Source organism: Micromonospora sp. DT46 (assembly GCF_049841735.1).
Lineage (GTDB): Bacteria > Actinomycetota > Actinomycetes > Mycobacteriales > Micromonosporaceae > Micromonospora > Micromonospora reichwaldensis.
In genome coordinates this window covers 228,157-284,303 of sequence record NZ_JBNCKW010000001.1, presented here as the reverse complement: position 1 = coordinate 284,303, position 56,147 = coordinate 228,157, and the positions used below count along the sequence as shown (strand labels likewise).

Sequence of the window (56,147 nt, the reverse complement as noted above, 5' to 3'; positions counted from 1 at the left end):
TTCCGCCGCTCGCGGGCGGACAAGGAGCCGGCCGACCCGGGCCACGTCCCGCTGCCCCGCAACCCCGGTGGCACCACCTACCGCTCCGGGCAGGGCCCGGCCGCCGCCCCCGGCCCACCCGGCCAGGTGTACGGGCAGCAGCCGCCCGCCCCCGGCCTGTACGGCGGCGGGCCCGCCCCGCGGCCGGCCGGCGGCGCGCCCGCTCCGCGCCCCGCCGGCGGCGTGTACGGCAGCCGCCCGGGACCGGCCCCGGAGGCCCCGCAGGTGGTGCCCGGCGCGCCCGCCTCCCCGCCCGTGTCGGCCCCGCCGGCGCCCCCGGTGCCGGGGCAGTACGGGGCGCCGCCGCCCGTGCCGCCCGCCCAGGGCAAGCCCGGTGACCCGCCGCCGGAGACCGGCGGTGGCGACCACACGGTGTTCATGCCCCGGCTCCCTGGCTGAGCCGGGCCGGGCCGCGCCGCTCCGATACGCTCAGGCCGTTGAGGACCTGCGGCGCGAGGAGCGAGACCGGTGTCTGATCTGTCCCAGATCGTGAAGGCCTACGACGTCCGTGGGACGGTGCCGGACCAGTGGGACGAGCAGGCCGCCGAGGCCCTCGGCACGGCCTTCGCGCAGGTGCTGGACGGCTTCGGTGAGCGGGACGGGGCGGCGCTCGTCGCGCACGACATGCGTGCCACCGGTCCTGCTCTGGCCGCCGCCTTCGCCGCCGGCGTGCGCGCCGAGGGGCGCGCCGTCATCGAGCTGGGTCTCGCCTCCACCGACATGCTCTACTACGCCTCCGGCGCGCTGGGGCTGCCCGGCGCGATGTTCACCGCCAGCCACAATCCGGCGCAGTACAACGGCATCAAGATGTGCCGCTCCGGGGCGCGCCCGATCGGGCAGGACAGCGGGCTGGCCGAGATCCGCGAGCGGGCGCAGGCGCTGCTGGACAAGGGCGAGCGTCCGACCGGCACGCCGGCCGCGCCGGCCGAGCGCCGCGACCTGCTGGCCGACTACGCGGCGTACCTGCGGCAGCTGGTCGACCTCTCGGGCATCCGTCCGCTGAAGGTGGTCGTGGACGCCGGCAACGGCATGGCCGGCTACACCGTCCCGGCCGTGCTCGGCGACGCCGTCCTGCCGGCCCTGCCGCTGGAGATCGTGCCGCTCTACTTCGAGCTCGACGGCACCTTCCCCAACCACGAGGCCAACCCGCTGGACCCGGCCAACCTGGTCGACCTCCAGCGCGCGGTGATCGAGCACGGCGCCGAGATCGGCCTGGCGTTCGACGGCGACGCCGACCGCTGCTTCGTGGTCGACGAGCGCGGCGAGCCGGTCTCGCCGTCGGCGGTCACGGCCCTGGTGGCGGCCCGCGAGCTGGCCAAGCACCCCGGCTCGACGGTGATCCACGGCCTGATCACCTCCCGGGCGGTGCCGGAGATCATCCGCGAGCACGGCGGCGAGCCGGTCGTCGCCCGGGTCGGGCACTCCTTCATCAAGGCGGAGATGGCCCGGACGAACGCGATCTTCGGCGGCGAGCACTCCGCCCACTACTACTTCCGCGACTTCTGGTTCGCCGACACCGGCATGCTCGCCGCGCTGCACACCCTGGCCGCCCTGGGCGAGCAGTCGCTGCCGCTGTCCGTGCTGGCCAGCGAGTACGAGCGGTACGTGGCCTCGGGTGAGATCAACTCGACGGTGGCCGACCAGGCCGCGAAGGTGGCCGAGGTGCGGGCCGCGTACCCGCAGGCCGACGTCGACGAGATGGACGGGCTGACCCTGCGCTTCCCGGACGGCGCGTGGTTCAATCTGCGCGCCTCCAACACCGAGCCGCTGCTGCGGCTCAACGTCGAGGCCCCGACGCGGGAGCGGATGACCGCCCTCCGTGACGAGGTGCTCGACCGCGTTCGCCGATAAGATCGCCTGCGCCGGTCGGCACCGTCGATCGGTGAGACCGCATACGTGGAAGGAGCCGCGCCGTGGCCCTGGACCCGCAGTTGCTGGAAATCCTCGCCTGTCCGGACACGCATCACGCCCCGCTCGACTACGACGCGCAGGCGCAGACGCTGACCTGCACCGAGTGCGGCCGGATCTTCGAGGTCCGCGACGACGTGCCGGTGCTGCTGCTGGACGAGGCGCGCGGCCCCTCGGAGCAGTCGTGATCGACGGTGTGGCCGGGGTCAGCGGCCGGCGCGAGCCCGACGAGGCACTGCTCGACGACCCGGCCGCGCTGGCCGAGCACGACCCGGGCGGCATGCTGCGGCACACCGCCTCCGCCGGGGCGCAGGTCCGCGAGACGGCCGCGCTGGCCGCCGAGGCCAACCTCCAGGTGCTCGCCGACGAGGGCCGCCCCCGGGCGGTCGTCATCGCCGGCATCGGCACCGCCGGGCGTACCGGTGACGTGCTGGCCACCGTCGCCGGGCCGCGCTGCCCGGTGCCGGTCATCCCGCACCGCAGCGCCGGTGTGCCCGGCTGGGTGGGCGCCGCCGACGTGGTCATCGCCGTCAGCGCGTCCGGTCGCAGCCCCGAGGCGCTGGGCGCCGCCGAGGCCGCGCACCGCCGGGGCGCCCGACTGGTCGCCGTCGGCGCGCCCGACTCGCAGTTGCAGTCCGTGGCCGAGCGGGCCCGGGCGCCGTTCATCCCGGTGCCCCGGCGCGCCCCGGCCCGGGCCAGCCTCTGGGCGCTCACCGTGCCGGTCCTGCTCGCCGCCCGTACGCTCGGGCTCGTGAAGGTCAACGAGGCGGATCTGGCGGAGACCGCGGCCCGGCTGGACGCGGACGCCGACCGCTGCCGCCCGACGGCCGAGTCCTTCGTCAACCCCGCGAAGTCGCTGGCTCTGGGCCTCGCCGGCTCGGTGCCGATCGTCTGGGGCTCGTCGCCGCTGGCCACGGTCGCGGCCCGCCGGTTCGGCGACACCCTGTCCGCCAACGCCCGCTACCCCGTGGTCAGCGGGGCGCTCGGCGAGGCGGGGCGCGGTCGGGTCGGCCTGCTCGACGGCGTGTTCGGCGGTCTGGCCGAGGGGGAGCGCGACATCTTCGCCGACCCCGACGCGGAGGCGCCGTCGGGCACCCGGCTGCGGTTGGTGCTGCTGCGCGACGGCGGGCTGAACCCGGAGGACGACGCCGACGAGCCCCTCGACGTCGAGGAGCGCCGCGCGGACGCCGTGCAGACCCTCGCCGAGCGGCGCGGCGTGCGCTGCGACGTGGTGACCGCCGAGGGCGGCTCCGCGCTGGAGCGGCTCGCCTCGCTGGTCGCCGTGCCGGACTTCGCCTCGATCTACCTCGCCCTGGCACACGGACTGGACCCGATGGCCGTGCCGGCCATCACCGAAATGAAGGAGCTGGCAAACCAGTGAGCGATAGCAGGGAACGGGTCGAGCGGCGCGTCGCGCCGATGCCCGGCGGTGCCGCGCGACACGACGGAGCGACGGCGTGAGCGCCAACGGTGGTACGAAGGCGATCGTCGCCGCCCTGCTGGCCAACGCCGGCATCGCCGTCACCAAGTTCGTCGCGTTCCTGCTGACCGGGTCGTCGTCGATGCTGGCCGAGTCGATCCACTCGGTCGCGGACTCCGGCAACCAGGCCCTGCTGCTGCTCGGCGGGCGTCGGGCCAAGCGCGCGGCCACTCCTCAGCACCCTTTCGGCTACGGCCGGGAGCGCTACATCTACGCGTTCATCGTCTCCATCGTGCTGTTCAGCGTCGGTGGCCTGTTCGCCCTCTACGAGGCGTACCACAAGTGGTCGCACGAGGAGGGCATCACCTCGTGGCACTGGGTGCCGGTCGTGGTGCTGGTGGCGGCGATCATCATGGAGACGTTCTCCTTCCGCACCGCGATCGTCGAGTCCAACCTCGTCCGGGGCAACCAGTCGTGGGTGAAGTTCGTCCGGCGCGCCAAGGCCCCCGAGCTGCCGGTGGTGCTGCTGGAGGACCTGGGCGCGCTGGTCGGTCTGGTCTTCGCGCTCTTCGGCGTGGGCATGACGCTGATCACCGGCAACGGCCGGTGGGACGCGGTGGGCACCGCGATGATCGGTGTGCTGCTGGTGATCATCGCGATCATCCTGGCCATCGAGACCAAGAGCCTGCTGCTCGGTGAGGGCGCCGAGGCGCACGACGTCGCCGCGCTGGAGAAGGCGGTCACCGACGGCCCCGAGTTCGAGCGGATCATCCACATGAAGACGCTCTACCTCGGGCCCGAGGAGCTGATGGTGGCCGCCAAGGTCGCCGTGCCGGCTGGCGTCACCGCCGAGGTGCTGGCGCAGAGCATCAACACCGTCGAGGGTCGGATCCGCGCCGCCGTGCCGACCGCCCGGGTGATCTACCTGGAACCGGACATCTACCACGCCACCGCCGAGCGGGCGGTCGCCGGGACCGCGTCGCCCGCCGAGCCGGGTGAGGTCGCCGGGCGGTCCGGGAGCTGACCGGTGGAACTGCTGCACGGACCGATCCGCGACTACGCCTGGGGGTCCCGCTCGGCGATCGCCGAGTTGCAGGGGCGGCCGGCGCCGAGCGACGGCCCGGAGGCCGAACTGTGGCTGGGCGCCCACCCGGGCGGCCCGGCCCTGGTCGACCGCGACGGCGACCGGGTGAGCCTGACCGACCTGCTGCTCGCCGAGCCGCACCACTGGCTCGGCGAGCGGTTGGTCGGCCGGTTCGGCACCCGGCTGCCGTTCCTGCTCAAGGTGCTCGCCGCCGACGCCCCGCTGAGCCTCCAGGCGCACCCGGACGCCGAGCAGGCCCGCGCCGGGCACGCCGCCGACGCCGCCCGCCCCGACGGACAGCGCAACTACGTCGATCCGTACCACAAGCCGGAGCTGCTGGTCGCGCTCTCGCCGATGGAGGCGCTCTGCGGTTTCCGGGACCCGGCGGCCTCGGCGGCGGCGCTGGCCGGCTTCGGCGTACCCGCGCTGGAGCCGGTGCTGGCGACGCTGCGGACCGGGCCGGCGGGCCTGCGTGACGCCGTACGACTGCTGCTGACCTGGCCCGCCGACGGGCGCGACGCGCTGGTGGCGGCCGTGGCGTCGGCACCGGTCGCGGGGCCGGACGCGGAGCTGGCCCGGGACCTGGCCGCCGCCTACCCGGGCGACCCCGGGGTGCTGGTGGCGATGCTGCTCAACCGGGTGCGGCTGGCCCCCGGCGAGGCGATCTGGATGCCGGCGGGCAACCTGCACGCCTACCTGCGTGGCACCGGCGTGGAGATCATGGCGGCCAGCGACAACGTGCTGCGCGGCGGGCTGACGCCGAAGCGGGTGGACGTCGAGGAGCTGCTGCGGGTGCTGCGCTTCGAGGTGCTGCGCGACCCGGTGGTGCCGCCGCTGGAGGTCGCCCCGGGCGTGGTCACGTGGCCGGTGCCGGTGGAGGACTTCGCGCTGCACCGGGTGACGGTGGGCGCGGGACTGCCGGCGGTGTCGGTCGAGGTGCCCGGGCCCCGGGTGGTGCTCTGCCGCTCCGGCGAGGTCTCGGTCGACGACGGGGCCGGCGCGGTGACGCTGGCGCCCGGGCGGGCGGCCGTCGGCAGCGCCGCCGCCGGGCCGCTGCGCCTGGGCGGCGCCGGGGAGGCGTACGTCGCGAGCTGCGGCCTGCGCTGACCGGCCCAGCGGCGACGCGCAAGTCCGACTTTTCCGGAATAGCTTGACGCGACTCTGGCTGAGTGTGACTCTATGAGTACGCAGCGTTATCGCGACGAAGGTCCGAGAACGCGCGGGGGAACCAAACCGGGGGGATGCACGGGGCGGGCGGCCGATGGACGGGACACCGTTCACGACCGACCGCCCCGTGCGCTGTCCGCTGATGTCTTCGTGCTCACTTCACCCGACCGGTCCTCCCGTCGGCGGCTCGCGCGCGTAAGGTGAATGGTCGCGCAGCACATCGTCCGACAGGAGATTTCATGACCAGCACCCTCCCGGCGTCCGCCAGCGGCACGCCGTCCGAGGCCCGGCCGAGCACTCTCGCCGAGGGCGACTACAAGGTGGCGGATCTGTCGCTCGCCGAGTTCGGGCGTAAGGAGATCCAGCTCGCCGAGCACGAGATGCCCGGCCTGATGGCGATCCGTCGTGAGTTCGCCGACGCCCAGCCGCTCGCCGGTGCCCGGGTCACCGGGTCGCTGCACATGACCATCCAGACCGCCGTCCTCATCGAGACCCTGGTCGCGCTCGGCGCGCAGGTCCGCTGGGCGTCCTGCAACATCTTCTCCACCCAGGACCACGCCGCCGCCGCGATCGTCGTCGGCCCGGAGGGCACCCCCGAGGCCCCGGCCGGTGTCCCGGTCTACGCCTGGAAGGGCGAGAGCCTGGAGGAGTACTGGTGGTGCACCGAGCAGGTGCTCGCCTGGCCCGACGGGCAGGGCCCGAACATGATCCTCGACGACGGCGGCGACGCCACCCTGCTGGTGCACAAGGGCGCCGAGTTCGAGAAGGCCGGCGCGGTGCCGCCGGTCGAGTCCGCCGACTCCGAGGAGTACGCGGTCATCCTCGGCGTGCTGCACCGCTCGCTCGCCGAGGACAACCAGCGGTGGACCCGGATCGCCGCCGGCATCAAGGGCGTGACCGAGGAGACCACCACCGGCGTGCACCGGCTCTACGAGATGCACCGCGCCGGCACCCTGCTCTTCCCCGCCATCAACGTCAACGACTCGGTGACGAAGAGCAAGTTCGACAACAAGTACGGCTGCCGCCACTCGCTCATCGACGGCATCAACCGGGCCACCGACGTGCTGATCGGCGGCAAGATGGCGGTCGTGCTCGGCTACGGCGACGTCGGCAAGGGCTGCGCCGAGTCGCTGCGCGGCCAGGGCGCCCGGGTCGTGGTGACCGAGGTCGACCCGATCTGCGCGCTCCAGGCCGCGATGGACGGCTACCAGGTCGCCACCCTGGACGACGTGGTCGAGCAGGCCGACATCTTCATCACCGCCACCGGCTGCTTCGACGTCATCACCAACGAGCACATGGCCCGGATGAAGCACCAGGCCATCGTCGGCAACATCGGCCACTTCGACAACGAGATCGACATGGCCGGCCTGGCGAAGCGTTCCGACGTCGAGCGGGTCAACATCAAGCCGCAGGTCGACCTCTGGAAGTTCGCCGACGGGCACGCCATCATCGTGCTGTCGGAGGGCCGCCTGCTCAACCTGGGCAACGCCACCGGCCACCCGAGCTTCGTGATGTCGAACTCGTTCGCCAACCAGACGATCGCCCAGATCGAGCTGTTCACCAAGACCGAGGAATACCCGATCGGCGTCTACGTGCTGCCCAAGCACCTCGACGAGAAGGTCGCCCGGCTGCACCTGGAGGCGCTCGGCGCCAAGCTGAGCACCCTCACCAAGGAGCAGGCGTCCTACCTCGGCATCTCCGTGGAGGGCCCGTTCAAGCCGGAGCACTACCGCTACTGACATCCACCGCGCCGACCGGGCCGACCGCTCCCTTCCGAGCGGCCGGCCCGGTCGGCGTTTCCGGGGCGGGCGCGCCGCCACGGGTCGAGCCGGCCGGCGTCAGCGCGGGCGGCCGCCCGCCGCCGGGCGGTCAGTCCCGGCGGGGGCGGCGACGGGCGGGGCGGACCCAGCTCCACACGCACCAGACGAGCCACGCCACCGAGACCACGGCGGCCAGCGCGCGCAGCCGCAGCGCGTCGAGCAGCAGCACCACGGCGAGGACGGCCAGCCACGGCCCGAACGCCCTCACGACCGCCACCGACCGAGCACCAGCCGGCGGACCAGCGGCGGAGCGATCCACGACCAGACGCAGAAGAGCATCCACGCCACGGCGAACAGGCCGGCGAGCACGTCCAGACCGGCGACGTTCAGCAGCACGATCACGCCGACCGTGAGCAGCCAGGTGCGGAAGATCCCCAGCCGGTGCAGCGGGCGCAGCGGCAGCAGCAGCGGGTGCGCGTGCACCTGCGCCTCCCATGCCGCCTCGGCGTAGTCGGCATCGGTCGGGTCGTGCGCCACCGCCTGGCCGAACGCGCGGCGCGCGGTGCCCAACCGGCCACGCCGGGCCGAGGTGGCGCCGTGCAGGGCGAGCGCAGCCGGATTGTCCGGCCACGCCCCGAGGAACTCCCTGGCGATCCGGTCGGCCTCCCGGTCGTCCCCCCGGGCGTACGCGAGCTGGACGCGGCACGCGAAGACGGCCGGCTCCTGCGGGCTGATCGCGGCGGCCCGGGCGACCAGGCGTTCCGCCTTGTCGAGCTGCCCCACGGCCGAGCAGAGCTGCGCGTACTGGCACAGCAGCCACGGGTCCTCCGGCTCGATGGCGAGCGCGTCGAGCAGTGCCCGCTCGGCGGCGGGGTACTCGCGGCGGTGGCGCAGCGCGACGCCGAGCCGGCCGAGCAGCTCGGGGTCCGGGCCGGCCTCGGCGAGCCCTCGACGGCCGACGGCGGCCAGGTCGTCCCAGCGGCTCAGCGAGGTCAGCGCGTACGCCCGCAGCCGGAACGCCGCCGGGCTGAGGGCCAGGGCGGCCGGGAGCCGGTCGACCTCGTCGAGGGCCTGCTCCGCGCGGTTCAGCTCGAGCAGGTGCGCCACCCGGGCGAGCTGGGCCTCCGGGGCGGTCATACGGCGGCCACCAGCAGGAACAGCAGGGCCTCGACGACCCCGAACAGGAGCACCGCCCCGAGGCCGGGCAGCCACAGCGACGCCGGCTCGTCGCCACGCAGCTCGTAGGCCCGGAACGGACGTTTCTGCGTGGCGGAGGCGGCGAACCAGACCCCGGCGCCGGCCAGCGCCGCGATCAGCCGGACGGGACGGTCCCCCCAGTCGTCGAGGAAGGCGAGCGTGAGCGCCAACCGGGCCGTCAGCGCGGCCAGCCCGACGCCGAGCACCATCAGGTTCGTCCGACGGGGCAGGCCCAGCCGGTGCCCGTTGACCAGGGCCAGCACGGTGGCGGCCAGCGGACCGGCGAAGACGGCGGGGAAGATCAGCGACTGCGGTCGCCACGGCCGGCGTCGCGTCCCGTACGCCGCCGGCGCGATGGTGGGGGTGAACAGATCGTCGGCCACGATGTTCCCGTCTCGGTAGGGGCGAGCGAGCCGGATCCTGCCACAGCCGGGTGACCGGCGGCGCTCCTGGACGGAGTGGATCCCAGGTCGCGACGTGTGCGGCCCCCGCCCGCCGGTCAGGTGCCGACGTCGGGCACAGGCACGCCACCCGGTGCCGCCGGGGCGACCGCCGGCCGTACCCCCGGAACGGGCTGCACCGGCACGGCGGCCGGCGCCCCGACGGGCACCGCCGGACGGACCGTGCCGGGCGGCACGGCGCCCGCGGGCCCGACGGCGCCTTCAGACGTGGCCACGCCTGCGGGCCCGGCGGTGAAGTCGGGTCCGGCGGCGCCCTCAGACGTGGCGACGGCTGCGGGCCCGGCGGCGGACGTGGTCGCGCGGGGTGGCGCGGGCGGGTGGAGTGTCAGCTCCGGCCAGAGCGTCGCGGCGGCCGACCGGTCGAGCCCCAGCCGGTATCTCGCCCGGCGGTGCCGCTCGCCGAGGACCGCGGCCAGGTAGACCGACTCGGGCATGCCCGGAGGCGGGGGCGGCGTGACCACCGCCGAGACCTCGGTCCACAACCCGTGCCCCAAGCGCCCCCGCGCCGGCTCCGCCAGCTGGTGCACCCGGGCCAGGTACTGGCGGGCGGCCAACGCCAGGCCGTCGTCGAGCCGGCTCAGGTCCACCACGCCCGCCCAACCGGCCAGCGCGGGTACCGCCGTGGGGACGGGCCGCCAGGTGGTCGCCGTGCGGGTGTGCACGACCAGCGTGCCCGCCACCAGGTCGCCCAGCCGACGCCCGCGCCGGTCGGTCACCATCACCGTCACCCCGGCCACCCAGCTCACCAGCGGCAGCACCAGGCCGGGCCACTCCACGGCCACGCCGACCAGCGCCCGGATCAGCGACTGCCGCGCCGCGACCGGAGCGCCGTCGGCGCTGACCACGCGCAGCCCGACCGCCATCTTGCCCAGCGTGCGGCCGTGGTTGAACCGCTCGCACAGCACCGGGTAGCCGACCAGCACCAGGATCAGGCCCACCGTGGCGATCCCACCGGCCAGGGCGCCGTCGACCAGCCCCTCCGGCAGGTTGAGCATCGCGATGCCGACGCTCATGGACAGCACCAGCATGAGTGCCGCCTGCGCCAGGACGTCGAGCAGCAGCGCGAGCACCCGGGAACCGATCCGGGCGGCCCGGACGTCCAGCTCCACGGCCTCCCCGCTGACCAGCCCGGCGTCACCCCACGGGGCGGGTCGGGCCGGCGGTCGAGGTTGTGCTCTCACCCCGACAGTGAACACTATGATCGCCGGACGGGGGTGACGGTGGATCTCGACGCGTACGTCGCGGAACACGGCGGGCAGTGGCGACGGCTGGAGGAACTCTCCAAGCGCGGCCGGCTCGACGCCGCCGAGGTCGACGAGCTGGTCGCCCTCTACCAGCGGGCGACCACCCAGCTGTCGGTGCTGCGCAGCCGCTCACCCGACCCGGCGCTGGTCAGCCAGCTCTCCCAGGTGGTGCTGCGCGCCCGGGCCCGGCTCACCGGGCGCCCGCGCCCGTCGTGGGCGGCGGTCGGGCGGTTCTTCGTGGCCGGCTTCCCCGCCGCGGTCTACCGCGCCTGGCCCTGGTGGTGCGGGGTGGCGACCGGGTTCAGCCTGCTCAGCCTCTTCCTCATCTGGTTCGTCGCGGGCAACCCGCAGACGGCGGCGGCCTTCATCGGCGAGGCGGCGGCCGCCGACCTGGTCGAGTCCGGCTTCGCCGGCTACTACACCGAGTTCTCCGCGCCGACGTTCGCCTTCCACCTGTGGACGCACAACGCCTGGCTCGCCGCCCAGTGCCTCGCCGCCGGGGTCCTGATCGTCCCGGTGCTCTACCTGCTCTGGCAGAACGCGCTCAACATCGGCGTGGTCGGCGGGGTGATGGTCGCCTACGGCCGCGCGGACGTCTTCTTCGGCCTGATCACCCCGCACGGGCTGCTGGAACTCACCGGCGTCTTCGTGGCCGCCGGGGTGGGCCTGCGCATCGGGTGGGCGTGGATCGCGCCGCCCACGCAGCTCACCCGGGGGCAGTCGGTGGCCCGGGCGGGACGCGAGGGCGTGCTGGTCGCCGTCGGGCTGGTGGGGCTCTTCGCGGTCTCCGCCGTCATCGAGGCGTTCGTGACCCCCGCGCCCGTGCCCATTCCGCTCCGCGTGGCCGTGGGCGCCGCCGTCTGGCTCGCCTTCCTGGCGTACGTGGTGCTCCTCGGTCGCCGCGCCACCCACTCAGATCCCGTTGATCATGAAGTTGTTGCCGTGACACGCCGGGCGGACGGGCAATAACTTCATGATCAACGGAGGCCTGCCGGTGGGTGGGGTGGGTCAGAGTTGGCCCAGGGACTTTAGGCGGAGGTAGGTGTCGGCCAGGGTGGGGGCCAGGCGGCCCGCCGGGGCGTCGACTACCGTCACGCCGTGGCGGGCCAGAGCCACCCGGACCCGGTCTCGTTCGGTTAGGGCGCGCCAGGCCGCTGCTGCGGCGTAGGCGTCCGCCGGGCGCTGCGGGACGGTGGTGGTGAGGGCGGTCAGCACCGGGTCGTGCGTCGCCGCGATCACCACCTTGTGCCGGGCGGCCAGCCGGGGGAGCACCGGCAGCAGCCCCTCGCCGAGGGCGCCGGCCTCCAACGCGGTGAAGAGCACCACCAGGCTGCGCTGGCGCTGCCGGCGCAGCAACTCGCCCGCGATCAGGTCGAAGTCCGTCTCCACCAGCGTCGGCTGGAGCGGGGCGAGGGCGTGCACCACCCGGGAGAGCAGGGCCGGCCCGCCGGTGCCGGTGACCGTGGCCCGTACCGCCGCGTCGGCCGCGAGCAGGTCGACCCGGTCGCCGGCGCGGGCGGCGAGGGCGGTGAGCAGCAGCGCGGCGTCGATCGCGGTGTCCAGCCGGGGTTCGTCGCCGACCCGCACCGCCGACGTCCGTCCGGTGTCCAGCACGCACAGCAGCCGGCGGTCCCGCTCCGGCCGCCACGTGCGCACCAGCACGTCGGCGCGGCGCGCGCTCGCCCGCCAGTCGATCGAGCGCACGTCGTCGCCGACCACGTACTCGCGGAGGGTGTCGAACTCGGTGCCCTGGCCCCGCCCCCGGCTCACCTGGGTGCCGTCGATGACCCGCAGCCGGGACAGCTTCTCCGGCAGGTGCCGGCGGGAGTCGAAGCGGGGCAGCACGCGCAGCGTCCACGGCGGGGTCGCCGGCCGCCCGGAGCGCTGCCGGAACCCGAGCCCCAGCGGCCCGAACGAACGCACGGTCAGCGCCACCGCCGGCCGGTCGCCCCGCCGCAGCGGGGTCAGCCGGCTGGGCAGCGCCACCGTCGCGCCCGGCTCGACGCGCACGAGCTGTCCCGGCGGCACGTCGGGGCGGGCGCCGGCGGAGGGCACCCAGGCGTCGCGGACGCGCGCCCGCAGCGTACGGCCGGAGGGGTTGTGCAGCAGCAGCGCGACGGTGGCGGTGCCGCCGAGCCGGACCGCGCGGTCCCCCTGCCGTGCGGCCGTGAGCGCGCCCGGCGGCGCGGCCAGCGCCCGGTCGAGCAGCACCAGCAGCAGCACCGCCCCGGTCATCACCAGCAGCCCGGCGAACGGCGACGGCCAGGCCGGCAGGGTCAGCGCGCCGACCGCCAGCAGGAGCGCCGCCCGCCAGGTCATCGCGGCGTCGGCACGGTGGCGAGCACCGTGTCCAGCACCTGGTCCACGCCGACGCCCTCCAGCTCCACCTCGGGGCGCAGCCGCAGCCGGTGCCGCAGCGTCGGCCGGGCGACCGCCTTAACGTCGTCCGGTACGACATGGTCGCGGCCGGCCAGCCAGGCCCACGCCTTGGCCGTGTTGAGCAGCGCCGTGGCGCCCCGGGGCGAGGCGCCCAGCTCCAGCGCCGGGGTGTTGCGGGTGGCCCGGCAGAGGTCGACGACGTAGCCGAAGAGCGGCTCGGCCACGTGCACCCGGCCGACCGCCGCCCGGGCCGCCGCCAGGTCGGCCGCGTCGGCCACCGGCCGTACGCCGGCAGCGGTGAGGTCGCGCGGGTCGAAGCCGGCGTGGTGCGCGCGGAGCACGCCCAGCTCCTCGTCCCGGTTGGGCAGCGGCACGGTGAGCTTGAGCAGGAACCGGTCGAGCTGCGCCTCCGGCAGCGGGTAGGTGCCCTCGTACTCGATCGGGTTCTGGGTGGCGGCGACGATGAACGGGTCGGGCAGCGGCCGCCGTTCGCCCTCCACCGAGACCTGCCGCTCCTCCATCACCTCCAGCAGCGCCGACTGGGTCTTCGGCGGCGTCCGGTTGATCTCGTCGGCGAGCAGCAGGTTGGTGAAGACCGGCCCCTCGCGGAAGGTGAAGGCGGCGGAGCGCGGGTCGAAGATCAGCGAGCCGGTGACGTCGCCCGGCATCAGGTCCGGGGTGAACTGCACCCGCTTGGACCCCAGGTCGAGGGCGGTGGCCACGGTGCGGATCAGCAGGGTCTTGGCCACGCCCGGCACGCCCTCCAGCAGCACGTGCCCGCGGCAGAGCAGGGCGATGACCAGGCCGGTGACGACCGCGTCCTGCCCGACGACCGCCTTGGCGACCTCGGCGCGCAGCCGGTGCAGGGCGGCACGGGGGTCGACGGGGTCGATGGTCGGCGGCTCGGCGGTACCGGCGGGTCGGGTCACCGGGGGTCTCCTTCGGCTCGGTGCGGGTGCGGTGCGGCTGGCGGGGGCGGTCCGTCGGGGGCGTGCGGGGCGGCGCCGCGGGTCAGCCGGTCCAGCGCGCGGGCCAGGTCCAGCAGGTCCTGGTCGGTCTCGGGCCCGGTGCCGTGCAGCACCTCGTCGGTCCACCGGGGGTCGTCGCCGGTGCGGGCGGCGACCGCAGCGGCCACGTCGGTCGGCGGCGCGGTCGGCGGCAGGTGCAGCCGGGGCGTCAGGCGGTCCAGGGCGGCGCTCCGCAGCGTCCGCGCGGCCGCGTCCCGGGCACCCGCCTTCTCGTAGAGCCGCGCCCGGCCGAGCACCGTCTCCGCCGAGCGGACCGTGACCGGCAGCGGCTCCACCGCTGGCGGGCCGAGCCGGCGGGCCCGCCAGAGCGCGGCCAGCAGGGCGGCAAGGGCGAGTTGGGCCAGCAACGCCCACAGCCAGCCGGGGAAGGCGGACCAGAGCGGGTTCGGCGGGTCGGGCCTGTCGGCCCGGTTGTCGCCCCGCCCCTCGCTGTCGTCGTCGGTCTCCCCGCCCGGGTCAGCCGGGCCGCCGGGGCGCCCGTCGCCGGTGCCGGTGCCGGTGCCGCTTCCCGGGCCGCCGTACCCGGTGGAGCCGCCCGGCGTCGGCGACCAGGCCGGGCTGCCGCTGCTGCCGTCGCCGAAGACCGGCGGGGGTTCGGGGCCGTCCAGGTCGAGCCACACCACCCGGCCGGGCCCGCCGAGCAGCGCGGTGGCGAACGCCCGGTTGTCCCACTCGTCGATCCGGTCGTTGCGGAACGGATCGCTGGCGCCCACCGCCACGGTGCTCTCGGGGACCCGGGGCAGCAGGGCGAGTCCGTCGGCGAAGCAGAACCGGACGGGCGCCGACGCGCCTGGGGCGAGCGCGTAGCGCTGCAGCCCGACCGCCACCCGCCCGAGCTGCCGCAACTCGGGCAGCGGGCAGGGCAGGCCCCGCGCGTCCGGCCCCACGGCCTGCGCGGCCCACCGGCGACCGGCCGGTTGCACCGGCAGCAGCCTCACCGCCTCCAGGACCCGTCGCGACGGGTCCACCAGCACCAGCCTGGTGGTCGAGGGCAGCGAGTCCAACGCGCCGACCGTGTCCGGGTGCAGCAGCCCCGGCGCGGGCACGAAGAGCGTGGCAGCCCCGCCGCGCGCGGCCAGCAGGGCGCGCAGCGTGTCCGTCTCCCGCTGCACGGTGACACCCTGCCCGCGCAGCGCGTCGGCGAGCCGGCTGCCGCCGTCGTCCCCGGTCGCGACCGGCGAGAGGAATCCCCGGTCGCCGGGGTCGGGCTGGTCGACCGCGCGGGTGACCAGGGTGGTGGCCAGCAGCGCCGCGGCCAGGCCCAGCGGGATCAGCAGCCGGTGCCGGCGGCGCCGTCGCCGGGGGGCGACGTCCGCGCGTGGCGCCGGTGGTACGGCGGTGGCCTGTGCGCTCATGGTCGTGGCCCGTCCTCGGGTCGCCCGGTCAGCAGCCGGTCCAGGTCGGCGGCGTGCTCCCGCATCCGGTGGTCGTGCTCGACGGAGGCGGGGCGCTGGCCGTACCAGAGCTCGGAGAAGATCGCGCCGGCGGCGCTCAGCGGTGGACCCACCTGGGGCCGGGTGTCCGTCGCGGCCCGCACCAGCTCGGCGACGGTCATGCCGGGCTGCGGCTGCACCACGCGCCGGGCGGTCAGCTCCCGGACCATCGCGCGCAGCCGCTCCCGGACGGCTTCGGCGTACCGGCCCTCGGCGGCGAACCGGTCCGCGAGGGAGACGTACGCGGCGGCCGGCAGCTCGGGCTCGCGGGGCGCGGGGACGACCGGCGGCGGGGCGTCCGGCGGCGCGGTCTCCCGGCGGCGTCGACGCAGCCGGGGCAACCGCCGGGGGACCCAGGCCGGGAACGTGTACCAGCCGACCGCGACCAGCACCGCGGCGAGCACCAGCAGCAGCGCGACCAGGGTCAGCGGCACCCGGTCGCCGAGCGCCGCCGTGGTCTCGGTCCACCACCGGCTGAGGCTCATCGCCCGGCCGCCAGCAGCACGGTCTCCGGCGTGCCCGGCCGGGCCCGGGACAACCGGATGTCCAGCCCTTCGGTACGCATCCGGGTCTCCAGGTGCAGCACCGCGTCCAGGCAGGCCAGGGCCGGGTAGGCGACGCTGTTCACGCCCGCCCAGACGGCCAGCGAAAGCCACCCGGCCCAGGCGCGGTCGACGAGGTCGAACGAGTCCAGCCCGACGTAGACGCCGACGCCGAGGCCGACGCGCACGATCCACCACACGAGGTAGCCGAGCAGCCGGATCCAGCCGGCCCGGCCGGCGCCGCGGACGGCCAGGGCGGCCGCGCGCAGCGGGGCGCGCAGCGGATGCACCCGGTCGACGACCAGCGCCGGCGCCACGGCGCCGAGCAGGGCGAACCCGACGATCCACGCCGGCCCGAACAGCGCGACCCCGCACATCACCACGCCGACGAGGACGGCGAGCAGCGCGGTGGCGCCCCAGCGCGCGCCGGCCGGGCGGAGCAGTTCCCGGGGGCCCGGCGCGCGGCCGAACAGGGCGGCCCCGGCGGCCCGGGCGGCAGGATTTCCGAGCAGCAGGACGATCACCGCCTCGGTCGCCGCCCCCACCGCCAGCAGCAGCCAGTACGCGCCGAACCGCCCGAACTCCGGCAGCCAGGCGGGTGGCGCCGTGTCGGCGGCGAGCCGCAGCGGGTGCAGCAGGAGCTGTTCGGCCACGGCCAGTACGAGGGCGACCGGCACCAGCACCCGGGCCTGGCCACGCAGCAGCAGGACCGCGGAGTCCAGCAGTTCGCCGACCGTGAGGGGGCGGCGCGGAAGCACGGCAGTCGGGCCGGCGTCGGGCACGCGTACTCCTGGGGACGGACGGCGGTGGCGCGTGACGGCGCACGCGGGGATCATGGTGACACGCCCGTTCCGATCGGGTGGACCCGCACGTCGGGGCGGCGACGCCGGGCACCTGTTGCTGGGCGGCGACGTCCCACGGCAGTACCGTGCCGGGTGACGGGGATCCCACCAACTGAAGGGGATGGAAACATTAACCCCATGAGAGCCCGGGTACTGGTGGTCGACGACGACCCCGCGCTCGCCGAGATGCTCGGCATCGTCCTGCGCAGCGAGGGATTCCTGCCCTCCTTCGTCGCCGACGGGGAGCGGGCGCTGGCCGCGTTCCGCGAGAACCGCCCCGACATCGTCCTGCTCGACCTCATGCTCCCCGGCATGAGCGGCATCGACGTGGCGCGGTCGATCCGGGCCGAGTCGGGCGTGCCGATCGTCATGCTGACCGCCAAGAGCGACACCGTCGACGTGGTGCTCGGCCTGGAGTCCGGCGCCGACGACTACGTGGTCAAGCCGTTCAAGCCCAAGGAGCTGGTCGCCCGGATGCGGGCGCGGCTGCGCCGGGGCGAGGACGTCGCCCCGGAGATGCTGACCATCGGGCCGCCCGGCAACCAGATCACCATCGACGTGCCGGCGCACACCGTCAGCCGCAACGGCGAGGAGGTGAAGCTGACGCCGCTGGAGTTCGACCTGCTGGTCGCGCTCGCCCGCAAGCCGCGCCAGGTCTTCACCCGCGAGGTGCTGCTGGAGCAGGTCTGGGGCTACCGGCACGCGGCGGACACGCGGCTGGTCAACGTGCACGTGCAGCGGCTGCGGGCCAAGATCGAACCGGATCCGGAGCGGCCGGAAATCATCCTCACCGTGCGGGGCGTGGGCTACAAGGCGGGCACCGGATAGCCTGGTCACACTGTGGCCACCTCCCCGATTCCGGACCCCCCGACGGCAGCTCCGCGCCGGCGTGTCGCCGCGCGGGAGCTGTGGCGTGGCGTGAGCGGCCGGGCCGCGCGTCTGCTCGCCGGGTTGCACCAGAGCTGGCGCCGGTCGCTCCAGCTGCGGGTGGTGACCATCACACTGGTCGCGTCGAGCCTGCTGGTGGGCGGTTTCGCCTACCTGATCGCCGACAAGATCACCGGCATCCTGGTGGAGAACGTCGAGACCGACGTGCGGATCCGGCTGGGCAACGGCGCGGACTACGCGGCGAAGCAGTTCGGCCTCTACAACCAGCCGCAGGAGGGGCAGCTCCAGGAGACCATCGACGGCACGGTCAACTACCTGGCCGGCGGTGACCCGCAGCAGACCACCGGCGTCATCGTGGCGCTCACCGCCGACAACCACACCGGGGCCATCCAGCCCCGGTCCTCGCCCGCGGTCAACGTCCGCCCGCTGATCAGCCGGGAGCTGCGCGAGACCGTCGCCGGGGGCAAGGTCGCCAGCCAGATCCGCACCGGGCGCCTCGGCGAGGAGCGTACGAAGTACCTGGTCTACGGCTCGCCGGTGCCGACCCGGTTCGGCCAGGTGGAGCTCTACTACCTCGTGCCGCTGGCCCGGCAGGACACCACGGCCGCCGACGTACGGGGCACCGTGGCCGCCACCGGAGCGGCCCTGGTGCTCCTGCTCGCCCTGCTCGCCGGCCTGGTCACCCGGCTGGTGGTGACCCCGGTACGGGTGGCCGCCCGCACGGCCCAGCGGCTCTCCGCCGGCCTGCTCGACCAGCGGATGGTGGTCAACGGCGAGGACGACCTGGCCCTGCTCGCCGCGTCGTTCAACCAGATGGCGACCAACCTGCAACGGCAGATCCTGCGGCTGGAGGAGATGTCCCGGCTGCAACGCCGCTTCACCTCCGACGTCTCGCACGAGCTGCGCACGCCGCTGACCACGGTCCGGATGGCCGCCGACCTGATCTTCGCCGAGCGGGACGACTTCGACCCGGCGGTGGCCCGCAGCGCCGAGCTGCTCCAGGCCGAGCTGGACCGCTTCGAGGAGCTGCTCACCGACCTGCTGGAGATCAGCCGCTTCGACGCCGGCTTCGCCATGCTGGACTCCGAGCCGACCGACCTGGTGCCGGTCGTGCACCGGGTGGCCGACCGCCTGGCGGGTCTCGCCGAGCGCGTCGGGGTGGCCATCGAGCTGGACGTCCCCGGCACCCCGGTGATCGCCGAGGTGGACCCCCGACGGGTGGAGCGGGTGCTGCGCAACCTGGTCGGCAACGCCGTCGAGCACGGCGAGGCCAAGCCGGTGCTGATCACGCTCGGGGTGGACGACACGGCGGTGGCGATCACCGTCCGCGACCACGGGGTGGGGCTCAAGCCGGGCGAGGAGAAGCTGGTGTTCAACCGCTTCTGGCGGGCCGACCCGTCCCGGGCCCGGCAGACCGGCGGCACCGGGCTGGGCCTGTCGATCAGCCTGGAGGACGCCCGGCTGCACGGCGGCTGGCTGGAAGCGTGGGGCGCGCCCGGGCAGGGCGCCCAGTTCCGGCTCACCCTGCCGTCGCGGGCCGGCGACCGGCTGACCACCTCGCCGCTGCGGCTGGTCCCGGCCGACGCCACGCTGCCCTTCGGCGGGCCCCGAGCGGGCGGGCTGTTGGCCATCGGTCCCGGCACCGGGGGCACACTCACGATCGGCCCGGGCACCGACGGCGCGCTGCCGGTCGGTCCGCGCCGGCCGGGCAACGGGGGGCACGCGGAGGTGGGGTCGTGAGGCGTCGACTGCTCGCCGGCCTGCTCGGCGGCGCGCTGCTGCTGGGCGGCGTGGCCGGCTGCGGCATCCCGGAGAACACCGAGGTCAGGGTGGACGGGCCGGGGCCGGCGGCGGAGGGCGGCTCGACCAGCGGCAGCCGGGGCGAGCCCCCGAGCCGGAGCGCGGCCGGCACCGACGCCGAGCAGTTCGTCCAGAACTTCCTCTCCGCCGCGGCCGGCGAACCGGACGGGGCGTACCAGCGGGTCCGGCAGTTCATCGTGCCGGCGGACCGCGACCGCCTCCAGACCAAGCAGGGCAGCGAGGTCACGCTGGCCGTCGTCCGGCTCACCGAGGAGCCGGTGCCCGTCTACGCCCCGGACCGGACCGAGGTCACCCTCAAGGTGCAGCAGGTCGGGCAGCTGCGCACGGACGGCACGTTGGCCCCGCCGGAGACGAGCACCACGACCTACACCTTCGAGCTGCGCAGCCAGCCCGGGCAGGAGGGCGTGGCGGACGGAGGCCTCTACGTGGCGAACCCGCCGACCGCGTTGCTGCTCAGCGTCGACGCCCTGGAGACGTACTACCAGAGCCGGACGATCTACTTCTGGAACAACGACCGCACCCGCCTCGTCCCCGACCAGCGTTACCTTCCGCTCGCCGTGCCGGACGAGCGGCGGGTCAGCGAGGTGGTCAAGTGGCTGACCGCCGGGCCCTCGGCCTGGCTCGGCACGGCCGTGCGCCGGCTGCCGGACGGCACCCGCCTGATCAACAACGCCACCCGGACGGACGGTCGCTGGGAGGTCGACCTGGAGATGCCGGAGGACAAGGCCCGGCTGGAGCAGCTCGGCACGCAGCTCGCCTGGTCGCTGTCGGACCTCGACGGGCCGCTCGAAATCAAGATCCGCAACCAGTCCCAGGAGTTCATCCCCGACCTGGAACGGCGCCGCCTGGACCGCCCGGTGTACCAGCTCCCGGAGAGCTTCCAGCGGTTCTGCGTCTACGAGGGCGCCGTCCACCCGCTGGCCTACCCGGGAGAGCCGACCGGCCCGGTGCCCGTGGACCCCAAGGCGAACCGGAACGTCGTCTCCGCCGGGATCAGCCGCGCCGACAACCAGATCCTGGCGGCGCTGGTGGTCTCCGACGCCAACCGCCAGTGGCTCTACGTCGGCACCGGCACCGACCCGGTGGCCGCCTTCACCCGCAGCGCCAAGGGGTACGCCGCCATGGGCCAGCCGGTCTGGCTGCGCTCCACGTACCGGGGGCAGCCGGCCGGGCTCGTGGTCGCCGACGGGAGCCTGTACCGCTTCGACGCCCAGGCGCAGCTCACCGCCGTGCCGCTGGGCGTACCCGGCCCGGTGACCGCCGTGGCGGCCTCGCTGGACGGCCACCGGATCGCCGTCATCGCCGGGGGCGCGCTCTACGTCGCCGCACTCAGCCCCGACGGCGCGGGGGCGACCCCCGGCCCGGCCCGTCGGCTGCACACCCGGCTGACCAGCCTGTCGGCCGTCGACTGGTACGGCGAGAACACCCTGGTCCTCGCGGGCGCGGTCGGTCGCCCAGCGGTCTACGAGGTCAGCGTGGACGGCGCCCGGGAGAGCCGGCTGGAGGACAAGATCGGCGCCCGGGTGACGCACCTCGCCGCGTACCCGGCGAACGCGGTGGGTCGCCTCGGCGCCGCGATGTACGAGGCGAACGGGGTCGCGTACCGCAGCAGCCCGTTCGAGCGGATCCAGCCGCAGCAGGTGCAGGAGGTCACGCCGCCGTCGGCCGGGGCGCGCGCCGGCAACCCGACCGCCCCCTTCTTCCTCTACTGATCTCCGTGCGGGATCTCGGCGGGCTCTGGGCGGACCTCACCGACCTGGTGCTGCCCGTGGAGTGCGCCGGTTGCCGCGAGCGCCGGCCGGGGCTTCGGCACGGCGTCTGCCCGGAGTGCGTGGCGGTGCTCGGCGCGCTGCGCCCCCGGGCCGTACGACCCACTCCCGCCCCGCCCGACCTGCCGCCCTGCGTCGCCCTCGGCCCGTACGCGGGCCCGCTGCGGGAGGCGCTGCTGGCGTACAAGGACCACGGCCGGCACGGGCTGGCCCGGCCGCTGGGGGCGCTGCTCGCCGAGGTCGTGGCGGCGGCGGTGGGCGGGGTCCGCCCGGTGACGCTGGTGCCGGTGCCGGACACCGCGGCGGCGGCCCGCGCCCGGTACGGCGACCACCTCGGCCGGCTGACCCGGCACTGCGCGGACCGGCTGCGCCGGGCGGGCTGGCCGGTGCGGGTGCGGCGGCCGCTGCGGGCCCTGCCCCGCCCCGACTCGGTGACGCTGGACAGCGCCGGCAGGGCGGCGGCGGCCGAGGCGGCCTTCCGGGTCCGCCCGCGGGTCCCGTCTGCGCCCGACGGGGCGGCGGTGGTGGTGCTCGACGACATCCTGACCACCGGGTCCACCCTCGCCGCGGTGGGGCGGGCGCTGACCGCGAGCGGACTGTCACCGACGGTCGCCGCAGTGCTCGCCGCGACCGAGCGACGGCGCACTTTGTGACGGTGCGTGTTTCCGTTTCACCCGTTGGTGTATGAGCTGTGAAAAATTGTTGGCTGTCCCGGCGACCGGGGGTGACTGTCGGGCGAACAGGAGTTAGCGTTTTCGTGTCGGGGGTAGGAGGTGTTTCCATCCACCCCCGGTGGTGAAAGGAGGCGTAGCCGCACTGACCGGTCGACGCCGAGTGGGGCCTCCCCCAGGGGCGCGCGACCGGATGCCGGAACGAACGACCGTCCGAACTAGGGAGGTCACATGGACATCGTGGTCAAGGGCCGTAACGTCGAAGTGCCGGATCATTACCGGGTGCACGTGGCGGAGAAACTCGCGAAGATCGAACGCTACGACCATAAACTTATTCGTGTCGATGTGGAGCTGTTCCACGAGCGCAATCCGCGCCAGGCCGACCACTGCCAGCGCGTCGAAATCACCTGCGTTTCCCGTGGCCCGGTGATCCGGGCGGAGGCCTGCACGAACGACTTCTACAGCGCGCTCGACGCGGCCATCGCCAAGCTGGACACCCGGTTGCGCCGGGCGGCCGACCGTCGCCGCGTCCACCGGGGCCGGCACGCGCCGCTCTCCGTCGCCGCCGCCACCGCCGGCCTGCCGGTGGCCGGCCTCGACGCGCCGCTGGGCGCGTCCCCCGACGGCGCCGGGACGGCCACCGCCGTCGCCGAACGGGTCGAGGAGGAGGAACACGACCAGCCCTGGCACATCGCGCGGGAGAAGGTGCACCCCGCCGAGCCGATGACCGTCGACGAAGCCCTGTTCCAGATGGAACTCGTCGGCCACGACTTCTACCTGTTCCAGGACAAGGAGTCCGGCCGCCCGAGCGTCGTCTACCGGCGGCACGCCTACGACTACGGAATCATCTCCCTCGCCGTCTGACCCTCCGGCGCCGTGGTGGCGGCCCACCCGCCACCACGGCCGCCCGGGGCGGGGAGTCCCGCCGGGCGCCCGAGATCGACGCCGCCCGGGGCGCCCGGCGCCGGATCCGGGCGGGCGGGCGGGTCAGCGGAGTTCGTCGGGGAGCAGCCCGAAGACCAGGTCGTCGGTGCGGCTGCCGGCCAGTCCCGGCAGCCGCCCGAGCAGCAGGCCCTCCCGGCGGAATCCCACCCGCTCCAGCACCCCGTGCGAGTCGGTGTTGTCGGGCACGGTGCCGGCGACCAGCCGGGCGATCCCGGCCGGACCGAACGCCCAGCCGGCCAGGAGCCGCACCGCCCTGGTGGCCAGCCCGCGTCCCCGCTGGTCGGGCAGCAGCGCGTAGCCGACCGAGCCCTCACCGGCCACCGGGTCGGAGAGGCTGAGCCCGCAACTGCCCGCCGGCTCGCCGGTGACCGCGTCGACGATCAGCAGCCGGGCGATGGCGCCGGTGAGCCACGCGCTCTCGGCCAGCAGGCAACGCCGTTCGACGGCCGCCCGGGTCGGCGGCACCGGCGGGGCCTGGTTCGCCACCACCTCCGGCCGCGTGTGCAGGCGGTACATCACGTCGACGTCGTCCGGGCCGAGCCGGCGCAGGGTCACCACGCCGTCGGTGAGCCGGCCGTCGGGCAGGTCCGGCAGGAGCCGGGGGGCGGGACCGGGCGGGTCGTCGGCGAGGCGTACCCACGCGAGCAGGTCCGTCCGGCCGCCGCCGCGCAGCTGGCCGGCCGACCGGCGTACCCCCTCGTGGGTGAAGCCGGCGGCGAGCGCCACCCGCTGGCTGGCCGGATTCTCGGCGTGGGTCATCAGCTCCAGCCGGTCGACGCCGTGGCGCAGCGCGGCGTCGGCCAGGGCCCGCGTCGCGGCGCTGGCGATCCCGCGCCGCCGCGCCCACGGCGCGACCCAGTAACCCACCTCCGCCTGCCGGCGCGGCGGCACGACCTGGCCGATGCCCGCGCCGCCGACCAGCCGGTCGGTGGTCCGGTCGGCGATGGCGTACGCGGCCCCGCCGGTGGCCCAGGCCGCCGGGGCGCCCTCGGTGATCCACCAGCGGGCGTCGGCCTCGGTGTACGGCTGCGGCATGCCGGGGTTGAACCGCAGGTTGACCGGGTCGCCGCAGCCGGCGGCCAGGTCGGCGACGTCGGCGGGGCGGAACTGCCGCAGCCGCACCCCGTCGGCCTCGATCACCTCGGGCGTCACGTCAGGTCCCCGGCGAGCAGCGCGCCGACCCAGACGTCCACCCGCTCGTCGCGGTGGGTGAGCCCGCCCCGGGCGACGCCCTCGACCGTGAAGCCGGCCTTCTCGGCGACCCGACGGGAGGCGGTGTTGCCGACGTTGGCCCGCCACTCGATCCGGGCCAGGCCCAGCGTGGTGAAGCCCCAGGCGCTGAGCGCGGTCAGCGCGGCCGACAGGTAGCCCCGGCCCCGGGCCGCGGGGGCGGCCATGAAGCCGACGTCGGCCAGCAGCGGGTCGGCGGAAGAGAGCCGCAGGTCGATCGTGCCGACGTACCGGTCCTCGGCGTCGGCGACCACGAAGCAGGCGCTGGTGCCGCCCGCCCAGGTGCCACGGCCGAAGTGCAGGTACGACTCGGCGTCCGCCCGCTCGTACGGGTCGGGCACGCTGGTCCAGCGGACGGTCTGCGGGTCGCGGCAGGTGTCGACGATCGCGGGCAGGTCGCGCTCCTCCATCGGGCGCAGCCGCAACTCGGTGGCGCCGGCCGTGGCGAAGAGGACGGGCTGGGGCCCGCCGAAGACGGCGGCGCGACGGGCCTCCAGGGTGCCCGGCCCGGCCGGACCGGTCTCCCCGGGGGCGGGCACCTCGCCGGGGAGCAGGGAGCCGATCCAGCCCTCCGCGCTGCCGCCGGGGGCGGGGTCGGCGAGCCGCAGCCGGCCCTCGACGCGGAAGCCCGCCCGGAGCGCCACCAGGCGGGAGGCGTGGTTGCCCACCTCGGCCTGCCAGATCAGCCGGCGCAGCTCCAGCGCGTCGAACGCCCAGCGGGCGACGGCCCGGCTGGCCCGGACGGCCACGCCCGCGCCCCGGGCCCAGGGCGCGGTCCAGTAGCCGATCTCTCCGGAGCGCAGGCCGGTGTCGATCGAGACGAGCCCGCAGGAGGCGAGCAGTTCGCCGGTGGCGGCGTCGCAGACCGCGAACGGCGCCCCGGCGCCCGTCGCCCAGTCCGCCGGGGTCACCTCGGTCACGAACCGGTGCGCGTGTCCGGGCAGGTACGGGCGCGGTACGGTGGTCCAGCGCTGGATGTCCGGGTCCTGGCACGCCCGGTGTACCGCGTCGGCGTCGGTCGCCCGCCAGGGTCGCAGCAACAGGCCGTCCTCGGTGATCTCGACAGGTTCCACCCGAGCCATCGTGCCGGACCGTTCGCGGACGGCGTAACCGGATTTCGGCGGGGCGGCGTGAGTCGGGCGTGTTATGTCGGTTTCGCCGGCTCGGAGGGCCGCCACCAGTGACCATCGCGCCGATGGAGCGCCTACGATGGTTCGAGACTGTCTAGGGGAGCGTTGATCCGTGTCGATTCTGGAAAAGGTCCTCCGCGCGGGCGAGGGCCGTATGGTGCGCCGGCTCAAGGCCATCGCCGCCGCCGTCAACTCGATCGAGGACGACTACGTCAACCTCACCGACGAAGAGTTGCGCGGCATGACCGACCAGTTCAAGGAGCGGCTCGCTGACGGCGAGACCCTCGACGACCTGCTGCCGGAGGCGTTCGCGGTCTGCCGCGAGGCGGCCGCCCGGGTGCTCGGCCAGCGGCCCTACGACGTCCAGGTCATGGGCGGCGCGGCGCTGCACTTCGGCAACATCGCCGAGATGAAGACCGGTGAGGGCAAGACCCTGACCTCGGTCATGCCGGTCTACCTCAACGCGCTCTCCGGCAACGGCGTGCACGTCATCACGGTCAACGACTACCTGGCCCAGCGGGACGCCGCCTGGATGGGCCAGGTGCACGAGTTCCTCGGCCTCACCGTCGGCGTGGTGCTGCCCAACCGGCCGGCCACCGAGCACCGGGCCGCCTACGAGTGCGACATCACCTACGGCACCAACAACGAGTTCGGCTTCGACTACCTGCGCGACAACATGGCGTGGTCGAAGGAGGAGCTGGTCCAGCGCGGCCACAACTTCGCGGTGGTCGACGAGGTCGACTCGATCCTGATCGACGAGGCCCGCACCCCGCTGATCATCTCCGGCCCGGCCGAGCACTCCGCCCGCTGGTACGGCGAGTTCGCGGGCGTCGTGGCCCGGCTCCAGGCCGGCAAGGACGGCGAGGGCGACTACGAGGTCGACCACTCCAAGCGCACCATCGCCGTCACCGAGCGCGGCGTGGCCAAGGTCGAGGACCGGCTGGGCATCGACAACCTCTACGAGTCGGTCAACACCCCGCTGGTGGGCTACCTCAACAACGCCATCAAGGCCAAGGAGCTCTACAAGCGCGACAAGGACTACATCGTCAGCGACGGCGAGGTCCTGATCGTCGACGAGTTCACCGGGCGCATCCTGCACGGCCGCCGCTACAACGAGGGCATGCACCAGGCGATCGAGGCCAAGGAGGGGGTGGAGATCAAGCAGGAGAACCAGACCCTGGCCACCATCACCCTCCAGAACTACTTCCGCCTCTACGAGAAGCTCTCCGGCATGACCGGCACCGCCCAGACCGAGGCGGGCGAGTTCAACAAGGTCTACAAGGTCGGTGTGGTGACGATCCCGACCCACCGGCCGATGGTCCGCCAGGACCGGCCGGACGTGATCTACAAGACCGAGAAGGCCAAGTTCAACGCCGTGGTGGAGGACATCGCCGAGCGGCACGCGATGGGTCAGCCGGTGCTTGTCGGCACCGTCTCGGTGGAGAATTCCGAGATCATCTCCCAGCTGCTGCGCCGGCGCGGCATCCCGCACTCCGTGCTGAACGCCAAGTTCCACGCCCGTGAGGCCGAGATCGTCGCCCAGGCCGGCCGCAAGGGCGCCGTCACCGTCGCCACCAACATGGCGGGTCGTGGCACCGACATCCTGCTCGGCGGCAACGCCGAGTTCCTCGCCGCCAACGAGCTGCGCCAGCGCGGCCTCGACCCGGTCGAGCAGGAGGAGGAGTACGCCAAGGCGATGGAGGAGGTCCTGCCCCAGTGGAAGCAGGCCTGCGACACCGAGGCGGATGAGGTCGCCGCCGCCGGTGGCCTCTACGTGCTGGGCACCGAGCGGCACGAGTCCCGGCGCATCGACAACCAGCTGCGCGGTCGGTCGGGCCGGCAGGGTGACCCGGGCGAGTCCCGGTTCTACCTCTCCCTCCAGGACGAGCTGATGAAGCGCTTCCGCTCCGGCGCCGTCGAGGCGGTCATGGAGCGCTTCAACATCCCGGAGGACGTGCCCATCGAGTCGAAGATGGTCACCAAGCAGATCAAGAGCGCGCAGGCCCAGATCGAGGGCCAGAACGCCGAGATCCGCAAGAACGTCCTCAAGTACGACGAGGTCATGAACAAGCAGCGCCAGGTGATCTACGCCGAGCGGCTGCGGGTGCTCAACGGCGAGGACCTCTCCGACCAGGTCCGCAACATGATCGACGACGTCGTCGACGCGTACGTGCGGGGGGCCACCGCCGACGGCTACGGCGAGGACTGGGACCTGGAGCAGCTCTGGACCAACCTCAAGCAGCTCTACCCGGTGGGCATCACGATCGAGGAGCTGGAGGAGGAGGCCGGCGGCTCGCGGGCCGGCATCGACGCGGACTTCCTGCTCTCCCGCCTCAAGGAGGACGCGCACGCCGCGTACGACCGGCGTGAGGAGCAGCTCGGCGAGGAGGGCACCCGCCAGCTGGAGCGGATGGTCCTGCTCCAGGTCATCGACCGCAAGTGGCGCGAGCACCTCTACGAGATGGACTACCTCCAGGAGGGCATCAGCCTGCGGGCGTACGCCCAGCGCGACCCGGTGGTGGAATACCAGCGCGAGGGCTTCGACATGTTCGCCACCATGATGGACGGCATCAAGGAGGAGACGGTCGGCTTCCTCTACAACCTCGAGGTCCAGGTTAACGAGCCGGAGCCCGAGGCCGAGGAGGTCCAGCTGCTCGACAAGCCGGTCGAGATCCGGGCCAAGGGCCTGGGCCGGGCCCCGCAGCAGCAGGGCCTGCAATACTCCGCGCCGACCATCGACGGCGAGGCCGGCGCCGGTGCGGTGGCCGTCGAGCACGCCGAGCAGCAGGCGCCCGCGCTGGGCGTCGGTCGTCCGGCACCGGCCGCCCCGGCCGCGCCCGGCACGACCGCCCCGGCGGCGCCGCAGCGGCCGGCGTCGGGTCTGCGCGGTCCGGGCGTCCCGGCCGGCAACAACCGGCGGGCGGCGTCGGGGCAGGCGGAGGCCGGCAACGGCCCGTCCCGCAACGCGCCGTGCCCGTGCGGGTCCGGCCGGAAGTACAAGCGCTGCCACGGCTCCCCCAACGGCGGCGCGTGACCGGCAGCTGAGCGGGCGCGCGCCCGCCGGAGCAGTCGAGCCGTGGTCCTCGTGGACCACGGCTCGCTTCCGTCTCGGCCGCCGTCCGGGCGGCTGGCCACCCGGGCCGGGCGTGCGCACCTCGGCGACCGCCGGGTCGGCGCGCACCAGGTCCGCCCCGGGCTCGTGGGTGGACACCATGCGCGGCCCGCACCCCGGCACGTCGTGGCCGGAGCCCGGTGGCTCAGAGCACCTGGAGGGCGGTGCAGAGCCAGCTGCCCCGGCGGTGCTCCAGGCGCAGCGCCATCGCCCAGGTGCGCCCGCCCGTGCCGGCGAGCACCGCGGCCACCTCGACGGCGGCGGTGCGCGGTTCGCAGACCCGCAGCCGGAGCAGGCGTACGGCCGGGCGGGTCGACCGGCGGCGGAGCGGGCCGGAGCGGGCGGTGGCGCGGGCCAGCTCGGGCAGCAGCCCGGCCGCGCGCGCCGGGTCGAGCAGCGGCCTGAGCTGCCCGGGCGAGCGGTAGCCGTTGAGCACCTCCAGGCAGGTGCGGACGAACCGGTGCGCGGCCCGGGTCGCCTCGGGGGTGGCGGTCACCAGCGCGTCCAGTGGCAGCGGGGCGGCGGGCCGACGGCCGGGGCCGGTCGGTACCGGCCGCTGTCGTCGGCCGGGCGGCCGGTCGGCGTCGCGTCGGGACGACTCGAAGAGGTCGAGGACGAGCTGGGCGTGGCCCGGGGCCGGCCAGTGGGCGGCGTCGTCGTCGGTGAACGGCGGCTCGAACGAGGGGGCGGGGCGTAGCCGCACGGGAGGGCGCGCCGGCCCGGGTCGGCGGTGATCGGTCATCCGGGAACCTCCCACGATCTTGCGTTTACCTTCGTTTGCCTTCGACAGGCTCCATTCTCGGACACGGCAGAGCTCACGGTCAATGCCCCTGCGGATCGGACCGGTTACTCCGGGTCGCGGTCGGCGAGCGGGTTGCTCCGCACCCAGTCGGCCGTCTCGGCGTACTTGCGCTCGATGTACTCCTCCAGCCGGGCGCGTTCCACCCGCCACTGGCCGCGCCCGCCGATCTTGATCGCGGGCAGCTCGCCGCTGCGCACCATGTGGTAGACCTGCGAGTCCGACACGTTCAGCTCGGTGGCCACGTCGGAGAGCAGCAGGAACCTCGGCTCCACGGAAACCCCCGGGGTTGGCGTCGTTTGCTTCAGTTTGCCACCGACGGCCGACATGGCCCAGCCGCCCGGGCGCGACCTGCGCCGACCCGCCCCGGGACACACCGGTGGGACGCTTCCACCGCAGAAGGTGCGCGGTGTATGACGGTCACGGCGATAGGGCATGATCGGCCGGGGCCGGCGGAAGCCGGCGCAGGGACCTGAGCGGGGGAGACGACCGGTGACCGAGGAGCTTGTCCGGGTGTACGTGCCGGCGACCGTCCCGATGCTGACCCTCCTACGCGGCGCCGGGCTGCCGGTGGCCGCCGCGCACGCAGTGACCCCCACCCTGCGGGAGTGGTACGCCGAGGGCGACGAGGAGGAGCTGGAGTACGTGGCCTTCACCCGGGCCGCCCAGGACGCGTTGCAGCTGCTCCGGGCCGACCCCGACGCGCCCCGCCGCCGGATCGTCGTCTCGGTCGACCTGCCCGCCTCGGCCGTGGGCCGGGGCGACGGGGAGCTGGGCTCCAGCGCGGTCGAGCTGAGCGCTCCCGTGCCGGTGGGCGCCGTCGCGGCCGTCCATGTGGACGGCGCCGACGCGGTCGAGGACGTGTCCGCTGCGGCGGAGGCGGTCACCGAGGCCCTGGCCGGCGACCCGGACGCGCAGTTCACGGTCGACGGCGCCGAGGACCACGAGCTGGAGTGGTACGACGTCACCGAGCTGGACCTGCTGCTCCGCGCCACCTCCTGACCTCCCGCGCGCCGCCTGCGCAGCCTGACGGCCGGTGCCGGCGCGGCGGGGGCGGGGCGGGTGCCGCGAGGTCAGCGGGTGGGGGCGGCCTCGACCGGCTCGTCGTCGTCGGCGTGGGCCGGCCCCAGGGTGCGGCCGAAGGCGATCATCGCGGTCAGGGCGCCCACGAAGAGCACCCAGATGGCGTTGTCGATCCGGGAGGTGCCCAGCGAGGTCTGGGCCACCGCGTCCGCCTCGCTCAGCGCCCCGGCCAGGTCGAGCAGGGACCGCCCGCCGACCCGGATGATCACCTCGGCGACGATCAGGAGCAGGCCCGGGCCGGCGCCGGCCAGCAGGTAGGCGGGCCAGCGGGGCGCGGGCGCCGCCGCGTCGAGCCGGGCGGCCCGGCGGCGGGCCAGGGTCAGGTACCCGAAGGCCAGCAGCCCGGCCACCAGGCCGGCGAGCAGGGACTCGGTGCGGGACACCCACTTGGCCGCGCTCAGCAGCGACTCTTGACCGTCGCCGCCGCCGAACAGGTCGAAGAGCGGGTCGCGGGCCCGACTGAAGGCCACCACGAAGATCAGCGTGCCGAGGGCGGCGGCCACCACGGCCCCGACCACGGATCCGCTACGCGCGCCGGCGACGGCCCCGCCGACGGTCGCGGCGGCGGCGGTGGTGGCGGCGATCACGTTGGTGGTCGCGTTGTCGGCGTACGTCAGGTTGATCGCGAACGCGGCGGCGAGCCCGACGAGCAGGCCGGTGCCGATCGCCGCCACGAAGCGCAGGGTGACCCGCTCGCTGCCCCGGCGGGCGAGCAGGTCGACACCGAAGAGGGCGAAGCCGGCGCCGGCGACCAGCGCCGCGGAGATCACCCCCGGGAGGGCGAACGCGGAGAGGCTGATGGCGGTGAGCCCGGCCGCCGCGGAGCTGATCACCTCGCGGGTCGACCAGAGCATCGCGGCCAGCCACCCGAGCGCCAGGAGCGCCAGCACGGGCGCACCGGGTGCGAGCGGCAGCGCCGTCCCGCCCCGCGGGTCGACGGAGGGTCCGGTCCCGGTCGCGTCGGTCTCGTCCACCGGTGCGGTGCCGGTGGCGTCCCGCGCTTCGGCGGCGGTGTTCCCGGCGGCGTCCGTCGTGCCGGTGGCGGTTTCCCCGACGGCGTCCGTCGTCTCGGGAACCTCGTCGGCGGCCGGCGCCGACCGGTCCGACTCCGCGGCTGCGGAGCTGCCGGGCTGCTTGGTCATCGTCTTCCCTCCGACGGACGCCCGGCCCCGGTGGGCCGGCAGTTCACCGGCCACCCAGCGTACGCGTCCACCACGCCCGCCCCCGTCGCCCGCCCCGCGCAGGGTGGGAGGGCCGGGGGTGGGGCGTGGAAGAATCGGGAGAGGTCCCGCTGCCGCGACCGGTCAACCCGGCATGGCGTTCGGCGCCGGTCACCCGGCCGGTGCCCGCGGGTCCGGTTTCGCCACCGCTGTCGAGATCGCCAGGAGCCTTGATGGACGCTGTGTTCTCCGTACCCGAGCCGCGCAACGAGCCGGTCCGCAACTACGAGCCGGGCAGTGCCGACCGGGAACGGCTCCAGCGGCGGCTGACCGAGCTGGCCGCCGAGCGGATCGACCTGCCGATGACCATCGCCGGTGAGCAGCGGATGGCCGGCGGCGAGTCGATCGACGTCGTGCAGCCGCACAGGCACGCGCACGTGCTCGGCGTCACCGCACACGCCACCCACGACGACGCCCGCGCCGCCGTGAAGGCCGCCAAGGACGCCGCCGGAATGTGGCGGGCCCTGCCGTTCGAGGAGCGGGCCGCGATCTTCCTGCGCGCCGCCGAGCTGCTCGCCGGCCCGTGGCGCGACACGCTGAACGCGGCCACCATGCTCGGCCAGTCGAAGACCGTCATCCAGGCCGAGATCGACGCGGCCTGCGAGTTCATCGACTTCCTCCGGTTCAACGTGCACTTCGCCCGGGAGCTGCTCGAGGCGCAGCCGATGTCGTCGCCGGGGGTGTGGAACCGCTTCGACCACCGCCCGCTGGAGGGCTTCGTCTACGCGGTCACCCCGTTCAACTTCACCGCCATCGCCGGCAACCTGCCCTCGGCGCCGGCCCTGCTGGGCAACACCGTGGTCTGGAAGCCGGGCCCGACGCAGCAGTTCGCCGCGCACTTCACCATGCGGCTGTTCGAGGCGGCCGGCCTGCCCCCCGGCGTGATCAACATGGTCACCGGGCGCGGCGAGGAGGTCTCCGACGTGGTGCTCGCCGACCCGGACCTGGCCGGCATCCACTTCACCGGCTCCACGAAGGTCTTCCAGCACCTGTGGCGGACCGTCGGCGAGAACATCTCCCGCTACCGGGGCTACCCCCGGCTGGTCGGCGAGACCGGCGGCAAGGACTTCGTCGTCGCGCACACCAGCGCCGACGTCGACGCCCTGCACACCGCCCTGATCCGCGGCGCCTTCGAGTACCAGGGCCAGAAGTGCTCGGCGGCGTCCCGGGCGTACGTCCCGCGGTCGCTGTGGGAGGGCGGGCTGCGCGACCGGCTGGCCGCCACCGCGGAGTCCCTCACCTACGGTGACGTCACCGACTTCGGCAACTTCGGCGGCGCCGTGATCGACGCCAAGGCGTTCGACCGGCACCGCGCCGCGCTGGAGCTGATCTCCGGCGACGACGCCTGCCGGGTCCTCGCCGGCGGCACCGCCGACGACTCCGTCGGCTGGTTCGTCCGGCCCACGCTGTTCGAGTGCACCGACGCGGCGCACGAGACGTTCACCACCGAGTACTTCGGGCCGATCCTCGGCGTGCACGTCTTCGACGACGGCCGCTTCGACGACGTGGTCAACCAGGCCGAGTCGATCGCGCCGTACGCCCTGACCGGGTCGATCTTCGCGACGGACCGCCGGGTGGTCGACGCGGTCGCCGAGAAGATGCGGTACGCCGCCGGCAACTTCTACATCAACGACAAGCCGACCGGCGCGGTGGTCGGGCAGCAGCCCTTCGGCGGCGCCCGGGCCAGCGGCACCAACGACAAGGCCGGCTCCTGGCACAACCTCGTCCGGTGGATGTCGCCCCGGACGATCAAGGAGACCTTCGTCGCGCCGACCGACCACACCTACCCTCACATGGGCTGAGGTGCAGGGAAGGGCCCCTTCCGCGCGCCTCGCGTACCGGAAGGGGCCCTTCCTTGCCGGCGGGCGGGGGTGGGTCGGCGGCGGTACCGTGGCCGCTGTGACCCACCCCACCCCCGCGCAGGATCCCCACTTCGGCGAGCAGGGTGGCCTGCTCACCTACACCGACTATCTGCGGCTGGCCGACCTGCTGGCCGCCCAGGTGCCGGAGTCCGACCCGGCCTCCCACGACGAGCTGCTCTTCATCACCATCCACCAGGTCTACGAGCTGTGGTTCAAGCTGCTGCTCTCCGAGCTGACCGACGCCCGGGACCGGATGCTGGACGGCGAGACCTACCTGCCCCGGGTGCGGCTGGAGCGCTGCCACGTGGTGGAACGGGTCCTGATCGGTCAGGTCGACGTGATCGACACGATGACCCCGCAGGACTTCCTGGCCTTCCGCACCAAGCTCGCCCCGGCCTCGGGCTTCCAGTCCGCCCAGTTCCGGGAGATCGAGTTCCTCTCCGGCCTGAAGGACCCCGACTACCTGCGCCGCTTCCGAGGCCTGCCCGACGTCGAGCGGGAGCGCCTGGAGCGGCGGCTGGCCGAGCCGAGCCTCTGGGACGGCTTCCTGGCCGTGCTCGGCCGGGCCGGTTTCGACGTCACCGAGGATGAGTCCCGCTTCGCGGCGTACGCCACCATCGCCGGGGACCGGGAGCGGTTCGGGCCGCTGTGGGACCTCGCTGAGGCGCTGGTCGCCCACGACCAGGCGTTCTCGCTGTGGCGGGCCCGGCACGTGCTCATGGCCGAGCGGCAGATCGGCACGAAGCCCGGCACCGGGGGCTCGGCCGGTGGGGCATACCTGCGCTCCCGGGTGGAGACCCGGTTCTACCCGGAGCTGTGGGAGCTGCGTAGCCGACTGTGACCGTTCCGCGCCTCCCTGGCGGACTGTCTCGCGCCGACAGTGCACATAGGAACCCGACCGGGTGGCGAAAATGCCAAATCCTGGACGCCGCGTCGGCAAAGTGGCAGCGTGAGGGGCATGGCGGATTCCGGAGTCAACCCCACGGCGGCGGCCCTGCTCGGGCTGCTCCACGAGGGCCCCATGACAGGTGGCCAGTTGATGGCCGCCGCCGAGCGCCGACTGGCGCCGTACTGGTCGATGACGCGTAGTCAGGTCTACCGGGAGCTGCCGGTGCTGGCCGAGCGGGGCCTGGTCCGGATGGGCAAGCCCGGCCCGCGCTCCAGCCAGCCGTACGCGATCACCGCAGCGGGAAAACGGACATTCTCCCGCTGGCTTGCCGAGGAGCCGGGGCGGGACACCATCCGCAACCCGATCGCCCTGCGGATCGCCTTCGGCGAGCTGCACTCGGCCAGCCAGCTCAAGAACCTCCAGGCCGCGGCCAACGACTACCACACCGAGGCCCTGGCCAAGGTCCGGGAGCAGGTCAAGAACGCCAAGAAGGAGGGCGACGCGTACGACGCCAGCGCGCTGGAGTTCGCCGTCGCCTACCACAAGGCCGCCCTGTCCTGGCTGAAGAGCGCCCCGGTCGCCTGACCACAGGGCCTCCCACCGGGATCTTTTGGCTCGTGACTGCGGGGCTCGCAGGCCCGCTCCTCGCACGAGCTGGGTCTTTTTGGCTCGTGACTGCGGGGCTCGCAGGCCCGCTCCTCGCACGAGCTGGGTCTTTTTTGGCTCGTGACTGCGGGGCTCGCAAGCTCACTCCTCGCACGAGCAGTACCCTTGTCTGTCGTGACCGCTGCCGATTACGCCGAACAGCTCAAGGACCTCGACGCCACCCTGCGCAACATCGAGGCGGTGCTCGACATCGACCGGCTGCGCGCGGACAAGGACCGCCTGGAGCAGGAGGCCTCCGCGCCCGACCTGTGGGACGACCAGGCGAAGGCCCAGGAAGTGACCTCGCAGTTGTCGTACGTCAACAGCGAGATCAGCAAGCTCGGCAGCCTCCGTTCCGGGCTCGACGACGCCAAGGTGCTGCTGGAGCTGGCCGAGGCGGAGTCCGACCCGGGGGTGCTCACCGAGGTCGAGGCGGAGATCGCCACGCTGGGCAAGGCCATCGAGGAGATGGAGGTCCGCACCCTGCTCTCCGGCGAGTACGACTCCCGGGAGGCGCTGGTCGCCATCCGGGCCGGCGCTGGCGGCGTGGACGCGGCGGACTTCGCCGAGATGCTGCTGCGGATGTACCTGCGCTGGGCGGAGCGGCACGGCTACCCGACGGAGGTCTACGAGACCTCCTACGCCGAGGAGGCGGGCCTGAAGTCGGCCACCTTCACGGTCAAGGTGCCCTACGCGTACGGCACGCTCAGCGTCGAGTCGGGCACCCACCGGCTGGTGCGGATCAGCCCCTTCGACAACCAGGGGCGCCGGCAGACCAGCTTCGCCGGTGTCGAGGTGCTGCCGGTGGTCGAGCAGACCGACAGCATCGAGATCCCCGAGAACGAGATGCGGGTCGACGTCTACCGCTCCTCCGGCCCGGGTGGGCAGAGCGTCAACACCACCGACTCCGCCGTGCGGCTCACACACATCCCGACCGGCATCGTGGTCACCTGCCAGAACGAGAAGTCCCAGTTGCAGAACAAGGCGTCCGCGCTGCGGGTGCTCCAGGCCCGGCTGCTGGAGGTCAAGCGCCAGGAGGAGCAGGCGAAGCTCCAGGGCCTGAAGAAGGACACCACCGGCGCGTGGGGCGACCAGATGCGCTCGTACGTCCTGCACCCGTACCAGATGGTGAAGGATCTCCGGACGGAGCAGGAGACCGGCAACCCGACCGCGGTCTTCGACGGCGACCTGGACAAGTTCCTCGAGGCGGGCATCCGGTGGCGCAAGCAGCAGCAGCTCGCCGGCGACGCTGCGTGATCAACCGTGGGCGGAGCGCGTCGTCGATCTTCCCGGTACGCCCGAATTGGATGACGCGACTCGCAACGGCGGGGCGTGGGGCTTGGCTCCCCGGTTACACCGCGTAGACTCACGACCCGTGATTCAGCTTGAGCAAGTGACGAAGACGTACCCGAAGGCGTCCCGGCCTTCGCTCGACAACGTGTCCGTCTCGATCGAGAAGGGCGAGTTCGTCTTCTTCATCGGTCCATCCGGCTCCGGCAAGTCCACCATCATCAAGCTGCTGCTGCACGAGGTCGCGCCCAACAAGGGCCGGGTCGTCGTCAACAGCAAGGACGTCACGTCGATGCGTTCCTGGAAGCGACCCCACTTCCGGCGTTCCATCGGCTGCGTGTTCCAGGACTTCCGGCTGCTGCCGAACCGCACCGCGTACGAGAACGTGGCGTTCGCCCTCGAGGTGATCGGCAAGACCAAGGCGGTCGCCCGCCGGGTCGTGCCCGAGGTTCTGGAGCTGGTCGGACTCGGTGGCAAGGAGCACCGCTACCCGCACGAGCTCTCCGGCGGTGAGCAGCAGCGGGTCGCCGTCGCCCGGGCGTTCGTGAACCGTCCGCTGATCCTGCTCGCGGACGAGCCGACCGGAAACCTGGACCCGGACACCTCGATCGAGATCATGCGCCTGCTGGACCGGATCAATCGCACCGGCACGACCGTCGTGATGGTCACGCACGACTCCAACATCGTGAACCAGATGCGCCGCCGGGTCATCGAGATCGAGAGCGGCCGCATCGTGCGCGACCAGGCCCGCGGCGTCTACGGCTGAGTCGACGCCACCCCTGCGCAGCCTGACGACGAACACCTCATGCCGGAGACCCGGAGGAAATCCCGATGCGCGTGAAATACGTCCTGTCCGAGGTACTGGTCGGACTGTGGCGCAACGTGACCATGACCATCGCGATGATCATCACGATGGCGGTCTCGCTGACCATGCTCGGCGCCAGCGGTCTCATGTACCGCCAGGTCGACGACATGAAGGACCTCTACTACAAGAACATCCAGGTCTCGATCTTCCTGACACAGGAGGTGACCCCCGAGCAGCGTGAGTCCCTGGACGCGAAGCTGAAGGCCGACTCGCTGGTCAAGGAGGTCATCTTCGTCAACAAGGAGGAGGCGTACAAGCGCTTCCAGGAGATGTTCCAGGACGCTCCCGACCTGCTCAGCGCGGTCAAGGCGGACAGCCTGCCCGAGTCGTACCGGCTCACGCTGAACAATCCCGAGCAGTACAAGAACATCTACGACCAGTACAAGGACACCGAGGGCGTCGACGAGATCGTCGACCAGAGTCGCCTGCTGGACAAGATCTTCGACATCCTCACCGCGATCCAGAACATCGCCCTGGCCGCCGCGATCGTGATGGCCGTCGCCGCGCTGCTCCTGGTCGCCAACACGATCCAGGTGGCCGCGTACAGCAAGCGGCGTGAGGTCGCGGTCATGAAACTGGTCGGCGCGTCGAACTGGTTCATCCAGGCGCCGTTCGTGCTGGAGGCCGTGGTCGCCGGCCTGATCGGCTCGTTGCTGGGCCTGGTGGCCCTCATCGCGGCCAAGTACCTACTCTTCGACGGGTCGCTCCAGGCGCTGCAGGGCCTGCTCTCCCCGATCGGCTGGGGCGACATCCTGTTCATGTTCCCGCTGATGGCCGGCGTCGGCGGCCTGGTCAGCGCGGTCACCGCCTGGGTCACCCTCCGCTTCTACCTGCGGGTCTGACGCCCGTACGGCTCGACGACGGCCCTCCTGCGCCAGGAACAAACGGCGCGGGAGGGCCGTTGCCGTTCGGGTAGCATGATCTCCGCCCCGCGGCCGGTCACGTCCGGCGCGGATCACCGGAAGGGGGTGGCGCCGATGCCACGGGAAAAGGGACGCAAGGTCGTCGCCTCCAACAAGAAGGCCCGGCACGACTACGCGATCCTCGACACCTACGAGGCGGGCATGGCGTTGACCGGCACGGAGGTCAAGTCGCTGCGGGCCGGGCGCGCGTCGCTGGTCGACGCGTTCGCGCAGGAGCGCAACGGCGAGCTCTACCTGCACGGGATGCACATTCCCGAGTACACGCAGGGCACCTGGACCAACCACGAGCCCCGGCGGACCCGCAAGCTGCTGCTCAACCGGCTGGAGATCGACCGGCTGATCGGCAAGACCCGCGAGGGCGGCCTGACCATGGTGCCGTTGCAGGTCTACTTCTCCGACGGCTGGGCCAAGGTGGAGATCGCCCTGGCGAAGGGCAAGAAGTCGTACGACAAGCGGCAGGACCTCGCCAAGCGGGACGCGGACCGGGAGATCGCCCGGGTCGCCGGCCGGCGTGGCAAGGGCATGGATGACTGAGGTGTCCGTCCTGTCCGGTTCGGCGCGCCCGCCGGGGGCTCGGGATGAAACCCGTTGCGGCAGGCGTTACGCTTGTCAGTGCCGCCACATCGGCGGCCTGTCGAGGGGGTGACTGGTTTCGACTTCGTACGCAGCGACAGGGGAAGCGAGCCGAGGAAGCCGACGTCGTCTCGAGAATCGGTCGTCGGAAACCAATAAGCGCCAAGAACAATCGCGCTGACTTCGCTCTCGCCGCCTGAGGCGAGTAGTGAGTCTGTCGGCCTGGGAGCGCCTTCGACCCAGTTAGCCGGCATCAGCTAGAAGGCTGGCCAATCGGACCCGGTCGCGGGGTCCGTGCGGCGAGATCAATCAGCGACTGGGCCCGTCACACCAACTTGCTCGCGTGAGCGGTGGGGCCGAGTAGAGGCACAGCGAGCTGCGCTCGGAGAAGCCCTGACAAACCGGCGAAGGACCCGGGTTCGATTCCCGGCACCTCCACCACCAGACGATGCGCCCCGGTCCACCGGACCGGGGCGCATCGTCGTGTCGGGACCGGTCGGCCTGGGGCGCCCGGGTCGCACGGGACAGGAGGGGCGGATGGGACCGATGAGGTCGTCCCGCCTCTGGACAGGGCGGACGCGCGGGTCCACCATCGCTGTACGCGGTCAGACGCGACGCGGGAGGTGCCCATGGTCACCGGTCCGATCCAGCAGCCGCCCACCCCGCCCGGAGGGCTCCGGCCGCCCGCCGCGCGCCGGCCTCCCGGCACCCCGCCCGGAGGCCTGCACCCGCTCGCCCGGGCGCTGGCCGTCGCGCCGGCCGGACCGCGCTGGCGGGAGCGTTTCCTCGTGGGGCTCGGCCCCGTGCGACGGGGCTTCACGGAGCACGTCCGGGTCACCGAGGGGCCCGCCGGCCTCTACGCCGAGGTGCTCGGCCAGGCGCCCCGGCTGGAACGCGGGGTGCGGCTGCTGGCCCGGGAGCACGTCGCCATCACCGCCGCGCTGAGCGCCCTCCAGCAGGCGGCGGAGCTGCCGGACGCCTCGCTCGACGACCTCCTGGGTCGGGCCGCGCACCTGCTACGGGCCCTCGCCCGGCATCGGCAGCGCGGCGCGGACCTGCTCTGGGAGGCGTACGAGACGGATCTCGGCGGAGAGACCTGACCAGGGGGAACCGGCGTGGACGTACCGGCGTCCAACCCACATGCGCCGTACCGCCGCCCTGCTGGGCCTTCCGCTGTTGATGATCGTCGCCGGGTGCGCGCCGGCCGGCTCCGACCCGGCCGTCGACCCGGTCGCCTCCGACCCGCGTCAGGACGCCTTCGCCCAGCGGGCCACCGAGGTGGCCGACTCGTGGCGACCGCTTCCGGCGTGGAAGTCCGGTTACGTGCCCATGCAGGACCCGACGGTGCTCGTCGGCGACCCGGGCTTCACCGGGGAGACCAAGATGGCCTTCCTCAACGGCTGGTACCGCGACCAGGTCACAATGCCCGTCGCGCAGCCCGCCGACGGCACCATCAAGTTCCCGGACGGCACGCTGACCGTCCCGCTGGTCAGCGCCGCCGCCGCGTACGGGCAGCTGGACCAGGGGGATCCGCCGCCGTGCGACGGCCGCCCCAAGGACCCCGGGACCAAGCTCCCCGGTGGTGGCCCCACCATCGAGCCGGGGCCCGACGGCCCGGTGAGCAGCAACTCGCAGACCGCCTGCGTCCCGCTGACGGTCACGGCCGTGAAGCTGGGCACCGCGCCGGTGCGCACCAGCCGGGGCGAGGCGCAGGTGCCGGCGTGGCTGTTCACCGTCGAGGAGATCACCGCGCCGGTGGCCCGGCTCGCCGTGGCGCCGCAGGCCGTCACCGCCCCGCCCGAGCCCGCCCCGCCCGCCCGCCCGGCCCCGGAGGGCCTGGTCGGCGCACAGGACGTCCAGTCCGTGAACGGCACCGAGCTGACCTGGCGGCTCGGCGTGGGCACCTGCGACACCGGGATCACCCCGATGGTGCAGGAGCGCGACGACGTCGTGGTGGTGGGCGGCAGTGTGATCCGCGCCACCGGCGTGTGCAACGCGATGCTGAAGATGGAGCCGGTCACCGCCACGCTGAAGGCGCCGCTGGGCGACCGGCCGATCCTCGACGTGCTCACCGGCGCGCCGCTGCGCCTCGCGACGCGCTGACGGGAGCGACCGGGCGGCGGCTCACAGGAGCCGGGGCACCTCGGTGCTGACCGGCACCGGCAGCACCGTCGGGCCGTCGGCGCGCAGGCCGGCGGCCAGGGCGTCGCCGAGCTGCTCCGGGGTCTCCACGACGGTGGCCGTGCAGCCGTAGCCCCGGGCGATCGCGGTGATGTCCAGCCCCGGCAGGTCCAGCCCGGGCACCCCCGGGGTGTCCTTGAATTCGGCGAAGGCCTTCAGGATCGCGTACTGCTGGTTGACCGGCACCACCACGACCAGCGGCAGGCGCAGCCGCGCGGCGGTCCAGAGCGCCTGCACCGAGTAGTGGAACGAGCCGTCCCCGATCACCGCGACCACCGGCCGTCCCCGGCCGGTGTCGCGCTGCGCGAGCGCGATGCCGACCGCCGCCGGCAGGCCGTACCCGAGGCCGCCGCTGGCCATCGTGAAGTACGACCCGGGGCGGGTGGCGCGCAGCCGGCGGCGCAGCGCCGGCAGGCTGGACGGCGACTCCTGGACCAGGATCCCGTCGGCCGGCCAGTGCCGGGCCAGGGCCGCGAAGAGGGCGTCGGGGGCCAACGGCAGCCCGTCCGCCGGCGGGGGCGGATCGGGGCGCGCGGGCGGCGCCGGCCGGTCCGCCGCCGGGAGCAGGTCGACCAGGGCGGTCAGGGCCAGCCCGGCGTCGGCGAGCAGGCTGTCGCCCACCGGAGCGCGGGCCGCCTCGTCCGGGTCGTCGGTGACGTGCAGCAGGCGGGCCCCGGCGGGCAGGTGGTCGCCCGGCACGTGCGGGTAGTAGCGGAAGACCGGCGCCCCGACCACCAGCACGGTGTCGTGCCCGTCCAGCGCCTCCGAGAGCGGCCCCATCGCGAACGGGAGCACCCCCCGGAAATGCGGGTGGTCCTCGGGGAAGGCGGCCCGCTCCGGCGCGGGCGCCGACCAGACCGGCGCGGCGAGCCGCTCCGCCAGCGCCACGGCGGCGGGCCAGCCGTCGGCCCGGTCCACGGCCGCGCCGAGCACCAGCGCGGGCGCGCGGCTGGCGGCCAGCACGGCGGCGAACTCGCGCAGCCGGCGCGGGTCGGGCGCGAACCGGTTCGCCACCGTACGCACCGGCGGTGGCGGGTCGGCCGGCTGCGCCCAGTCGTCGAGGGGCAGCGAGAGGAAGACCGGCCCGGCGGGTGGCTGCACCGCCGTCGCGTACGCCCGCATCAACGCCGCCGGGACGTCCTGCGCGCGGACCGGCTCGTGGCTCCACTTCACGTACGGCTGGGGCAGTTCGGTGGCCCGCCGGCTGGCCAGCCGGGGCTCGATCAGCAGCATCTCCCGGGTCTGCTGGCCGGCGGTGACGATCAGCGGGGTGCGGTTGTGCCACGCGGTGACCAGGTTGCCCATGCCGTTGCCCGTGCCGGGCGCGGTGTGCAGGTTGACGTGCGCCGCCCCGCCGGTGGCCTGCGCGTAGCCGTCCGCCATGCCGACGGCCGACGCCTCGTGCAGGGCGAGCACGTAGTGGAAGTCGTCCGGGAAGTCGCGCAGGAACGGCTCCTCCGTGGAGCCGGGGTTGCCGAAGACCGTGGTCAGGCCGAGGGCACGGAGCAGGTCGTACGTGGTGTCGCGGACCGTAGCCATCGCCCTCAGGCTATCGGGGCGACTCGGGCTATCCGGGCCTTTCGCCGCTCCTCACCTCAGGGGAGCGCGAAGGGCAGGGTGATGCCGTCCAGCGCGTGCCCGCAGGCGCAGTCCCGCTCGGCCGGCAGCGCGGCGACGGCCGCCAGCAGCAGGCCCCGCAGCCGGTCGGTGTTCTCCCCGAAGACCCGGAACACCTCCTCCTGCGTCACCGCGCCGCCGCCCTCCACGCCCGCGTCGAGGTCGGTGACCAGGGCGATCGAGGAGTAGCAGAGGGCCAGCTCGCGGGCCAGCACCGCCTCCGGGTGGCCGGTCATGTTGACCACCGTGCCGCCGATCGAGGCGTACCACCGCGACTCGGCACGGGTGGAGAAGCGCGGGCCCTCGACCACCACCACCGTCCCGCCGTCCACCGCGGGCACGTCCCGGCCGGCCGCGGCGGCCAGCAGCGTACGCCGGCCCGAGGGGCAGTACGGGTCGGCGAAGGAGACGTGCACCGCGCCCCGGTCGTAGTAGGTCTGCGTCCGTCCGCTGGTGCGGTCGATCAGCTGGTCGGGCACCACGAACGTGCCCGGCCCGAGGTCCGGCCGCAGGCCACCCACGGCGCAGGGGGCGAGCACCTGGCGTACGCCGAGGGAGCGCAGCGCCCAGAGGTTGGCCCGGTAGGGGATCAGGTGCGGCGGGTGGCGGTGGTCCCGGCCGTGGCGGGGCAGGAACGCCACCCGCCGGCCGCTGACCTCGGCGATCGTGACGGCGTCGGACGGCGGCCCGAAGGGCGTCTCCACCACGTGCTCGGTCGCGTTGTCGAGCAACGCGTACAGCCCCGAACCGCCGATCACCGCGAGTTCCGCCGTGGGACCCATCGGCCCTCCCTCGTGTCCGCCGATCTACCGCACGTCAGACCTTAGCCACCGCCCCGGGGGCAAGCTATGGTGCCAGGCATGGCGTTCACAGCGCGGATGACACCGGTGCCCCCGGGCGTCCCGGTCCGGTCGGTCTGACGGGTGTCCGGCATGCAGGGAGAGGGGCAGGCGATCGGCGGGCGGGCGACGGGGTCGATGACCGGGCGGCTGCTGGTCGCGACGCCGGCGCTGAAGGACCCGAACTTCGACCGTACGGTGGTGCTGCTGGTGGCGCACGAGCCCGGCGGCGCCCTCGGCGTGGTGCTCAACCGGGCCACCGAGGTGCCGGTCGCCGAGGTGCTCGGCGACTGGAGCGACCTGGCCCGCGACCCGGCGGTGCTCTTCGAGGGCGGCCCCGTGCAGCCCGACTCGGCGATCTGCCTGGCCCGGATGCGTCACCCGGTGCAGCGGCTCAGGGGATTCCACCAGGTCTCCGGGGCGGTCGGCACCCTCGACCTCTCCGTCGACCCGGGGCCGCTGCGGGAGGGCATCACCGGCATCCGGGTCTTCGCCGGCTACTCCGGCTGGGGCACGGGGCAGTTGGAGCAGGAGATCGAGGACGGCTCCTGGTTCGTGCTGGACGCGCTGCCCGGCGACGCCTTCGTGGACCGGCCGGACGACCTGTGGCCGATGGTGCTGCGCCGCCAGGGCGGCATGATGGCGGCGGTCGCGCACTTCCCGCCGGACGTGGCGCTCAACTGAGCCGCGGGGTGGGCCCCCGCGAGATGACCATGCGGCGGGCGCTGTGTATAGTTCTGTCGTGCCCGGGTGACCGGGACGAGGCAAGGGGCCGTGGCGCAGCTGGTAGCGCACCACACTGGCAGTGTGGGGGTCAGGGGTTCGAGTCCCCTCGGCTCCACCCTTGTTTTACAGGTCAGCGGCCTGGTCGAGAGCGATTCGACCAGGCCGCTGATTCGTTCTCCGGCCGGTCAGGCGGCGCGGCGGGCGCGGCGGCGGGCCTGCATGAAGGCGGTGTCTCCGCGTACGCCGTTCCACCAGGCCCACGGAACGCCGGTCACGTACCGGCCGATCGAGGCGAAGACCGGCGCGGCGTCGGCGTCGCGGCCGGTGCGCGCCAGCCCGTACGCCAGGATGTTCGCGTCGATCAGCCAGTCGGCGTGCCGGGTGGCCGGCTGGTGGAACCACCGGGACAGCGCGTTGTCGAGATCCGACTGCATGACCGGGTCCTGCCGCCACCGCTCGCTGACCTCACCGGCGGCGCTGTCCTGGGATGCGCGCTCCTGCTCCCACAGCGCCCACTCGGCGGCGGCCTGTACCGGCAGCACGTGCAGCGGCGAGCCCGCAGGCGCCGCGGCGGCGACCGACCGGGCGAAGCCGAACATCGCCTCGTGCGAGCCGCTCCACTTCCGGCAGTGGTAGGTCAGCTTGAGCATGTGCCCCTCCCGATGCCAGGGGTCGCGCCGGGTCAGCTCACGCCACGTCTCCTCGACGTCCTCCCGTGGCGTGCTCTGGCCGATCATCAGGTCCAACAGGTTCACGTACGGCGTGGGGTCCTCGGGTGCGAGCCGCATCGCCAGATCGTTCACCTGCCGGGCCAGTTGCAGCAGGCGGTTGAACTCGGTCCACTGCTCCGGACGGACGCTGGCGGCCCAGTCCCCGCCGCGCACCTCCCAGGCTCGTGCCATCAGGGACCGGGCACGTACGAGTTGCGCATCCGGACTGGTGGGCGTGCGCGCCGCCCAGCGGTCGGTCCAGGCGGCCGCGGTGTCGACCCGGCCGGTCGCGGGGTCGACCCGGGATCCCAGCCCACCGGCGGTCGATTCGGCCATGACGCGGACGTACCGCGCCCGACGGTCGTGGTCACCTCGGGTGGCAGCCAGAGCCTTCCGGGCGGCTTCGGCGTCGGAGCCGTACCGCGCCTGCGTGCACGCCTCGCGCAGCACGGCGTCGTCCTGCGCCAGGTTCGTATCGATCTGGCGGGTGAGCAGCCGCCACACGGTTGAGATCACAACCAAGGATGGTAGGCGTCGGCTGGCGTCCTCCTCGGGCCCGGACCTGGTCCCCCTCGGGAATAGGGGTCCTGTCGCACAAGTGAGGCGTTGTCGCCCACCGTGCCTTCTGTCACGATCGCCCCACTGGAGGCCTTTCCCCCGCCCGGTGGTTGGGCCCGATCCCGTGCGGCCAGCGAAGGAGCCGATGGTGGACCACCCCCACGCGTTGACAGCCGAGCAACTGGACCAGTTCCGGCGCGACGGGCACCTGATCCTGCGGGGCGTGCTCCCGACCGGGACGCTGGACGCGCTGCACGGCTCGTTCAGCCGCGTCGTCGACCACCTCGCCCGGCAGTGGCAGCAGCGCGGGATGATCACCGAGACCTTCGCCGACCTGCCGTACGACCAGCGCTACCTGCGCCTGATCGAGTCCAGCCAGGTCCGCGTACCGGCCGCCTGGCGGCGGATCCTGGTGGGCCGGCCGGTGTACGACCTGTGGCGCACCCCCGAACTGCTCGGCCCGGTGCGCAGCCTGATCGGTGACGAGGTCTACGCGCACGGCGTCTGGAACGCCCGGCCGCGCGACCCCCACGGCCGCACCCAGCAGGTCGCCTGGCACCAGGACGCCTACTACTACAAGGGTTGGGACGCCTCGGTCGGGCCGCTGCTGTCGGTGTGGATCCCGCTGGTGCCCGTCGACGAGGACACCGCCTGCCTCCAGTTCGTCACCGGCTCGCACACCCGGGGCTGGATCTCCCGCGACCGCCTGCCCAACGGCGAGTACGGCACGTCGGACGAGGCCGTCGGGGACGGCCCCGTCAGCACCGCCCGGATGGAGCCCGGCGACGTGGTGATCTTCACGGACACCACGCTGCACCGCTCGACGCCCAACGTGTCGGACCGCATCCGGTGGAACATCGACATCCGGTTCGCCCCGGCGGTCGACGAGGTGGTCCGGAACTCGCCGCGCGGCTACCGCTGCTTCAGCGCCGCCGACCCGGCACAGGTCGAGTCGTTCGAGACCTGGGCCGGCCGGTACCGGTACGAGCCGGAGGACCTGCTGACGGAGCTGACGAACTTCGAGGAGGGCTACGACCTCGACGTGCTCAGGGCGTTCTCCCGGGCGTCGCCGTACGCCGACATCTACTGAGGCCGCCGCGCCTCAGCCGAGGTGGCGCTCGATCTCGGCCAGCTCCTCGGCGCCGAGGTCCAGGTCGTCCAGGGCGGCGACGTTCGCCTCCAGCTGCGGCACGCTGCTCGCCCCGATGATCACGCTGGTCATCCGCGGGTCGCGCAGCGCCCAGGCGAGCGCGAGCTGGGCCAGCGACTGGCCGCGCCGCTCGGCGATCGCGCCGAGCGCCCGGATGGTGGCCATCTTCTCCTCGCCGAGGTCGCTCTCGCTGAGGAAGACGCTGGTGCGCACCCGGGAGTCCGCCGGGATGCCGCCCAGGTAGCGGTCGGTGAGCAGGCCCTGGGCGAGCGGGCTGTACGCGATGCAGCCCGCGCCGACGCGCTCCAGCGTGTCCAGCAGGCCGTCGTCCTCCGTCCAGCGGTTGAGCATCGAGTACGACGGCTGGTTGATCAGCAGCGGCGTGCCCAGGTCGCGCAGGATCGCGGCGGCCCGCTCGGTCTGCGCGGAGTCGTAGTTGGAGACGCCGACGTAGAGCGCCTTGCCGGCCCGGACGACGGCGTCGAGGGCGCCCATCGTCTCCTCCAGCGGGGTGTCCGGGTCGAAGCGGTGCGAGTAGAAGATGTCGACGTGGTCCAGCCCGAGGCGGCGCAGCGACTGGTCCAGCGAGGAGACCAGGTACTTGCGGGAGCCCCACTCGCCGTACGGGCCGGGCCACATCAGATAGCCGGCCTTCGTGGAGACGACGAGTTCGTCCCGGTACGGCCGCAGGTCGGTGGCGAGCATCCGGCCGAAGTTCTCCTCGGCGCTGCCCGGTGGCGGTCCGTAGTTGTTGGCCAGGTCGAAGTGGGTCACGCCCAGGTCGAAGGCGCGGCGGACGACGTCGCGCTGCCGCTCGTACGGCCGGTCCGGGCCGAAGTTGTGCCACAGCCCGAGCGAGATGGCGGGCAGCCGCAGTCCGCTGCGCCCGCTGCGCCGGTAGGTCATCTGGTCGTAGCGCTCATCCGCGGCGAGGTAGGTCACGGTCACCGACCCTATCCCCGCCGGTGGCGGGCGTGCGCGGCGAACGGGCCTGCGACAACGGACTCCGGGGTAGTTTCGGGACCATGCGTTTCGTCCCGCTCGACACCCCCAAGCCCCTGTCCAAGATCGGCCTCGGCACCTGGCAGTTCGGGTCCCGGGAGTGGGGCTACGGCCCCGAGTACGAGCGCCGGGCCGCCGACATCGTCCGGCGCGCCGTCGACCTCGGCATCACCGTCTTCGACACCGCCGAGCTGTACGGCTTCGGCCGCAGCGAGCGGATCCTCGGCGAGGCGCTCGGCGACGACCGGCCGAAGGTCGTGATCGCCACCAAGATCCTGCCGATCCTGCCGGTCGCCCCGGTGGTGCAGCAGCGGGCGGTCGCCTCGGCCGCGCGGCTCGGCGTCACCCACCTCGACCTCTACCAGGTGCACCAGGCCAACCCGCTGGTCGCCGACCACACCACCATGCGCGGCATGCGCGCTTTGCAGGACGTCGGGCTGGTCGGCGAGGTCGGCGTCAGCAACTACGGCCTGCGCCGCTGGCAGGTCGCCGAGGCGGCGCTCGGCCGGCGCGTGCTCAGCAACCAGGTCCGCTACAGCATGGTCGACCGCGGGCCCGAGCACGACCTGCTGCCGTACGCGAAGCAGGCCGGCCGCGTCGTCATCGCGTACAGCCCGCTGGCCCAGGGCTTCCTCTCCGGCCGGTACGACGCGAAGAACCCGCCGAGCGGGGCGGTGCGCCGGGCCAACCCGTACTTCCTGCCGGAGAACCTGGAGCGCGGCGCGACGCTGATCGAGACCCTGCGGCAGGTGGCCGACGCGCACGACGCCACGCCCAGCCAGATCGCCCTCGCCTACCTGCTGCGCCACCCGAACGTGCTGGCCATCCCCGGCGCCTCCGGCGTGGAACAGGTCGAACGCAACGCGGCTGCCGCCGACATCGACCTGGCCGACGACGAACACGCCGCGTTGGCCCGCGCGGCGAAGGAGTTCCGCCCGATCACCGGCCTGGCGGCGGCGCCCCGCCTGCTGCGGGCCCGAGCCGGAAGGTGAGCCGATGGACGACATCACCGCGCTGATCCTCGACGACCACGCGGCCTTCCGCCGGGGCTTCGCCCGCCTCGACGACGCCCGCGACGAGCACGAGCTGCTGGCGATCTGGGACGCGCTCGCCCTGCACCTGGACGTGCACGCCGAGGCGGAGGAGGCGATCCTCTACCCGCACCTGGTGCGCCACGGCGACGACGGCGAGGCCGAGACCGTCGACGCGATCGGCGACCACAACAAGATCCGCGACGCCGTCGCCGAGTCCAAGCTGCACCCGGTGGGCTCCGACGAGTGGTGGGCGGCGGTGGGTACCGCCCGCCGGGAGAACAGCGAGCACCTCGCCGAGGAGGAGGACGAGGCGCTGCCCGACTTCCGCCGGCACGCGAGCGTCGAGCTGCGGGCCGAGCTGGGCCGCCGCTGGCTGACCTTCCACGGCGAGCACAAGAACGGCCGCGACCTGGCCTTCGCCGACAAGGACCCGCAGCGCTACGTCGACGAACACCGCCGCTGACCGGAACGTCGATCTCCCCGACGCGGGGGAGTCGCCCCGGGGCACGACCGGGACAGAATGGGCCGGTGAAGCCCCGCACGGTCCTCGCCCCGCTGACGGCCGGCAGCACCTGGCGGCGCGGCGTGTTCCTGCTGCTCGGCGGGGTGCTCGCGCTGCCGTACGCGCTGCTGGCGGTGGCCTTCGCCCAGCTGCTGACCCGGTCGGACATCCCCCGGCCGCTCGTGCTGGCGCTGCTCGGCGTCGCGGCGGTCATCGCGGCGGTCCCGGTCTTCCTCGACGGCCCCCGGGCACTGGAGATCGCCGCAGCGCGGACCCTGCTCGGCGTCGACCTGCCGGACCCGGCCCCCGGGCACGTCGCCGACCGCGAGACCCGGCTGCGCTCGGCGCTCTGGATCGGGCTGCACCTGTTCAGCGGCGGGCTGGTGGTGGCCGCCCTGTTCAGCGCCGTGCCGATGGCGCTCGCCTTCATCGGGCAGCAGTTCGGGCTCGACACCGGGATGACCGGCGGCGACCGGTTCGGGCCGCTCGACGGGCGGGACACCGGCTGGCTGACCCTCGCCGGCGTCGTCGTGCTGGTGGCGCTCGGCTACGCCGTGGCCGGGCTGGGCGCGCTGGCGGTGTCGATGGCCCCGGTGCTGCTCGGCCCGGCCCAGGCGGAACGGATCGCGGCCCTGGAGGCGCGCACGGCCCGGCTCGCCGAACGCAACCGGCTGGCCCGGGAACTGCACGACTCGGTGGGCCACGCCCTCACCGTCGCCACCCTCCAGGCAGGGGCCGCCCGCGAGCTGCTCGACCGGGACCCGGAGTTCGTCCGGCGCGCGCTGGGCGCGATCGAGGAGGCCGGGCGGACCGCCATGGACGACCTGGACCACGTGCTGGGGCTGCTCCGCGAGCCCGACGGCCGGCGGGCCGCGCCGGCGCCGCAGCGTACGCTCGCCGACCTGGACCGGCTGGTGGCCGACACCCGCGCGGCCGGCCTGCCGGTCGAGGCCCGGCGTACCGGCGACCCGGCCGACCTGCCGGCGGCGGTCTCCCGGGAGGGCTACCGGATCGTCCAGGAGGGGCTGACCAACGCGGCCCGGCACGGTCGGGGACCGGTCACGCTGCGCCTCGACGTGCACGCCGACGCGCTGGAGCTGGAACTGGACAACGCGGTGGGCCGGCGCCGCCGCGGCGACCCGGGGCGGGGCGGCCGGGGCCTGGACGGGATGCGGGAGCGGGTGCTGCTGCTCGGCGGCCGGCTGACCGTCGGGCCGGACGGCGACCGCTGGCGCATCCGGGTGCGACTGCCGTTCGAGGGGACCCCGTGACGACCGGAACCGCGACGACCACCGGCGTGCTGATCGTCGACGACGACGAGCTGATCCGGGTCGGGCTGCGGGCCATCCTCGACGCCCAGCCCGACCTGCGGGTGCTCGGCGAGGCCGCCGACGGCGCGGAGGTGCCGCCGCTGGTCGCCCGGCTGCGCCCCCGGGTGGTGCTGATGGACGTGCGGATGCCCGGCATCGACGGCATCCAGGCCACCCGGCGGCTGCTCGCCACCTCCGCCGACCCGCCCCGGGTGCTGGTGGTCACCACCTTCGCCAACGACGAGTACGTCTACGACGCGCTCCGCGCCGGAGCGAGCGGGTTCCTGCTCAAGCGGGCCCGGCCCGCCGAGGTGGTGGAGGCGGTCCGGGTGGTCGCGCGGGGCGAGTCGCTGCTCTTCCCCGCCGCCATCCGCCGCCTCGCCGGGGCGTACGGGGGGCGGGGCGCCGACCGGCTGACGGCCGCCCGGCTCACCGACCGGGAGGCCGAGGTGCTGCGGCTGATGACCACCGGGCTGTCCAACCCGGAGATCGCCGCGCACCTGGTGGTCGGGGTGGAGACCGTGAAGACCCACGTCGGCAACGTGCTGGCCAAGCTCGGCGTCCGCGACCGCACCCAGGCGGTGATCGCGGCGTACGAGTCGGGGTTCGTCACCCCGTCGGGCTGAGCGTTCCCTCCCGAGGGGGAGCCGGTTCACCGCCGCACGGGAGGGCGGGAGAGGCCCGCCGGCCGAGGCTGGGAAGCATGACGACGACCGACGTTCCCACCCATCGCCCGGCCCCGGGCCGGCTGGACCGGCTCGCCCCGCTGGCCGCCGGCTGGCTCGGCCTCTGGGGGCTGCTCGCCCTGGTCTCCGCCGTCACCGGTGCCGGCTACCCGTTCGGGGCGAACGATCCGGTCGACGGCGAGGCCAACCTGCTCCGGCTGGTCCCCACCGACGTCGGCGCACCGCTGTTCGCCGTGCTGCTGCTCGGCGCCGCGGTGGCCGCGCTCGCCATGACCGGCCCGGCCCGCCGCCGGGCCCGACCGCTGAACACCCTGCTGTCGGCGTACGCCTGGACTGTCGCGTTCCTGCTCGCCGTCGTCGTGCCGGACGTGAAGGTGCTGGTCATCCTCGGCTACCTCCCGATCCTGATCGTCGGCGCGCCGTTCGGCTGGCCGCCGGTGGACTACGCCGACGTGTTCACCTGGGCGCTGTTCGCGCGGTGCGCGGCCATGGTCGGCGGGGTGCTGCTGGCCGGGGCGGTGCTGCGCTGGCAGCGGCGTACCGCGGGCGCCTGCCCGACGTGCAGGCGCGACGGCGCCGACCACGGGTGGACCACGCCCGCCTCGGCGGCCCGCTGGGGGCGCGTGGCGGCCTGGACCGCGGCCACCGTTCCCGCCCTGTACGCCCTCACCCGGCTGGCCTGGGCGGTCGGCGTCCCGCTCGGCATCGAACGGTCGTTCCTCGACGAGATGCGCGAGTCCGGGCTGGTCTGGGCGGGCGCCGGGCTGGGCGGCTTCGCCCTGGTGGGCGCGGTCCTCACCCTCGGGCTGGTGCAGCGGTGGGGGGAACGGTTCCCGCGCTGGATGATCGGCCTGGCCGGGCGCCCGGTGCCGGTCCGGCTGGCCGTCGTCCCGGCGACGCTGGTGGCGGTGGCGGTCACCGCGGCGAGCCTCGGCCTGCTCGCCACCCCCGCCTTCTGGGACTTCTCCGCCGGGCTCAGCCTGGCCACCGCGCCGATGCTGCTCTGGCCGGTCTGGGGCGTCGCGCTCGGCGCCGCCACGTACGCGTACCACCTGCGCCGCCGGGGCACCTGCCGGAGCTGCGGACAGGGCTGAGGCGTACCCCCGGCGGGGGTGCCCGGTCGACGGACCGGGCGCCCCCGCTCCCGTGAGCTAGCGTTGGTCGGGTGACTGCGCCTTCCCCGGTTACCCCGGCACCTCCGGCCGACCTGCCCGGCACGCTCGGCGAGCTGCGGGCGGCCGGCCACGCGTACCGCACGGTCAAGCAGGAACTCCGCGACAACCTCCTGGCCCGGATGCGTTCCGGCGCCGACCGCTTCCCCGGCATCGTCGGCTACGACGACACGGTGCTGCCCGAGGTCGAGCGCGCCCTGCTCGCCGGGCACGACATGGTGCTGCTGGGCGAGCGGGGCCAGGGCAAGACCCGGCTCATCCGCTCGCTCGTCGGCCTGCTCGACGAGTGGACCCCGGTGATCGCCGGCTCGGTGCTCAACGAGCACCCGCTGCACCCGCTCACCCCCGGCTCGCGGGCGCTGGTCGCCGAGGCCGGCGACGACCTGCCGGTGGCGTGGCTGCACCGCTCGATGCGCTACGGCGAGAAGCTGGCCACCCCGGACACCAGCGTCGGCGACCTGATCGGCGACGTCGACCCGATCCGGATCGCCCAGGGGCGCACGCTCGGCGACCCGGAGACCATCCACTTCGGCCTCGTACCGCGTACCAACCGGGGTATCTTCGCCGTCAACGAGCTGCCCGACCTGGCCGAGCGGATCCAGGTCGCGTTGCTCAACGTGCTGGAGGAGCGGGACATCCAGGTCCGCGGCTACCAGCTGCGGCTGCCGCTGGACCTGTTCCTGGTGGCCAGCGCCAACCCGGAGGACTACACCAACCGGGGCCGGATCATCACCCCGCTGAAGGACCGCTTCGGCGCCGAGGTGCGTACCCACTACCCGGTCGACCTCGACCTGGAGCTGGCCCTGATCCGGCAGGAGGCCGACCTGGTCGCCGAGGTGCCGGAGCACGTGCTGGAGGTCCTGGCGCGGTTCGCCCGCGCGGTGCGCGAGTCGCCGTCGGTGGACCCGCGCTCCGGGGTCTCCGCCCGGTTCGCCATCGCCGCCGCCGAGACGGTCGCCGCCACCGCGCTGCGCCGCGCCGGCCTGCTGGCGGCCACGGAGCCGGCTGACGGGGTACGCCCGGAGGCGGCGGTCGCGCGGGTGGGGGACGCGGTGTCGGTGACCAGCACCCTGCGCGGCAAGGTCGAGTTCGAGAGCGGCGAGGAGGGGCGGGAGGTCGAGATCCTCGGCCACCTGCTGCGCACCGCGACCGCCGAGACGTTCCGGGCCCGGCTGGCGGGGCTGGACCTCTCCGGGTTCACCGCCCTCGTCGACGAGGGCGCCGTCATCGAGACCGGCGAGCTGGTCGGCTCCGCCGAGCTGCTGCGCCAGGTGGGCACCGTGCCCGGCCTGGCCAAGGCGCTGGACCGGCTCGGGTTGGGCGACGCGCCCACCCCGGAGCAGGTCGCGGCCGGCGTGGAGTTCGTCCTGGAAGGGCTGCACCTGACCCGCCGGCTCGGCAAGGACGTCACCGACTCCGGCCGGACCCGCTACGGCGGCCGGGCCTGAGCATGGCCGGCGACCGGTTCCGGTACGGGCAGTGGCGGGGCGGCCCCGACCCGCTCGCGCCCCCGTACGACGTGCGGGGGGCGGTGGACGCCGTCGGCGCCGAGGTGCTGGCCGGCGGCAGCCTCCGGGAGGCGCTGCGGGACCTGCTGCGGCAGGGGCCCCAGGGGCGCGGCGGCCTCGACGACCTCGCCGCCCGGGCCAGGCGGCTGCGCCGGGAGGCGTTGCGCCGGGGCGACCTGGACGGGGCGGTCACCCGGGCCCGCGCCCTGCTCGACCAGGCGCTCGCCGCCGAGCGGGACGAGCTGCGCGGGCGCGACGGCGACGACGCGCGGTTCGCCGAGGCGGTGCTGGACAACCTGCCCCGCTCGACGGCCCGCGCCGTGGAGGAGCTGACCGGGTACCGGTGGAGCAGCGACGAGGCCCGCCGGACGTACCAGCGGATCCTCGACGGGCTGCGCGACGACGTGCTCGGTCAGCGCTTCGCCGGGCTGCGCGACGCGGTGCGCGCCTCGGCGGACCCGGCCGCGCAGCAGCGGCTGGCCGAGATGATGCGCGACCTCAACGACCTGCTGGCCCGGCACGCCCGGTCGGAGGACACCACCGACGCCTTCGCCGAGTTCATGCGCCGGCACGGCGCGTTCTTCCCCGAGCAGCCGGCCGACGTCGACGAACTGGTCGACGTGCTGGCCCGGCGCTCGGCCGCCGGTGAGCGGCTGATGCGCTCGCTCTCCGACCGCCAGCGCGAGGAGCTGGCCGGCCTGATGCGGCAGTCGCTCGGCGACCGGCTCGCCGGGGAGCTGTCCGCGCTGGACGCCAACCTCCGGGCGCTCCGCCCCGACCTGCACCGGGGCCCGGGCGAGCGGGTGCGGGGCGAGCGGCCCCTCGGCTACGGCGAGGCCGCCGGCGCGCTCGGCGAGATCGCCGAGTTGGACGAGCTGCTGGACCAGCTCGACCAGGAGCATGCGGGCGCCACCCTGGACGACGTCGACGTCGACGCGGTGGCCCGGACGCTGGGCCGCGACGCCGCCGACGACGTACGCCGGCTGCGGGAGCTGGAGCGGGAGCTGCGCCGGCAGGGTTGGGTGAGCCGGGACGCCGACGGGCTGACCCTGAGCCCGAAGGCGCTGCGCCGGCTCGGCGGCACGGCGCTGCGGCGGGTCTTCGCGGACCTGACGGCCGGGCCGCGCGGCCAGCACGACCTGCGCTCGGCGGGCGCCGCCGGCGAGGTCAGCGGCGGATCGAGGCCGTGGGAGTACGGCGACGAGCAGCCCCTGGACGTGGTGCGGACGCTGACCCGGGCGGTCCGCCGCGCCGGCTCCGGTGTGCCGGTCCAGCTGGCCGTCGAGGACTTCGAGGTGGTGGAGACCGAGCGGCGGGCCTCGGCGGCGGTGGTGCTCTGCGTCGACCTCTCCTACTCGATGATCTCCCAGGGCCGGTGGGGCCCGATGAAGCAGACGGCGCTGGCGCTGGCGCACCTGATGGCCACCCGGTTCCCCCAGGACGCGTTGCAGATCGTCGGCTTCGGTCTGGAGGCGCTGCCGCTGACCCAGCAGGAACTGGCCGCCGTCGAACCGGACCTGCGGCAGGGCACGAACCTCCAGCACGCGCTGCGGCTGGCCGCCCGGCACCTGCGGCGGCACCCGGACGCCGAGCCGGTGGTGCTGGTGGTCACCGACGGGGAGCCGACCGCCCACCTGGACCCGGACGACGGCGAGGCGCTGTTCCACTGGCCGCCGCTGCCGGAGACGATCGCGGCGACCGTGGGCGAGGTGGACCGGCTCACCCGCTACGGCGCCACGCTCAACCTGTTCATGCTCGGCGATGATCCCGGCCTGCGCCGCTTCGTCGACGCCGTGGCCCGCCGCTCGAAGGGCCGCATGTTCACTCCCGACCTGGAGGATCTCGGCGAGTACGTGGTCTCCGACTACCTCCGCACCCGGCAACCCCGCCGTCGCTGACCTGGCGGATTCGACGGGCCCCTTCCGGGTGAACCGTCCGCGGGAACTCCGGGCCGGACAGCGTGGGCCGGGATTGACTGGGGACATGGACAGCGGGGCGTTGCGGGGGGCGTACGCGGAGGTGCTCGCGGAGGTCGAGGCGGGTGGGTTCGCGGCGCCGCCGGCCGGGCAGTTGAGCGCCGAGCAGATCGTCGCGCACCTCGCCGCCAACGACGAGCTGATGACCGAGGCGACCGAGGCGGTCATCGCGGGCTCGCCGTTCGCGTACTACGACCTGGAGACCATCCACCGCCCGCAGGTGGACGCGCTGGTCGTCGAGTGCGGCGGGCTGGCCGGGCTGGCCACCCTGCTGCGGGCCACCAGCCAGAAGCTCTGCGCGCTGACCGAGCGGCTCGGCGCGGCGGCGCAGACCCCGGTCGAGACCCACCTGCGGGAGGGCTTCGACCTCGTCGTAGACGAGTCGCTGCCCTGGGGCCGCACCCTCGACCTGCACGCCCGCGTCCACCTGCCGAAGCACCTGGCCCAACTGCGCATGCTGCGCGCCGGCTGAGCCGCCGCTGGAAGCAGGTCGGGAACTGCGCCGACCCGGGCGAGCGGAGTGGGCCGGCGGCCCCCGTCAGTCGACGACCCGGACGTCCTTCCAGAAGGCGACCCGGTCGCGGACCATCTCCGCCTCCGGCTTCGGCTCGGGGTAGTACCAGACCGCGTCGGCGCTGGTCCGGTCGTCGTGTTCCAGCGTGTAGTAGGACGCGGTGCCCTTCCACGGGCAGACGGTGTGCGTGTCGGACTCGCGGAGCAGGTCGTCGCGCAGGGCGGCGCGCGGGAAGTAGTGGTTTCCCTCGACCAGCACGGTGTCGTCGCTCTCGGCCACGACCAGGTCGTTCCAGACGGCTCTCGGCATGGTTCCCACGCTATGTCGCCGGCCCGGCGGCGGCCAGTGCTCCGACCACGTCGCGGACGCACCAGTGGACGTCCCCCGTCACGAGGGCCACAGCGCGTACAGTGATCGCATGTGTGCGGTCCGTGTGGATCATC

The 56,147-nt window shown here is 74.1% G+C and carries 54 protein-coding genes, 1 tRNA gene and 1 other RNA gene (2 of these 56 only partly in view); 37 read left to right on the top strand and 19 right to left on the bottom strand.

Translation table 11 applies throughout. From position 1 onward, the window contains the following. The 7 genes from ACLQ20_RS01285 to ahcY all read left to right on the top strand — a co-directional run. Positions 1 to 438: the 3' end of a hypothetical protein gene (locus ACLQ20_RS01285; RefSeq protein ID WP_425853930.1), read on the top strand. It extends 720 nt beyond the left edge of the window; the window shows 438 of its 1,158 coding nt (coding positions 721-1,158); its start codon lies beyond the left edge, outside the window; its stop codon occupies positions 436 to 438. 69 nt (positions 439 to 507) lie between these two features. Next, on the top strand, positions 508 to 1,890 hold the full coding sequence (locus ACLQ20_RS01280; protein ID WP_151456587.1) for a phosphomannomutase/phosphoglucomutase: 1,383 nt from the start codon (positions 508 to 510) through the stop codon (positions 1,888 to 1,890). Between the two features lie 62 nt (positions 1,891 to 1,952). Then, positions 1,953 to 2,135, top strand: a complete 183-nt coding sequence (locus ACLQ20_RS01275; RefSeq protein WP_121396478.1) for a Trm112 family protein — start codon at positions 1,953 to 1,955, stop codon at positions 2,133 to 2,135. Continuing rightward, entirely contained in the window at positions 2,132 to 3,328 is a 1,197-nt protein-coding gene (locus tag ACLQ20_RS01270; RefSeq protein ID WP_151456586.1) for an SIS domain-containing protein, read from the top strand. Before ACLQ20_RS01275 ends, ACLQ20_RS01270 begins: the two co-directional genes overlap by 4 nt. 76 nt (positions 3,329 to 3,404) lie before the next feature. Beyond that, positions 3,405 to 4,391, top strand: a complete 987-nt coding sequence (locus tag ACLQ20_RS01265; protein WP_151456585.1) for a cation diffusion facilitator family transporter — start codon at positions 3,405 to 3,407, stop codon at positions 4,389 to 4,391. 3 nt (positions 4,392 to 4,394) lie between these two features. Continuing rightward, on the top strand, positions 4,395 to 5,558 hold the full coding sequence (gene manA, locus ACLQ20_RS01260) for a mannose-6-phosphate isomerase, class I (RefSeq protein WP_425853929.1): 1,164 nt from the start codon (positions 4,395 to 4,397) through the stop codon (positions 5,556 to 5,558). A 299-nt stretch (positions 5,559 to 5,857) separates the two neighbouring features. Beyond that, positions 5,858 to 7,357, top strand: a complete 1,500-nt coding sequence (gene ahcY / locus ACLQ20_RS01255; protein ID WP_151456583.1) for an adenosylhomocysteinase — start codon at positions 5,858 to 5,860, stop codon at positions 7,355 to 7,357. Between the two features lie 130 nt (positions 7,358 to 7,487). Here ahcY and ACLQ20_RS01250 read toward each other — a convergent pair whose 3' ends face one another. The 4 genes from ACLQ20_RS01250 to ACLQ20_RS01235 all read right to left on the bottom strand — a co-directional run bounded on the left by ACLQ20_RS01250 (position 7,488) and on the right by ACLQ20_RS01235 (position 10,217). Beyond that, positions 7,488 to 7,646 (bottom strand): hypothetical protein, encoded by a 159-nt coding sequence (locus ACLQ20_RS01250; RefSeq protein ID WP_192581536.1) that lies wholly within the window; start codon positions 7,644 to 7,646, stop codon positions 7,488 to 7,490. Then, on the bottom strand, positions 7,643 to 8,515 hold the full coding sequence (locus ACLQ20_RS01245; protein ID WP_425853928.1) for a tetratricopeptide repeat protein: 873 nt from the start codon (positions 8,513 to 8,515) through the stop codon (positions 7,643 to 7,645). Before ACLQ20_RS01245 ends, ACLQ20_RS01250 begins: the two co-directional genes overlap by 4 nt. Then, the gene (locus tag ACLQ20_RS01240; protein ID WP_151456581.1) at positions 8,512 to 8,958 is read right to left on the bottom strand and encodes a hypothetical protein; all 447 of its coding nucleotides are present in this window, start codon (positions 8,956 to 8,958) and stop codon (positions 8,512 to 8,514) included. Before ACLQ20_RS01240 ends, ACLQ20_RS01245 begins: the two co-directional genes overlap by 4 nt. A gap of 116 nt (positions 8,959 to 9,074) precedes the next feature. Further along, complete coding sequence (locus ACLQ20_RS01235; protein ID WP_425853927.1) at positions 9,075 to 10,217, bottom strand: RDD family protein; 1,143 nt, start codon at positions 10,215 to 10,217, stop codon at positions 9,075 to 9,077. 33 nt (positions 10,218 to 10,250) lie between these two features. Between ACLQ20_RS01235 and ACLQ20_RS01230 the strand changes: the two genes are divergently transcribed. After that, on the top strand, positions 10,251 to 11,249 hold the full coding sequence (locus ACLQ20_RS01230) for a stage II sporulation protein M (protein WP_327030543.1): 999 nt from the start codon (positions 10,251 to 10,253) through the stop codon (positions 11,247 to 11,249). Between the two features lie 39 nt (positions 11,250 to 11,288). Here ACLQ20_RS01230 and ACLQ20_RS01225 read toward each other — a convergent pair whose 3' ends face one another. The 5 genes from ACLQ20_RS01225 to ACLQ20_RS01205 are packed head-to-tail and all read right to left on the bottom strand — an operon-like array spanning position 11,289 to position 16,444. Further along, a complete protein-coding gene (locus ACLQ20_RS01225) occupies positions 11,289 to 12,599 on the bottom strand; it encodes a DUF58 domain-containing protein (RefSeq protein ID WP_425853926.1) in 1,311 nt (436 codons plus the stop codon). Continuing rightward, complete coding sequence (locus ACLQ20_RS01220; protein WP_192581560.1) at positions 12,596 to 13,588, bottom strand: AAA family ATPase; 993 nt, start codon at positions 13,586 to 13,588, stop codon at positions 12,596 to 12,598. The genes ACLQ20_RS01225 and ACLQ20_RS01220 overlap by 4 nt, the downstream gene beginning before the upstream one ends. After that, the gene (locus ACLQ20_RS01215) at positions 13,585 to 15,042 is read right to left on the bottom strand and encodes a DUF4350 domain-containing protein (protein WP_425853925.1); all 1,458 of its coding nucleotides are present in this window, start codon (positions 15,040 to 15,042) and stop codon (positions 13,585 to 13,587) included. The genes ACLQ20_RS01220 and ACLQ20_RS01215 overlap by 4 nt, the downstream gene beginning before the upstream one ends. Beyond that, entirely contained in the window at positions 15,039 to 15,605 is a 567-nt protein-coding gene (locus ACLQ20_RS01210) for a DUF4129 domain-containing protein (RefSeq protein ID WP_151457047.1), read from the bottom strand. Before ACLQ20_RS01210 ends, ACLQ20_RS01215 begins: the two co-directional genes overlap by 4 nt. Next, entirely contained in the window at positions 15,602 to 16,444 is an 843-nt protein-coding gene (locus tag ACLQ20_RS01205) for a hypothetical protein (RefSeq protein WP_151457048.1), read from the bottom strand. The genes ACLQ20_RS01210 and ACLQ20_RS01205 overlap by 4 nt, the downstream gene beginning before the upstream one ends. A gap of 198 nt (positions 16,445 to 16,642) precedes the next feature. Here ACLQ20_RS01205 and mtrA point away from each other — a divergent pair, with 198 nt between their 5' ends. The 5 genes from mtrA to hpf all read left to right on the top strand — a co-directional run bounded on the left by mtrA (position 16,643) and on the right by hpf (position 22,517). Beyond that, complete coding sequence (mtrA, locus tag ACLQ20_RS01200; RefSeq protein WP_089001893.1) at positions 16,643 to 17,332, top strand: MtrAB system response regulator MtrA; 690 nt, start codon at positions 16,643 to 16,645, stop codon at positions 17,330 to 17,332. Positions 17,333 to 17,344: 12 nt separating this feature from the next. Further along, positions 17,345 to 19,132: an MtrAB system histidine kinase MtrB gene (gene mtrB / locus ACLQ20_RS01195; protein ID WP_327030547.1), complete on the top strand. Its 1,788-nt coding sequence runs from the start codon at positions 17,345 to 17,347 to the stop codon at positions 19,130 to 19,132. Beyond that, positions 19,129 to 20,925: an LpqB family beta-propeller domain-containing protein gene (locus ACLQ20_RS01190; RefSeq protein ID WP_425853924.1), complete on the top strand. Its 1,797-nt coding sequence runs from the start codon at positions 19,129 to 19,131 to the stop codon at positions 20,923 to 20,925. The genes mtrB and ACLQ20_RS01190 overlap by 4 nt, the downstream gene beginning before the upstream one ends. 5 nt (positions 20,926 to 20,930) lie before the next feature. Next, positions 20,931 to 21,635: a ComF family protein gene (locus ACLQ20_RS01185; protein WP_151457607.1), complete on the top strand. Its 705-nt coding sequence runs from the start codon at positions 20,931 to 20,933 to the stop codon at positions 21,633 to 21,635. Positions 21,636 to 21,884: 249 nt separating this feature from the next. Beyond that, on the top strand, positions 21,885 to 22,517 hold the full coding sequence (gene hpf / locus ACLQ20_RS01180; protein WP_151457608.1) for a ribosome hibernation-promoting factor, HPF/YfiA family: 633 nt from the start codon (positions 21,885 to 21,887) through the stop codon (positions 22,515 to 22,517). Between the two features lie 123 nt (positions 22,518 to 22,640). Here the strand turns inward: hpf and ACLQ20_RS01175 are convergent, their stop codons facing one another. Together ACLQ20_RS01175 and ACLQ20_RS01170 are read right to left on the bottom strand one after the other, a co-directional pair. Then, the gene (locus ACLQ20_RS01175) at positions 22,641 to 23,750 is read right to left on the bottom strand and encodes a GNAT family N-acetyltransferase (RefSeq protein WP_327030550.1); all 1,110 of its coding nucleotides are present in this window, start codon (positions 23,748 to 23,750) and stop codon (positions 22,641 to 22,643) included. Then, a complete protein-coding gene (locus tag ACLQ20_RS01170; RefSeq protein ID WP_327030551.1) occupies positions 23,747 to 24,910 on the bottom strand; it encodes a GNAT family N-acetyltransferase in 1,164 nt (387 codons plus the stop codon). Before ACLQ20_RS01170 ends, ACLQ20_RS01175 begins: the two co-directional genes overlap by 4 nt. Positions 24,911 to 25,070: 160 nt before the next feature. On the opposite strand from ACLQ20_RS01170, the gene secA reads away from it, so the two are divergent. Further along, entirely contained in the window at positions 25,071 to 27,992 is a 2,922-nt protein-coding gene (gene secA / locus ACLQ20_RS01165; RefSeq protein ID WP_151457259.1) for a preprotein translocase subunit SecA, read from the top strand. Between the two features lie 223 nt (positions 27,993 to 28,215). Here the strand turns inward: secA and ACLQ20_RS01160 are convergent, their stop codons facing one another. Further along, on the bottom strand, positions 28,216 to 28,812 hold the full coding sequence (locus tag ACLQ20_RS01160; RefSeq protein WP_151457260.1) for an Rv3235 family protein: 597 nt from the start codon (positions 28,810 to 28,812) through the stop codon (positions 28,216 to 28,218). A 104-nt stretch (positions 28,813 to 28,916) separates the two neighbouring features. Next, a complete protein-coding gene (locus ACLQ20_RS01155; protein ID WP_192581584.1) occupies positions 28,917 to 29,198 on the bottom strand; it encodes a helix-turn-helix domain-containing protein in 282 nt (93 codons plus the stop codon). A 163-nt stretch (positions 29,199 to 29,361) separates the two neighbouring features. On the opposite strand from ACLQ20_RS01155, the gene ACLQ20_RS01150 reads away from it, so the two are divergent. Beyond that, positions 29,362 to 29,871 carry a DUF6912 family protein gene (locus ACLQ20_RS01150; protein ID WP_132233598.1) on the top strand — a complete coding sequence of 170 codons (510 nt, stop codon included), beginning with the start codon at positions 29,362 to 29,364 and terminating at the stop codon, positions 29,869 to 29,871. 71 nt (positions 29,872 to 29,942) lie between these two features. Here the strand turns inward: ACLQ20_RS01150 and ACLQ20_RS01145 are convergent, their stop codons facing one another. After that, positions 29,943 to 31,094, bottom strand: coding sequence for a hypothetical protein (locus ACLQ20_RS01145; protein WP_425853923.1), 1,152 nt, complete (start codon positions 31,092 to 31,094; stop codon positions 29,943 to 29,945). Positions 31,095 to 31,345: 251 nt separating this feature from the next. Between ACLQ20_RS01145 and pruA the strand changes: the two genes are divergently transcribed. From pruA to ACLQ20_RS01095, 10 genes are all read left to right on the top strand, one after another. Continuing rightward, positions 31,346 to 32,974, top strand: a complete 1,629-nt coding sequence (pruA, locus tag ACLQ20_RS01140; protein WP_151456886.1) for an L-glutamate gamma-semialdehyde dehydrogenase — start codon at positions 31,346 to 31,348, stop codon at positions 32,972 to 32,974. A gap of 97 nt (positions 32,975 to 33,071) precedes the next feature. Next, the gene (locus ACLQ20_RS01135; RefSeq protein WP_327030554.1) at positions 33,072 to 33,875 is read left to right on the top strand and encodes a tryptophan 2,3-dioxygenase; all 804 of its coding nucleotides are present in this window, start codon (positions 33,072 to 33,074) and stop codon (positions 33,873 to 33,875) included. 117 nt (positions 33,876 to 33,992) lie between these two features. Then, on the top strand, positions 33,993 to 34,508 hold the full coding sequence (locus ACLQ20_RS01130; RefSeq protein ID WP_132233606.1) for a PadR family transcriptional regulator: 516 nt from the start codon (positions 33,993 to 33,995) through the stop codon (positions 34,506 to 34,508). Between the two features lie 195 nt (positions 34,509 to 34,703). Then, positions 34,704 to 35,825: a peptide chain release factor 2 gene (prfB, locus tag ACLQ20_RS01125; protein ID WP_151456888.1), complete on the top strand. Its 1,122-nt coding sequence runs from the start codon at positions 34,704 to 34,706 to the stop codon at positions 35,823 to 35,825. Between the two features lie 118 nt (positions 35,826 to 35,943). Continuing rightward, positions 35,944 to 36,624, top strand: coding sequence for a cell division ATP-binding protein FtsE (gene ftsE / locus ACLQ20_RS01120; protein ID WP_091622236.1), 681 nt, complete (start codon positions 35,944 to 35,946; stop codon positions 36,622 to 36,624). 65 nt (positions 36,625 to 36,689) lie between these two features. Further along, positions 36,690 to 37,565, top strand: coding sequence for a permease-like cell division protein FtsX (ftsX, locus tag ACLQ20_RS01115; RefSeq protein ID WP_151456889.1), 876 nt, complete (start codon positions 36,690 to 36,692; stop codon positions 37,563 to 37,565). 135 nt (positions 37,566 to 37,700) lie between these two features. Then, positions 37,701 to 38,180, top strand: a complete 480-nt coding sequence (smpB, locus tag ACLQ20_RS01110; RefSeq protein WP_088964850.1) for an SsrA-binding protein SmpB — start codon at positions 37,701 to 37,703, stop codon at positions 38,178 to 38,180. A 104-nt stretch (positions 38,181 to 38,284) separates the two neighbouring features. After that, positions 38,285 to 38,660: a transfer-messenger RNA gene (ssrA, locus tag ACLQ20_RS01105) on the top strand. A gap of 188 nt (positions 38,661 to 38,848) precedes the next feature. Continuing rightward, the gene (locus ACLQ20_RS01100; RefSeq protein ID WP_327030555.1) at positions 38,849 to 39,319 is read left to right on the top strand and encodes a hypothetical protein; all 471 of its coding nucleotides are present in this window, start codon (positions 38,849 to 38,851) and stop codon (positions 39,317 to 39,319) included. A 40-nt stretch (positions 39,320 to 39,359) separates the two neighbouring features. Then, a complete protein-coding gene (locus ACLQ20_RS01095) occupies positions 39,360 to 40,322 on the top strand; it encodes a hypothetical protein (RefSeq protein WP_425853922.1) in 963 nt (320 codons plus the stop codon). Positions 40,323 to 40,343: 21 nt separating this feature from the next. Here ACLQ20_RS01095 and mdlC read toward each other — a convergent pair whose 3' ends face one another. After that, positions 40,344 to 41,939 (bottom strand): benzoylformate decarboxylase, encoded by a 1,596-nt coding sequence (gene mdlC, locus ACLQ20_RS01090; RefSeq protein ID WP_425853921.1) that lies wholly within the window; start codon positions 41,937 to 41,939, stop codon positions 40,344 to 40,346. A gap of 56 nt (positions 41,940 to 41,995) precedes the next feature. Beyond that, positions 41,996 to 42,799 (bottom strand): S-methyl-5'-thioadenosine phosphorylase, encoded by an 804-nt coding sequence (locus ACLQ20_RS01085; RefSeq protein WP_151455172.1) that lies wholly within the window; start codon positions 42,797 to 42,799, stop codon positions 41,996 to 41,998. Between the two features lie 150 nt (positions 42,800 to 42,949). Between ACLQ20_RS01085 and ACLQ20_RS01080 the strand changes: the two genes are divergently transcribed. Together ACLQ20_RS01080 and ACLQ20_RS01075 are read left to right on the top strand one after the other, a co-directional pair. Continuing rightward, the gene (locus tag ACLQ20_RS01080) at positions 42,950 to 43,540 is read left to right on the top strand and encodes a YqgE/AlgH family protein (RefSeq protein WP_151455171.1); all 591 of its coding nucleotides are present in this window, start codon (positions 42,950 to 42,952) and stop codon (positions 43,538 to 43,540) included. 84 nt (positions 43,541 to 43,624) lie between these two features. After that, a tRNA-Ala gene (locus tag ACLQ20_RS01075) sits at positions 43,625 to 43,697 on the top strand. 70 nt (positions 43,698 to 43,767) lie between these two features. On the opposite strand, the gene ACLQ20_RS01070 is transcribed toward ACLQ20_RS01075, so the two are convergent. Then, positions 43,768 to 44,808, bottom strand: a complete 1,041-nt coding sequence (locus tag ACLQ20_RS01070; RefSeq protein WP_425853920.1) for a DUF4034 domain-containing protein — start codon at positions 44,806 to 44,808, stop codon at positions 43,768 to 43,770. A gap of 190 nt (positions 44,809 to 44,998) precedes the next feature. On the opposite strand from ACLQ20_RS01070, the gene ACLQ20_RS01065 reads away from it, so the two are divergent. Continuing rightward, positions 44,999 to 45,940: a phytanoyl-CoA dioxygenase family protein gene (locus ACLQ20_RS01065; RefSeq protein ID WP_425853919.1), complete on the top strand. Its 942-nt coding sequence runs from the start codon at positions 44,999 to 45,001 to the stop codon at positions 45,938 to 45,940. Positions 45,941 to 45,952: 12 nt separating this feature from the next. Here ACLQ20_RS01065 and mgrA read toward each other — a convergent pair whose 3' ends face one another. After that, positions 45,953 to 46,948, bottom strand: coding sequence for an L-glyceraldehyde 3-phosphate reductase (mgrA, locus tag ACLQ20_RS01060; RefSeq protein ID WP_327030560.1), 996 nt, complete (start codon positions 46,946 to 46,948; stop codon positions 45,953 to 45,955). Between the two features lie 77 nt (positions 46,949 to 47,025). On the opposite strand from mgrA, the gene ACLQ20_RS01055 reads away from it, so the two are divergent. The 8 genes from ACLQ20_RS01055 to ACLQ20_RS01020 all read left to right on the top strand — a co-directional run bounded on the left by ACLQ20_RS01055 (position 47,026) and on the right by ACLQ20_RS01020 (position 55,662). After that, positions 47,026 to 47,994 (top strand): aldo/keto reductase, encoded by a 969-nt coding sequence (locus tag ACLQ20_RS01055; protein WP_327030561.1) that lies wholly within the window; start codon positions 47,026 to 47,028, stop codon positions 47,992 to 47,994. Positions 47,995 to 47,998: 4 nt separating this feature from the next. Continuing rightward, entirely contained in the window at positions 47,999 to 48,499 is a 501-nt protein-coding gene (locus ACLQ20_RS01050; RefSeq protein WP_358115652.1) for a hemerythrin domain-containing protein, read from the top strand. A gap of 65 nt (positions 48,500 to 48,564) precedes the next feature. Further along, positions 48,565 to 49,809 (top strand): sensor histidine kinase, encoded by a 1,245-nt coding sequence (locus ACLQ20_RS01045; protein WP_327030563.1) that lies wholly within the window; start codon positions 48,565 to 48,567, stop codon positions 49,807 to 49,809. After that, positions 49,806 to 50,474 carry a response regulator transcription factor gene (locus ACLQ20_RS01040; RefSeq protein WP_327030564.1) on the top strand — a complete coding sequence of 223 codons (669 nt, stop codon included), beginning with the start codon at positions 49,806 to 49,808 and terminating at the stop codon, positions 50,472 to 50,474. The genes ACLQ20_RS01045 and ACLQ20_RS01040 overlap by 4 nt, the downstream gene beginning before the upstream one ends. A gap of 77 nt (positions 50,475 to 50,551) precedes the next feature. Next, positions 50,552 to 51,628 carry a hypothetical protein gene (locus tag ACLQ20_RS01035; RefSeq protein ID WP_425853918.1) on the top strand — a complete coding sequence of 359 codons (1,077 nt, stop codon included), beginning with the start codon at positions 50,552 to 50,554 and terminating at the stop codon, positions 51,626 to 51,628. A 71-nt stretch (positions 51,629 to 51,699) separates the two neighbouring features. After that, positions 51,700 to 53,154 carry a magnesium chelatase gene (locus ACLQ20_RS01030; protein ID WP_425853917.1) on the top strand — a complete coding sequence of 485 codons (1,455 nt, stop codon included), beginning with the start codon at positions 51,700 to 51,702 and terminating at the stop codon, positions 53,152 to 53,154. A 2-nt stretch (positions 53,155 to 53,156) separates the two neighbouring features. Then, positions 53,157 to 55,112, top strand: coding sequence for a VWA domain-containing protein (locus tag ACLQ20_RS01025; RefSeq protein WP_151455162.1), 1,956 nt, complete (start codon positions 53,157 to 53,159; stop codon positions 55,110 to 55,112). A gap of 85 nt (positions 55,113 to 55,197) precedes the next feature. Continuing rightward, positions 55,198 to 55,662 carry a hypothetical protein gene (locus ACLQ20_RS01020; RefSeq protein ID WP_151455161.1) on the top strand — a complete coding sequence of 155 codons (465 nt, stop codon included), beginning with the start codon at positions 55,198 to 55,200 and terminating at the stop codon, positions 55,660 to 55,662. Positions 55,663 to 55,728: 66 nt separating this feature from the next. On the opposite strand, the gene ACLQ20_RS01015 is transcribed toward ACLQ20_RS01020, so the two are convergent. After that, positions 55,729 to 56,013 (bottom strand): DUF427 domain-containing protein, encoded by a 285-nt coding sequence (locus tag ACLQ20_RS01015; RefSeq protein WP_425853916.1) that lies wholly within the window; start codon positions 56,011 to 56,013, stop codon positions 55,729 to 55,731. Between the two features lie 109 nt (positions 56,014 to 56,122). On the opposite strand from ACLQ20_RS01015, the gene ACLQ20_RS01010 reads away from it, so the two are divergent. Continuing rightward, positions 56,123 to 56,147: the 5' end (the start) of an FAD-binding oxidoreductase gene (locus tag ACLQ20_RS01010; RefSeq protein ID WP_425853915.1), read on the top strand. The gene runs 1,376 nt beyond the window's last position; the window shows 25 of its 1,401 coding nt (coding positions 1-25); its start codon is at positions 56,123 to 56,125; its stop codon lies off the right edge, out of view.

What these genes read in the sequence shown, in the direction of transcription:
- ahcY (WP_151456583.1), top strand. Translation starts at nt 5,858, where the DNA reads ATGACCAGCACCCTCCCGGCGTCCGCCAGCGGCACGCCGTCCGAGGCC.
- ACLQ20_RS01245 (WP_425853928.1), bottom strand. Translation starts at nt 8,515, where the DNA reads ATGACCGCCCCGGAGGCCCAGCTCGCCCGGGTGGCGCACCTGCTCGAG.
- ACLQ20_RS01225 (WP_425853926.1), bottom strand. Translation starts at nt 12,599, where the DNA reads ATGACCTGGCGGGCGGCGCTCCTGCTGGCGGTCGGCGCGCTGACCCTG.
- ACLQ20_RS01215 (WP_425853925.1), bottom strand. Translation starts at nt 15,042, where the DNA reads ATGAGCGCACAGGCCACCGCCGTACCACCGGCGCCACGCGCGGACGTC.
- ACLQ20_RS01210 (WP_151457047.1), bottom strand. Translation starts at nt 15,605, where the DNA reads ATGAGCCTCAGCCGGTGGTGGACCGAGACCACGGCGGCGCTCGGCGAC.
- mtrA (WP_089001893.1), top strand. Translation starts at nt 16,643, where the DNA reads ATGAGAGCCCGGGTACTGGTGGTCGACGACGACCCCGCGCTCGCCGAG.
- hpf (WP_151457608.1), top strand. Translation starts at nt 21,885, where the DNA reads ATGGACATCGTGGTCAAGGGCCGTAACGTCGAAGTGCCGGATCATTAC.
- ACLQ20_RS01170 (WP_327030551.1), bottom strand. Translation starts at nt 24,910, where the DNA reads ATGGCTCGGGTGGAACCTGTCGAGATCACCGAGGACGGCCTGTTGCTG.
- ACLQ20_RS01160 (WP_151457260.1), bottom strand. Translation starts at nt 28,812, where the DNA reads ATGACCGATCACCGCCGACCCGGGCCGGCGCGCCCTCCCGTGCGGCTA.
- ACLQ20_RS01155 (WP_192581584.1), bottom strand. Translation starts at nt 29,198, where the DNA reads ATGTCGGCCGTCGGTGGCAAACTGAAGCAAACGACGCCAACCCCGGGG.
- ACLQ20_RS01145 (WP_425853923.1), bottom strand. Translation starts at nt 31,094, where the DNA reads ATGACCAAGCAGCCCGGCAGCTCCGCAGCCGCGGAGTCGGACCGGTCG.
- pruA (WP_151456886.1), top strand. Translation starts at nt 31,346, where the DNA reads ATGGACGCTGTGTTCTCCGTACCCGAGCCGCGCAACGAGCCGGTCCGC.
- ACLQ20_RS01130 (WP_132233606.1), top strand. Translation starts at nt 33,993, where the DNA reads ATGGCGGATTCCGGAGTCAACCCCACGGCGGCGGCCCTGCTCGGGCTG.
- ftsX (WP_151456889.1), top strand. Translation starts at nt 36,690, where the DNA reads ATGCGCGTGAAATACGTCCTGTCCGAGGTACTGGTCGGACTGTGGCGC.
- smpB (WP_088964850.1), top strand. Translation starts at nt 37,701, where the DNA reads ATGCCACGGGAAAAGGGACGCAAGGTCGTCGCCTCCAACAAGAAGGCC.
- ACLQ20_RS01100 (WP_327030555.1), top strand. Translation starts at nt 38,849, where the DNA reads ATGGTCACCGGTCCGATCCAGCAGCCGCCCACCCCGCCCGGAGGGCTC.
- ACLQ20_RS01095 (WP_425853922.1), top strand. Translation starts at nt 39,360, where the DNA reads ATGCGCCGTACCGCCGCCCTGCTGGGCCTTCCGCTGTTGATGATCGTC.
- mdlC (WP_425853921.1), bottom strand. Translation starts at nt 41,939, where the DNA reads ATGGCTACGGTCCGCGACACCACGTACGACCTGCTCCGTGCCCTCGGC.
- ACLQ20_RS01085 (WP_151455172.1), bottom strand. Translation starts at nt 42,799, where the DNA reads ATGGGTCCCACGGCGGAACTCGCGGTGATCGGCGGTTCGGGGCTGTAC.
- ACLQ20_RS01080 (WP_151455171.1), top strand. Translation starts at nt 42,950, where the DNA reads ATGCAGGGAGAGGGGCAGGCGATCGGCGGGCGGGCGACGGGGTCGATG.
- ACLQ20_RS01055 (WP_327030561.1), top strand. Translation starts at nt 47,026, where the DNA reads ATGCGTTTCGTCCCGCTCGACACCCCCAAGCCCCTGTCCAAGATCGGC.
- ACLQ20_RS01050 (WP_358115652.1), top strand. Translation starts at nt 47,999, where the DNA reads ATGGACGACATCACCGCGCTGATCCTCGACGACCACGCGGCCTTCCGC.
- ACLQ20_RS01035 (WP_425853918.1), top strand. Translation starts at nt 50,552, where the DNA reads ATGACGACGACCGACGTTCCCACCCATCGCCCGGCCCCGGGCCGGCTG.
- ACLQ20_RS01025 (WP_151455162.1), top strand. Translation starts at nt 53,157, where the DNA reads ATGGCCGGCGACCGGTTCCGGTACGGGCAGTGGCGGGGCGGCCCCGAC.
- ACLQ20_RS01020 (WP_151455161.1), top strand. Translation starts at nt 55,198, where the DNA reads ATGGACAGCGGGGCGTTGCGGGGGGCGTACGCGGAGGTGCTCGCGGAG.
- ACLQ20_RS01015 (WP_425853916.1), bottom strand. Translation starts at nt 56,013, where the DNA reads ATGCCGAGAGCCGTCTGGAACGACCTGGTCGTGGCCGAGAGCGACGAC.